Genomic DNA, 57325 nt, shown 5'->3' with positions numbered 1-57325 from the left:
CGGCCTCGATCTTCGCCATCAGGCGGTCCTGGATCTCGGCGACGCCGATCTGCTGGACCAGCTCGGCGAAGAAGCCGCGCACCACCAGGCGGCGGGCCTCGTCGGCCGGGATGCCGCGGGACTGCAGGTAGAACAGCTGCTCGTCGTCGAAGCGGCCGGTCGCGGAGGCGTGGCCGGCGCCGACGATCTCGCCGGTCTCGATCTCCAGGTTGGGGACCGAGTCGACCCGGGCGCCGTCGGTGAGCACCAGGTTGCGGTTGAGCTCGTAGGTGTCGGTGCCGACCGCGGCCGCGCGGATCAGCACGTCGCCGATCCACACCGCGTGCGCGTCCTCGCCCTGCAGCGCGCCCTTGTAGGCGACGTTGGAGCGGCAGTGCGGGGTGTCGTGGTCGATGATCAGGCGGTGCTCCAGGTGCTGGCCCGCGTCCGCGAAGTACAGGCCGAACAGCTCGGCCTCGCCGCCGGGGCCCGCGTAGGAGACCCGCGGGTGCAGGCGCACCACGTCGCCGCCGAAGGTCACGATGACCGACTTGAACGAGGCGTCCCGGCCGACCAGCGCGTTGCACTGGGCGGCGTGCACCGCGTCCCGCTCCCAGTCCTGGACGGAGACGAAGGTCAGCTTCGCGCCGTCGCCGACCAGCAGGTCGACGTTGGCGGCGCGGGTGCCGGTGCCGGTGTGGTTCAGCACCACGACGGCCTCGGCGAACGGCTTGACCTCGACCACCAGGTGGGCGAAGCGGACCCCGCCCTCGCCGTGCACGTCGATCCGGACCGGCTCGGTCAGCACCGTCTCCGTGGGGACGGTCACCACCAGGGCCTGCTCGAAGGCGCTGAACGCCTGCGCGGCGACCCGGTCCACCGGGGTGCCGGCCTTGCCGATCCGGGCGTCGTCGCGGCCGACCAGCTCGGAGGTCACGCCCTCCGGCAGGCCCAGCTCGATCTTGTCCTCACCGCGGACGGCCTCGACGGCGGTGCCGTCGTGCAGGCCGCCGAGGCGGTGCATCGGCGTGAACCGCCAGTCCTCCTCGCGGCCGGTCGGCACCGGGAAGTCATTGACGTCGAAGGACGGCTTGACCGCGACCCGGGCGTCGATCGGCTGCCGGACGCTCTCGCGGCCGGTGCCCGGGCCGGCGAGCTGCGCGCCGGCGCCGGCGGTGCCCACCTCGATCGATCCGGCGGTGGTGGAGCCGGGGGTGTTCTGCTCAGCCATGGCTGTTCGTGTTGCTCTCTTTCGGGAATGGTCGACGGACGGGCGGGGGCTGACGGCGCGTCAGCCGACCGCGCCCTCCATCTGCAGCTCGATCAGCCGGTTCAGCTCCAGCGCGTACTCCATCGGCAGCTCGCGCGCGATCGGCTCGACGAAGCCGCGGACGATCATCGCCATCGCCTCGGTCTCGGTCAGGCCGCGGCTCATCAGGTAGAAGAGCTGGTCCTCGGAGACCTTGGAGACCGTCGCCTCGTGGCCCATCGACACGTCGTCCTCACGGACGTCCACGTACGGGTAGGTGTCCGAGCGGGAGATGGTGTCGACCAGCAGCGCGTCGCACAGCACGTTCGACTTGGCGCCGTGCGAGCCCTCGCCGATCTCGATCAGACCGCGGTAGGAGGTGCGGCCGCCGCCGCGCGCCACCGACTTGGAGACGATGTGCGAGGAGGTGTTCGGCGCCATGTGGACCATCTTCGCGCCGGCGTCCTGGTGCTGGCCCTCGCCCGCGAAGGCGATCGACAGCGTCTCGCCCTTGGCGTGCTCGCCCATCAGGTAGACGGCCGGGTACTTCATGGTGACCTTGGAGCCGATGTTGCCGTCGACCCACTCCATGGTCGCGCCCTCGTACGCCACGGCGCGCTTGGTGACCAGGTTGTAGACGTTGTTCGACCAGTTCTGGATGGTCGTGTAGCGGCAGCGGCCGCCCTTCTTGACGATGATCTCGACCACCGCGGAGTGCAGCGAGTCCGAGGAGTAGATCGGCGCGGTGCAGCCCTCGACGTAGTGGACGTAGGCGTCCTCGTCGACGATGATCAGCGTCCGCTCGAACTGGCCCATGTTCTCGGTGTTGATCCGGAAGTAGGCCTGCAGCGGGATGTCCACGTGCACGCCCTTCGGCACGTAGATGAACGATCCGCCGGACCACACCGCGGTGTTCAGCGAGGCGAACTTGTTGTCGCCCACCGGGATGACGGTGCCGAAGTACTCCTTGAACAGCTCCGGGTGCTCGCGCAGCGCGGTGTCGGTGTCCAGGAAGATGACGCCCTGCTCCTCCAGGTCCTCGCGGATCTGGTGGTAGACGACCTCCGACTCGTACTGGGCGGCGACACCGGCGACCAGGCGCTGCTTCTCCGCCTCCGGGATGCCCAGCTTGTCGTAGGTCGCCTTGATGTCGGCGGGCAGGTCCTCCCAGGACTCCGCCTGCTTCTCGGTGGAGCGCACGAAGTACTTGATGTTGTCGAAGTCGATGCCCGACAGGTCGGAGCCCCAGGTCGGCATGGGCTTCTTGCCGAACAGCTTCAGGCCCTTGAGGCGAAGGTTGAGCATCCACTCGGACTCGTTCTTCTTCGCCGAGATGTCGCGGACGACCGCTTCGCTCAGGCCGCGCTTGGCGGCGGCACCGGCCGCGTCCGAGTCGGCCCAGCCGTACTCGTACGTGCCGAGACCTTCGAGCTCGGGGTGTGCGATGTCAGTCATGCGAGGTTCCTCCGCGCGGTGGAGCCGGTTTCGTTGGGCGTTCGATGGGAAGTACCGGCAATCGGCACGGCACCGGGCGTCCGGGGGGACGACGGTGCGGCACCGGATGCCGGCACATACGTGGTGCAGACCCCGTCGCCGTGGGCGATGGTGGCCAGCCGTTGCACATGGGTGCCCAGGAGCTGCGAGAAGACCTCGGTCTCCGCCTCGCAGAGCTGCGGGAACTGCTCGGCGATGTGCGCGACCGGGCAGTGGTGCTGACAGAGCTGGGCGCCGGCCGGGGCGGCGGGCGCCGCGGCGGCGGACGGGACTCGCCGCACCGTGGCAGCGTACCCGTCGGCGCTCAGCGCCCGGGCCAGTGCCTCGGCGCGCTGCTGGGCGTCGGCCTGTTCGACCTCGCCCTGGTACTTGCGGCCCTGCTTGGCGAGCCGGGCCCGGGCGAAGGCGGCGACCGCCTGCTCGCCCGCCTCGCCGCCGCCGGCCGCCTCCGAGATCCAGCGCAGCGCGTCCGCGGCGAGCTGGTCGTAGGCCTGGTAGAAGGCGTCCCGCCCGCCGTCGGTCAGGGCGAACACCTTCGCCGGACGGCCCCGGCCGCGGCTGCCGTAGACCCGCTGCTCGCGGGACTCGACCAGCCCGGCGGCGGTCAGGCCGTCCAGGTGGCGGCGCACCGCGGCGGTGGTCAGGCCGAGGCGGCCGGCCAGGTCGGCGGCCGAGGACGGCCCGTGGTCGAGGATCGAGCGGGCGACTCGGTCCCGGGTCGCCCGGTGGCCGTCCACCAGGGCTTCGGCCGCCGTCGCGGGCACATCCCAGCTGGGAGCCTCGGGCTCCCGCTGAGCGTCGCGCTCGCGAATCTTTTTCACAACACGATTGTTGCGTAATTCGTCCGCGAGAAACAAGCCGTGACCCCGGTCTCACCGGTGGCCTCCGTCACGGAAGGCATGCCTTACCTGAAGAGGGCCGTGAACTGCTCCTACACTCGCCGGTATGCATGCAGACCCCGCCGTCGAGGTGACCGGACTGGTCAAGCGGTACGGCGACAAGACCGCCGTGGACGGCCTGGACCTGGCCATCGCGCGCGGCACCGTCACCGCGGTGCTCGGCCCCAACGGCGCGGGCAAGACCACCACGATCGAGACCTGCGAGGGCTACCGCCGCCCCGACGCCGGCGCCGTCCGGGTCCTCGGGCTGGACCCGGTCGCGCAGGCCGGGCAGCTCAAACCGCGGATCGGCGTGATGCTCCAGTCCGGCGGCGTGTACGCCGGTGCGCGCGCCCTCGAAATGCTCCACCACACCGCGAAGCTGTACGCGAACCCGCTGCCGGTCGGCCCGCTCGCCGAACGCCTCGGCCTGGACTCCTGCGGCCGCACCCCCTACCGCCGGCTCTCCGGCGGCCAGCAGCAGCGCCTGGCCCTCGCCATGGCCGTGGTCGGCCGCCCCGAACTGGTCTTCCTGGACGAGCCCACCGCCGGCCTCGACCCGCAGGCCCGCCGCGCCACCTGGGAGCTGGTCACCGAACTGCGCGCCGCCGGCGTCACCGTCGTCCTCACCACCCACCAGATGGACGAGGCCGAACAGCTCGCCGACGACGTCGCGATCATCGACCGCGGCCGCGTCATCGCCCAGGGCTCCCCCGACCTGCTGCGCGGCTCCGACGCCCAGCTGCGCTTCGACGGCCCCGCCGGGCTGGACCTGGCCGGTCTGCGCAAGGTGCTCCCGGACGCCGCCGCGGTCGCCGAACCCGCCCCCGGCTCGTACCGCGTCGAGGCCGCCCTGGACGCCGCCCTGCTGGCCGCCGTCACCGGCTGGTGCGCGGAGGTCGGGGTGATGCCCGACAAGCTCGCGGTGCAGCGCCGCAGCCTCGAAGACGTCTTCCTCGACCTGACCGGACGGGAACTGCGATGACCGCCACCGACCTCACCCCCCGCCCGGGCGCCGCCCCGGTCGGCCGGATGCTGCTCGCGCAGACCGCCCTGGAGACCAGGATGCTGCTGCGCAACGGCGAACAGCTGCTGCTCACCGTGGTCATCCCCACCGTGCTGCTGGTGCTGTTCTCCGCCGTCGACGTGGTCGCCGTGGACGGCCCCGGCAAGCGCGTCGACTTCCTCGCCCCCGGCCTGCTGGCGCTCGCCGTGATGTCCACCGCCTTCACCGGCCAGGCCATCGCCACCGGCTTCGAGCGCCGCTACGGCGTCCTCAAGCGGCTCGGCGCGACGCCGCTGCCGCGCTGGGCGCTGCTCACCGCGAAGACCGGCTGCGTGCTGGTCACCGAACTGCTCCAGGTGCTGCTGCTCTCCGGCATCGCCCTGGGCCTCGGCTGGTCGCCGCACGGCAACCCGCTGGCGGTGCTGCTCCTGCTGGTGCTCGGCACCGCCGCGTTCTCCGGCCTCGGCCTGCTGATGGCCGGCACGCTGCGCGCGGAGGCCACCCTGGCCGGCGCCAACCTGGTGTTCATCCTGCTGCTGCTGGCCGGCGGCGTGGTCGTCCCGCTCGCCAAGTTCCCGGACGCGGTGCGCCCGGTGCTGGAGCTGCTGCCGATCTCGGCGCTCTCCGACGGCCTGCGCTCGGTCCTCCAGCTGGGCCACGGCATGCCCTGGTCCGACCTCGGCGTCCTGGGCGTCTGGTCGGTCCTCGGCCTGGCCGCCGCGGCCCGCTTCTTCCGCTGGGAGTAGGGCCCCCGGGCGGGGGCCCTGCCCCGGGGGTCAGGAGGCGGCGGCCTTCTTGCGGCGCGCCTTGTACACCAGGGCCCCGCCCGCCGCGAGCACCGCGGCGCCGCCGATGGTCAGCGGCACCAGCCCTTCGGCGCCGGTGAACGCCAGCCCGCCGCCGCCACCGCCCGAGCCGGCGTGGCTCGCCGACGGGGAGGGCGTGGCCCCGGCCGGCGCGCTCTCCGTCGGACCGGCCGAGCCGCTCGGGCCCGGCGACGCGGTGCCGCCCGGGGTCGAGGCGCTGCTCGACGGCGACGGGCTCTCCGACCCACCGGTGCCGGTGGACGGCGACCCGGACGGGGTCGTGGTCGGCGTGGTGGGCGGCACGACGGTGCCCGGCAGGCAGCCCTCGAACGGGTAGTGGTGGGTCTCGGCCCCGCCGCTGCCGGTCAGCGACTTCGCCCACACCGAGCCGTTCACCGGCCCGCCCGTGCCCAGGTCGAACGCCGCGTTCGGGGCCAGGATGCTGCCCGGCCAGGCGTTGCCGCTGTGCTTGGTGATCTTCGTGGCGGTGGGGAAGTTCCACAGCAGCTTGGCCCGGATCTGCCCCTTGGCCGCCGTGGAGTTCTTGTCGTCCAGCACATAGGACTTGCTCGCCTCGTCCCACAGCAGGAAGCCCGAGGTCCTGGCGGACCGCTGGTCGTAGGTCCCACCGGTGACGTTGATGATCGTCGACGATCCGGCCGGAACCTTGATGTGGACGTCGCCCGCCTTCTGCAGGGTCTCGGCCGAGACGGTGAACACGTTCGTCCGGGCATCCGTCCCGGTGAACGTCAAGGTCCGGCCGTCCGCCACCGGCGCGTTCCCCGCGGCCTTCGCCAACGCGCTGGAGGTGGCCCGCAGCTTGGCGAACTCGGCGGCGAAGTCGATCGGCGACGCGCCCTTGGTCACGCCGTCCATCGCTCCCCCGAGGTTGCGCCCGGCGTAGACGCCCTTGCCCTTCTGCACGTGGACCGGGCCCTTGATGTCGCCGCCGACCACCAGGGAGTAGCCACCGGGCAGTTCCTTGACCTCGTCGGCGGTGAGCTCCTGGCCCACCGAGAATCCGGCCTGGCTGAAATCGGCGTTGCCGCCGACCGCGACCGCGCCCTCGGCGTCCGGGCTGTGGGTGTCGTCACCCTCGATGAACTCGCCGTACCGGCCGGCGACGCCGAGGCTGAAGCAGGCGCCGTCGGCGGGGGACGCGGTCGCGGGGGTGGGCACGACCAGGGCCGCGAGGGCGAGTGAGCCACCGAGTGCCACGGCGGCGGCGGATATGGACTTGCGCATGTGCAGGACTCCGCGAGTGGAGACGGGCAGGGGGAGATGAGCCCAACCCGTGAAAGGTCTGGACCAAGTCGCACCCTTTCGGCCACTCGCCGATAGGTCAAGACCAATGCACCGACACGCTCGATCCGCCCGTTTTGTCCGCGCGCCCCTCGCGACGCCCACCGCCGCACCCGCCCGCACCGGGGCACCGCGTAAGCCCGCCTACGATGGTCCGGTGACCAATCCGTTCTCCCTCCTCGCCGAGCGCTGGCATCCGAGCCCGCAGCACGTCCGCCTGGCCGCCATGGCCGCCCTGGTGATGAGCGTGGTGATCGTGGTCACCGGCGGCGCCGTCCGGCTGACCGACTCCGGCCTCGGCTGCACCACCTGGCCCCGCTGCACCGGCGAAAGCCTGACGCCGACCCCCGAGATGGGCATCCACGGCGTCATCGAGTTCACCAACCGGATGCTCACCTACGTGCTGTGCGCCGCCGTCGGCTGGTTCATCCTGGCCGCCCGCTGCTCCAAGCCCTGGCGGCACTCGCTCACCAAGCTCGGCTGGGCGCAGTTCTGGCTGGTGATGTCGAACGCGGTGATCGGCGGCATCACGGTGCTGACCCACCTCAACCCGTACGTGGTCAGCCTGCACATGGTGGCCTCGCTGGGCCTGCTGTGGACGGCGGTGCTCGGCTGGGAGCGGGCCAAGGAGGGCGACGGCGAGCCCCGGCTGCTGGTCGCCCCGGCGATCCACCGCTTCGCGCAGGTGCTGGTGGCGTCGATCGGCGCGCTCGCCCTGGTCGGCACCCTGGTCACCGGCGCCGGCCACCACCCGGGCTCGGCCGGCACCCCCCGCATCACCACCTTCGACTACGACCGGCTCACCCAGGCCCACGCCGACCTGGTGTTCCTCTCGGTCGGCCTGACGCTGGCCGCGCTGCTGGTGTTCGCCGCCGTGAAGGCTCCGGCGCCGGCCGTCGCCCGGGTCCGCGAGCTCTTCGGCCTGCTGATGATCCAGGGCGTGCTCGGCTTCATCCAGTACTTCACCGACGCGCCGGAGATCATGGTCGGCGTGCACATGCTGGGCGCCGCCCTGGTCTGGGCCGCCGCGCTGCGCATCCCGCTGGCGCTGCGCAGCCGCGCCGGGATCCCGGCGCAGGCCACCGCGCCGTCGACCGAACTGGTCGCCTGAGCCGCACCCCGGAACAAGACAGGAGCGCGGACGGCTGTCCGCGCTCCTGTGCTGTCCGCCCGGGCGGCGGACGCTAGATCTGGATGCCCGCCATCCGCTTCCACTCGTACGGGCCGGTCTTCACCTTCAGGCCCAGCTCGCCCTCGAAGTCGTCGTGCAGGGTGAGCCCGGCGAGTTCGGCGGCCCGGCGGCCGATCGCGTAGCTGGGCGCGACCTGGTCGCCCCAGGCGCCGTCCGCGCCGACCACCACGATGCGGGTGGCGGTGCGGCCGACGTACTCGACGACGCCGTCGGCGTGGCCGCCGTGCTGCGCGGCGAAGCTGCTCAGGTGCTTGGCAATGCGCTTGGCGCGGCGCTCGACGCGGGCGTCCGGCGCGGCGGTGGTGGCGGTCTCTGCGCTGGTCATGCCCGCATGCTACCGACCGGTAGCGCCGGTGGCGACGGCACCGCCCTGTGCCGACGGCCACATGGCGGGCAGCGGCAGCTCACCGGCCCCCGCGTAGGCCAGCGCGAAGGCCGCGCCCTCCGGCCCGGGGGCGGCGATCCGGCGGATCCGCTCCAGTCGCAGCCGCAGCGCGAAGCCGCGCTCGGCGGGCGGCAGCCCGGCGGGCAGGTGGAGCAGGTCGAGCAGCTGCTCGGAGAACTCCTGGGTCTGCCAGGCGGCGTCCAGCCGGCGCCGCTGGTAGCCGTCCAGCCCGGCGCCGGCGCCGCCGTCATCGCCGCCGCCGCTCAGCTCGGCGAGCAGCGTGCCCGCCAGGTCGGCGACGTCGGCGACCGCCGAGTTGAGGCCCTTGGCGCCGGACGGGGTGACGGTGTGCGCGGCGTCCCCGGCCAGCAGCAGTCGGCCGGCCCGCATCCGGCCGGCGACCTTGCCGCGCATCCGCAGCATGCCGGTCTCCAGCAGCGCGCCGGGCGCGGGGTCGCCGCCGTCGAGCTCCAGCCGGCGGTGCAGCTCGGCGCGGATCCGCCGCTCGTCCCAGGCCGCCTGGTCCTCCCCCGCGGGGACCTCCAGGTAGAAGCGTCCGACGTCGGCGGTGCGCGGCATCATCCCGGCGAACCCGTCGGCGTGCACCGCGTAGCGGATCTGCTCGACCGGCCGGGGAATCCGGGCCAGCACCGTCAGCCAGTCGTACGGGTAGCGCCGCCCGGGCCCGTCGGCGCCGTCGGGGAAGGCCGCGGCGACCGTGCTGTGCGCGCCGTCGCAGCCGATCGCGTACTCGGCGTGCAGCGGGCCGTCGGCGGTGTCCAGCACCGGGCGGCCGTCGGCGTCGAGCGCGACGCCCAGCACCGGGCGGTCGAACGCGATGCTGCCGCCGGCCTGCTCGTATGCGGCGATCAGGTCGCGCAGCAGCATCTGCTGCGGGTACACCCAGTGCCGGACGCCCCCGGACAGCGCGCCGTAGTCGACCAGCACCCGCTCGCCGAGGCAGCTGATCTCGCACCGGCCGTGCCGCTCGCCCTCGGCGGTCAGCCGGTCGGCGAGGCCGAGCGCCCGCAGGTACTCCACCACCCGGTGCTCCAGCACCCCGGCCCGGGCGGCGCTCTCCACGGCGGCCCGGGAGAGCCGCTCGTGGACGGTGACGGCGACCCCGGCCCGGTGCAGCACGTGGGCGAGCACCAGCCCGGCGGGCCCGGCGCCGACGATCGCGACGGTGGTGGTGCGGCGGGTCATCGGCGGCCTCCGACGGCGAGCAGGGCGGCGACGGACGCGGCGGGCACCACGGCCGGGTTGAAGGTCTCGGTGACCACGGCCAGCGGCTGCGGGCCGTGCCACATCAGGTAGGTCTTGTACGCGGCGTCCGCGCCGTCCCAGTCCCGCACCCCGGCGTCCAGCACGGTGCGCCGGTGGCCGGTGCCGGAGGCCTGCAGGGCGGCGCCGATCGGCGCTCCGGTGTCGGTCAGGCACTGCTCGGCGGCGGCGGAGAGCACCGGCCGGGCGACCACCGCGTTGCGGGAGAGCTCGACGCCGCCGTCGGTGAGCACCGAGCGGCGGACGATCAGCTCCTCGTCCGGGCCGGCCCGCAGCAGCGCCGCCGCGCCGGGCGGCGCCGCGCCGGCCGCGACCCGCAGGTGGTCGGCGCACCCGACCCGCACCGGCCCGCGGGTCCAGGCCGCCAGCAGGACGGTGGTGAGCCCGTCCGCGCCGAGCAGCATCCGGGTCGGCGGTTCGGCGAAGGCGCCGATCCGCTCGGCGAGCTCGGCCGGCTCCCGGGACAGGAACAGGCGTCCGGACAGGACGACGGACTGCAGCGGCATCGGTTTCCCCCGAAAGACGACGACAGGATCGCGGCGATCGCCGACCCTACTGGAGAACTGTTTCCGCTGACGAAACGTCACCCCTCGTCCGGGCACCGCCTCCCGGCCCTCGCCGCGCCGCCGTGAATACTGGCCCGGTGAACGATTTCCGTGGCTGGCCCGCCGAGGCGCTGGAGTTCTACGAGCACCTGGAGGCCGACAACTCCAAGACGTTCTGGACGGCGCACCGCGCCCGGTACGAGGAGCAGGTGCGCGCCCCGATGGAGGCGCTGCTGGCCCGGCTGGAGCCCGAGTTCGGGCCGGGGAAGATCTTCCGGCCGAACCGGGACGTCCGGTTCTCGGCCGACAAGTCCCCGTACAAGACGCACATCGGCGCGGTGCTGGAGTCCGGCGGCTACGTGCAGCTGTCCGCCGAGGGGCTGGCCTGCGGGCTGGGCTACTACCACCTGGAGAGCGACCAGCTGGCGGCGTACCGCACCGCGGTCGCCGAGGAGCTGCCGGGCGCCGAGCTGGAGCGGGTGGTGGCGGCGGTGCGCGCCGCCGGGCCCGAGGTGGTCGGTCGGGACAGCCTGAAGACCGCGCCGCGCGGCTACCCGCGGGACCACCCGCGGATCGAGCTGCTGCGCCACAAGGGCCTGATCGCCTGGCAGGAGTGGGAGCCCGCGCCGTGGCTGGGCACCGCGAAGGCGTACGGCCGGGTCACCGGCTTCCTGCACGCGGCCGCGCCGCTGCACGAGTGGCTGGAGAACCACGTCGGCCCCAGCGGGCTTGCGCCGCGCTGAGGCCGAAGGGGGTTTCGCAGAGGGAGGTCAGCCGATGAACGGGTCGATCGCGATCTCCAGGAAGAGCAGCGTCAGGTACGTGATCGACCAGTGGAACAGCCGCATCTCCTTGAGCTTGGCGCCCACGATGCCGGCCTTGGCGCGCGACTGGAGCGCGTACGCCTCCTTCATCCACAGCACGCCGAGCACGGCGGCGGTGACCGGGTACAGCCAGCTGGTGTGCGCGACCGGCCACACCAGCATCGAGGTCGCCACCATCACCCAGGAGTAGACGACGACCTGCTTGGCGACGCCGATGTTGCCGCGGATCACCGGCAGCATCGGCACGCCGGCCCGGGTGTAGTCGTCGCGGACCTTCATCGACAGCACCCAGGTGTGCGGCGGCGTCCAGAAGAACACCACCAGGAACAACAGCAGCGCCGCCCAGGACAGCGAGTTGGTGACGGACGCCCAGCCGACGAACACCGGCATGCAGCCGGCGATGCCGCCCCAGACGACGTTCTGCGCGGTGCGGCGCTTCAGGCCCAGCGTGTAGACGAACACGTAGAACAGCAGGGCGGCCAGCGCGAGCGCCGAGGACAGCCAGTTCACCAGGACGCCGAGCCAGACGGTGGAGACCACGGCCAGCGTGATGCCGAAGACCACGGCCTCCCGGGGGGAGACCATGCCGGTGACGATCGGGCGCCGCTCGGTGCGGGACATCACCGCGTCGATGTCGCGGTCGATGTACATGTTGAGCGCGTTGGCGCCGCCCGCGGACAGGTAGCCTCCGACCACCACCGCGAGCACCCGCCACAGGTTGGGCACGCCGCCCTGGGCCAGGAACATCACCGGCACCGTCGAGATCAGCAGCAGCTCGATGATCCGGGGTTTGGTGAGGGCGACGAAGGCCCCGATGCGGGCCCCGAACGGCCGGCGTACGGTGCTCGTCCCTACCACCCCGGCGGGGCGGGATTCGACGGCGGTCACGGACACCTCAACAGTCGATGAACTTCCACAGGCGTCCCGGAGACCCGCAGGGTGCCCACCGTCCGCGCTGCGCGTACCACGCAACCATAGACGCTCCATATCTCCCGATCCGCCCCGGGGTCCCCCGGCGAGCCGTGCGCCCGCGCGTCTTGCGCCTCGGACGGGCAAACCGTCTCCTGACGGGTGAATGTAGGACAGAGGAGTTGACGTCCCGACAGGGGAATGCGACGCCGCCGATCCTGGTTGCCCGGCACGCAGGGTGAGGTGCCTCGCAAACGGTAGGCTCGCACAGAGAAGCGGGATCAACCCTCCGTGATCGGCGCCGGCCACAGCGGCGTGGCCGACCGGTCCCCTTCACGGGGTGACACTTCTACAGAAATCCGGAAGGAGCCCTGAGTCAGGGTGAGCACGACGCCGAACGTATTCGAGTGGAGCGAGCTGGACCAGCGGGCCGTGGACACGGCCCGGGTCCTGGCCATGGACGCCGTGCAGAAGGTGGGGAACGGGCACCCGGGCACCGCCATGTCGCTGGCCCCCGCCGCGTACCTCATCTTCCAGCGCTTCCTGCGCCACGACCCGACCGACCCGACCTGGGCCGGCCGCGACCGCTTCGTGCTCTCCCCGGGGCACACCTCCCTCACGCTGTACACCCAGCTCTTCCTGTCCGGTTACGGACTGTCGCTGGACGACCTGAAGGCCTTCCGGGTCGCGGGCAGCCGCACCCCCGGCCACCCCGAGCACGGCCACACCGCCGGCGTCGAGACCACCACCGGCCCGCTCGGCCAGGGTGTCGGCAACGCGGTGGGCATGGCGATGGCCGCCCGCTACGAGCGCGGCCTGTTCGACCCGGAGGCGCCGGCCGGCGCCTCGCCGTTCGACCACACGATCTGGGCGATCGTCTCCGACGGCGACCTCCAGGAGGGCATCTCCGCCGAGGCGTCCTCGCTGGCCGGCCACCAGAAGCTGGGCAACCTGGTCGCGCTGTACGACGACAACCACATCTCCATCGAGGGCGACACCGCCACCGCGTTCTCCGAGGACGTGCTGGCCCGCTACGAGGCGTACGGCTGGCACGTCCAGCGGGTCGTCCCGAAGGCGGACGGCGACATCGACGTCGTCGCGCTGGCCGCCGCGCTGGAGGCCGCCAAGGCGGAGACCGGCAAGCCGTCGATCATCGCGATGCGCACCATCATCGCCTGGCCCGCGCCGAACGCCCAGGACACCGCCAAGGCGCACGGCTCGGCCCTCGGCGACGCCGAGATCGCCGCCACCAAGAAGGTGCTGGGCTTCGACCCGCAGAAGACCTTCGAGGTGACCGACGAGGTCGTCGGGCACGCCCGCGAGGTCGTGCAGCGCGGCCAGGCCGCCCGCACCGCCTGGGAGGAGCAGCTGCGCGAGTGGCGCGCCGCCAACCCGCAGCGCGCCGCCGAGTACGACCGGATCCAGATCGGCGAGCTGCCCGACGGCTGGGAGAAGGCCCTGCCGGTCTTCCCGGCCGGCAAGGACGTCGCCACCCGCAAGGCCTCGGGCGACACGCTGAAGGCCGTCGGCAAGCTGGTCCCCGAGCTGTGGGGCGGCTCCGCGGACCTCGCCGAGTCCAACCTGACCACCATCGACGAGGAGTCCTCCTTCCTTCCGGAGGGCAACTCGCTCAAGAGCGCCTCGCCGTACGGCCGCACCGTCCACTACGGCATCCGCGAGCACGCCATGGGCTCCGTGATGAACGGCATCGCGCTGCACGGCCGCACCCGCATCTACGGCGGCACCTTCCTGGTGTTCTCCGACTACATGCGCCCCGCGGTCCGGCTCGCCGCGCTGATGAAGCTGCCGGTGGTCTACGTCTGGACGCACGACTCGATCGGCCTCGGCGAGGACGGCCCGACCCACCAGCCGGTCGAGCACCTGGCCGCGCTGCGCGCCATCCCCGGCCTCGCGGTGGTCCGCCCGGCGGACGCCAACGAGACCGCCGTGGTGTGGCGCACCGTGCTGGAGCGGCAGACCAGCCACCCCGGCCCGGTCGGCCTGGTGCTGACCCGGCAGGGCGTGCCGACCTTCGACCGCGAGGTGTTCGGCTCCGCCGAGGGCGCGGCCAGGGGCGGCTACGTGCTGGCCGAGGCCGAGGGCGGCGAGCCCAAGGTGATCCTGCTCGGCACCGGCTCCGAGGTGCAGCTGGCGATGCAGGCCCGCGAGGCGCTGCAGGCCGAGGGCACCCCCACCCGGGTGGTGTCGATGCCGTCCGTGGAGTGGTTCGCCGAGCAGGACCAGGCGTACCGCGACAGCGTGCTGCCGCCGAACGTCCGGGCCCGGGTCTCGGTCGAGGCGGGCATCGCCCAGGGCTGGCGCGAGCTGGTCGGCGACGCCGGTCGGATCATCAGCCTGGAGCACTTCGGCGCCTCCGCCGACTACAAGGTGCTCTACCAGGAGTTCGGCATCACCGCGGACGCCGTCGCCAACGCGGCCCGCGCCTCGCTGCGCACGGTCGAGGCCGTCTCCCGCTAGCGGTCACACCCGGCCCGGGGGACCGCACTCCCCCGGGCCGGGTCCCCGGACTCCACCGCAGACGTACGAAGAACAGAAGAAGAGGGACTGAAGCACCATGACCGACGCATTGAACCGCCTCAGCGAAGAAGGCGTGGCGATCTGGCTGGACGACCTCAGCCGGGAGCGCCTGAACTCCGGCAACCTGGCCGAGCTGGTGCAGGAGAAGCACGTCGTCGGCGTCACCACCAACCCGACCATCTTCCAGAAGGCGATCGCCGGCAACGGCGCCTACAACCGCCAGCTGGAGGACCTCGCGGTGCGCAAGGTCACCACCGACGAGGCCGTCCGCATGATCACCACCTCGGACGTCCGCGACGCCGCCGACGTGCTGCGCCCGGTGTACGACGCCTCCAACGGCCGCGACGGCCGGGTCTCCATCGAGGTCGACCCGCGCCTCGCCCACGAGACCGCCGCGACCGTCGCCGAGGCCAAGCAGCTGTGGTGGCTGGTCGACCGCCCGAACGTGCTGATCAAGATCCCCGCCACGCTGGCCGGCCTGCCCGCGATCAGCGCCGTCCTGGCCAAGGGCATCAGCGTCAACGTCACGCTGATCTTCTCGCTGGAGCGCTACAAGGCCGTCATCGACGCCCACCTGACCGGCCTGGAGCAGGCCAAGGCCGCCGGCCTGGACCTCTCGCAGATCGAGTCGGTCGCCTCGTTCTTCGTCTCCCGGGTGGACACCGAGATCGACAAGCGCCTGGACGCCCTCGGCGGCGAGGCCAAGGAGCTGCGCTCCAAGGCCGCCGTGGCCAACGCCCGCCTCGCCTACCAGGCGTACGAGGAGGTCTACGGCTCGGTCGACGGCGGCAAGCCCGCCTCGGCCCGCTGGGCGGCCCTGGAGGCGGCCGGCGCCAAGCCGCAGCGCCCGCTGTGGGCGTCCACCGGCGTCAAGGACCCGAACCTGCCGGACACCCTCTACGTGACCGAGCTGGTCGCCCCGGGCACCGTCAACACCATGCCCGAGGCCACCCTGGACGCCACCGACGACCACGGCGTCGTCACCGGCGACACCATCACCCCCAACTACGCGGACGCCAAGGCCGTGCTGGACGCGGTCGCCGCGGCCGGCGTGGACTACGACGACGTGGTCCGGGTGCTGGAGGAGGAGGGCGTGCAGAAGTTCGAGGTCTCCTGGAACGAGCTGCTCGACACCGTCACCGCCGCGCTCCGGTCGCACGGCGACAACTGACGCCTGCTCACGGAATCGACGCACGGAAAGCGGAGCACACCACAGTGAGCAACACCCAGCCGTACCCGGACGTGGAGGGAACGGAGCCGGCCGCGGGAGACACCCCGGTCCAGCCCGCCAACCCGCTGCGGGACCCCGCCGACCGCCGGCTCCCGAGGATCGCCGGGCCGTCCGGCCTGGTGATCTTCGGGGTCACCGGCGACCTGTCGCGCAAGAAGCTGATGCCGGCCATCTACGACCTCGCCAACCGCGGCCTGCTGCCGCCGGGCTTCTCGCTGATCGGCTTCGCCCGGCGCGAATGGGCCGACGAGGACTTCGCGCAGGTGGTGCACGACGCCGTCAAGGAGCACGCGCGCACCCCCTTCCGCGAGGAGGTCTGGCAGCAGCTCGCCAAGGGCATGCGGTTCGTCCAGGGCGACTTCGGCGACGACGACGCCTTCGACATGCTGCGCCGCACCATCGAGGAACTCGACCAGGCACAGGGCACCAGCGGCAACTTCGCGTTCTACCTGTCGGTGCCGCCGAAGTTCTTCCCCACCGTGGTCCAGCAGCTGAAGAAGCACGGCCTGACCGACCCGGCGCCGGGCTCCTGGCGCCGGGCGGTCATCGAGAAGCCGTTCGGCCACGACCTGGCCAGCGCCCAGGAGCTGAACCGGATCGTCCACGAGGTCTTCCCCCGTGACGAGGTCTTCCGGATCGACCACTACCTGGGCAAGGAGACCGTCCAGAACATCCTGGCGCTCCGCTTCGCCAACCAGATGTTCGAGCCGATCTGGAACCGGTCGTACGTCGACCACGTGCAGATCACCATGGCCGAGGACATCGGCATCGGCGGCCGGGCCGGCTACTACGACGGCATCGGCTCCGCCCGTGACGTCATCCAGAACCACCTGCTCCAGCTGATGGCGCTGACCGCCATCGAGGAGCCCGCGTCCTTCCACCCGAAGGCGCTGGTCGCCGAGAAGCTGAAGGTGCTCAGCGCCGTCAAGCTCCCCGCCGACCTGGGCAAGCACACCGTGCGCGGCCAGTACACCTCCGGCTGGCAGGGCGGCGAGGAGGTGGTCGGCTACCTGGACGAGGACGGCATCAACCCCGAGTCCAAGACCGACACCTACGCGGCCATCAAGCTGGAGATCAACAACCGGCGCTGGGCCGGCGTGCCGTTCTACCTGCGCACCGGCAAGCGGCTGGGCCGCCGGGTCACCGAGATCGCGGTGGTCTTCCAGCGTGCCCCGTACCTGCCGTTCGACTCCTACGCCACCGAGGAGCTCGGCCAGAACGCCCTGGTGATCCGCGTCCAGCCGGACGAGGGCGTCACCGTGCGCTTCGGCTCGAAGGTCCCCGGCACCGCGCTGGAGGTCCGCGACGTCACCATGGACTTCGCCTACGGCGAGTCGTTCACCGAGTCCAGCCCCGAGGCGTACGAGCGCCTCATCCTGGACGTCCTGCTCGGCGACGCCAACCTCTTCCCGCGGCACCAGGAGGTCGAGCTGTCCTGGCAGATCCTCGACCCGATCGAGCAGTACTGGGACACCAACGGCAAGCCCGCGCAGTATCCGGCCGGCACCTGGGGCCCGGTCGAGGCGGACGAGATGCTCGCACGAGACGGCAGGAGCTGGCGCCGCCCATGAAGATCGACCTGACGAACACCACGTCCAGCAAGATCAACGCTGCCCTGATGGACGCCCGCCGGGCCAGCGGTTCGACCGCCGCCGGCATGGTGCTGACCCTGGTCATCGTGACCGACGAGGGCAGCGCCTACGACGCCCTGAAGGCCGCCAACGACGCCTCCCGCGAGCACCCCTCGCGGACCCTGGCCGTCATCAAGCGGGCCGGCCGCTCGCCCCGCGCCCGGGCCGAGACCCGGCTGGACGCGGAGATCCTGGTCGGCAGCGACGCCGGCAGCGGCGAGACCGTCGTCCTGCGCATGCACGGCGAACTCGCCTCGCACGCCCAGTCCGTGGTGCTGCCGCTGCTGCTGCCGGACGCCCCCGTGGTGGTCTGGTGGCCGGACAACGCGCCGCTCAACCCCGCCCAGGACCCGCTCGGCGCGCTCGCCCAGCGCCGGATCACCGACGCGGTGACCGCCGAGTCCCCGGTCGGCCAGCTCGCCCAGCGGGCCTCCGGCTACACCCCCGGCGACACCGACCTGGCGTGGACCCGGATCACCGGCTGGCGCTCCATGCTGGCCGCCGCGCTCGACCAGCGCGACGTCGCGATCACCGCCGCGGTGGTCGAGGGCGAGTCGTACAACCCCAGCGTCGAACTGCTCGGCCTGTGGCTGCACAACCGCCTGCGGGTGCCGGTCGAACGGGTCGTCACCGGCGGCCCCGGCATCACCTCCGTCACGCTGCGCACCAAGGACGGCGACATCGTCCTGGACCGCCCCGACGGCCTGCTCGGCACCCTGTCGATGCCCGGCGCGCCCGACCGCATGGTCGCGCTCAAGCGCCGCGACACCGCCGAACTGATCGCCGAGGAACTGCGCCGCCTCGACCCCGACGACATCTACGCCACCGCCGTCCGCACCCCCGTGGACCGGCTGCGCGAGCGGATCGCCGGAGTCGAGCACGCGGGCCCCGGCGGCACCGTCGAGGGCCACGCCGCAGAACACGCGGCCGCGGAGCACGTGGTCGGCGAGCAGGAGACGCCCGCCGCTGCCAAGAAGGCCGCCGCCCGCAGGAAGAACGCCCAGTGAGCGCCGGGACGGTCCTGGTCCACCGCGACCCGGCCCTGCTCGCCGAAGCGGCCGCCGCCCGCCTGATCACCACCGTGGTCGACGCGCAGGCCGCACGCGGCAACGCCCACCTGGTGCTCACCGGCGGCCGCAACGGCAACGCCCTGCTCGCCGCGCTCGCCGCCCACCCGGCGCGCGACGCGGTGGACTGGGCGCAGGTCGACCTCTGGTGGGGCGACGAGCGGTACCTCCCGCACGACGACCCGGAGCGCAACGCCGTCCAGGCCGCCGCGTTCCTGGACGCCGTCCGACCGCTCGGCGCCCGCATCCACCAGATGCCCCCCGACGACGGCGCCTCCCCCGAGGACGCCGCCGCCCGCTACGCCGCGGACCTGGCCGCGGCCGGCGCGGTCTTCGACGTCCTGCTTCTGGGCGTCGGCCCGGACGCGCACGTCGCCTCGCTGTTCCCCGGCCACCCCGGGGTCCACGAGACCGGCAGCACCGTCATCGCCGTCCACGACTCGCCGAAGCCCCCGCCGACGCGGATCTCCCTGTCCCTCCCCACCCTCCGCACCGCCCGCCAGGTCTGGCTCCTCGCCGCCGGCCCCGACAAGGCCGACGCCGTCGCCCTGGCCCGCACCACCCAGGACGCGAACACCGCCCCGGCGGGCGCGGTGACGGGCACCGAGCAGACCCTCTGGCTCCTGGACGAGGCGGCAGCCGCCAAACTGTCCTGACGGCCCGTCAACCCGCTGCGCCCACCCACCCGGCACCCCACCGAGTGACGTGACCCAACACCCGCACCGCCCGGCCCGCCAGGGGCGCGGGAACTGCGCGAAGGGGAACGCAACAAGCCGAAAGCCGCCCACCCGGAGAACTCGAATCCCTGGGTGGGCGGCTTCAGCCGTTTCGGGTGTGCTCCCGCGAGGGGCCGCGCACCCAGCAGAAAGCCGCCCATCCAGGGAATCCAGTCCCCCGTGGGCGGCTTTCGCGTTGCCGTACGGCTCAGATCTCGCCGCGCAGCTTGGCCAGCGCCTCAGCGAGAATCGCCTCGCCGTCCGCGTCCGTCCGCCGCTCGCGCACGTACGCGAGGTGGGTCTTGTAGGGCTCGTTGCGGGCCGGGGCGGGCGGGTTGTGCTCGTCCTGGCCGGCGGGGAACCCGCAGCGGGGGCAGTCCCAGGTGTCCGGGATGGCCGCCTCCGCGGCGAAACTGGGGCGCGTCTCGTGCTTGTTCGCGCACCAGAAGGAGATCCGGTTGCGGGGGGCGGACTCGCCGCGCTCCGCCTCCCCCATCGGGCCGGCACCGACTCTGCTGCCTCGGATCGCGTTGCCACTTGCCACGGTCTGACTCCCCTGCGTGCTGGTGCCGTCCGGCCGCGGCTGGGCGGACGGTGGCGAAGTCGTCCTAGTGTAAGCGGCGGTTAAGGCTGCGCCACACCGCCCGCCGACTTCCTGTCAGATGCGAACGCCAGATGCGAACGTCAGCTGCCGCCCTTGAGCAGCAGGCCGAGCACGATGATGCAGGCGAACCAGGCCAGGCCGATCACGATGGTGATGCGGTCGAGGTTCCGCTCGGCCACCGCGGAACCGCCGCCGGTGGACATCGCGCCACCGCCGAACATGTCGGACAGACCGCCGCCCTTGCCCTTGTGCAGCAGCACCAGCATGATCATCAGCACGCTGAGGACGATCAGCGCAATCTCGAACCCGAGAACCACGACGGGACCAACTCTCTCGAATCTTCGGCGAAGGGGCCGGGCCCGCGTTACGCGGTCCGGCCCCAAAGCCTACGTTGCTGCGGCGGCGTTAGCCTACTGCCTGGTCACGGAAGCGCACGATCTTGACGAACTCCTCGGCGTCCAGCGAGGCGCCGCCGATCAGTCCGCCGTCGATGTCGGGCTTGGCCATCAGGCCGGCCGCCGACGAGGACTTCACCGAACCGCCGTACAGGACACGGACCTTGTCGGCCAGGTCGGTGCCGTACAGCTCGCCGAGCCGGGCCCGGATCGCGCCGCACACCTCCTGCGCGTCCTCGGGCGTCGCGACCTCGCCGGTGCCGATCGCCCAGACCGGCTCGTAGGCGACGACGATGCTCTCCGCGTCGCCGGCCGGGACGCCGTCCAGCGCGCCGTCCAGCTGCGCCAGGGTGTACGCGACGTGGGTGCCGGCCTTGCGGATCTCCAGCGGCTCGCCGATGCACAGGATCGGGGTGATCCCGTTGCGGTAGGCGGCCTTCACCTTGGCGTTGACGATCTCCTCGTTCTCGCCGTGGTACTGGCGGCGCTCGGAGTGGCCGATCACCGCGTAGGCGCAGTTCAGCTTCGCCAGCATCGCGCCGGACACCTCGCCGGTGTAGGCGCCGCCGTCGTGCTGGGAGATGTCCTGCGAGCCGTACTTGATCTTCAGCTTGTCGCCGTCGACCAGGGTCTGCACGGAGCGCAGGTCGGTGAACGGGACCAGCACCGCGACCTCGACGGCCGCGTAGTCCTTGTCGGCCAGCGAGAACGCCAGCTTCTGGGTGTGGCGGATGGCCTCGAAGTGGTCGAGGTTCATCTTCCAGTTGCCCGCCATCAGCGGGAGACGCTCAGTCATGTCTCTCTCAGTCCTCCAGGGCGGCGAGACCGGGAAGGGTCTTGCCCTCCAGGTACTCAAGGCTCGCGCCACCGCCGGTCGAGATGTGTCCGAACCTCGTCTCGTCGAACCCGAGGGTGCGCACCGCTGCCGCCGAGTCGCCGCCGCCGACCACCGTGAACGCGTCGGAGTCGAGCAGCGCCTGGGCGACCGCCCGGGTGCCGTCGGCGAACGCCGGGTGCTCGAACACGCCCATCGGGCCGTTCCAGAACACCGTCTTCGCGTCGGCGATCTTCTCCGCGAACAGCTGCGCGGTCTTCGGGCCGATGTCCAGGCCCAGTGCGCCGTCCGGGATGGCGTCCACGTCGACCACCGCGAAGTCCTCGACCGGGGCGCAGGTCTTGACGTCCGGGAAGCTGCCGGACACCGCGGTGTCCAGCGGGATCACGAACTCCACGCCCTGCTCGGCGCCGCGCTTCAGGTAGTCCTGGACGACCGGGATCTGGTCCTCCTGGAGCAGCGAGCCGCCGACGCCGTGGCCCTGGGCGGCGATGAAGGTGTACATCATGCCGCCGCCGATCAGGATCCGGTCGGCCTTGCCGAGCAGGTTCTCGATCACGCCGACCTTGTCGGAGACCTTGGAGCCGCCGAGCACCACCACGTACGGGCGGGCCACGTCCTCGGTGAGGCGCTTCAGCACGCCCACCTCGGTGGCGATCAGGTCGCCGACGGCGTGCGGCAGGCGGGCCGGCAGGTCGTAGACCGAGGCGTGCTTGCGGTGCACCGCACCGAAGCCGTCACCGACGTACAGGTCCGCCAGGGCGGCCAGCTGGTCGGCGAACGCGCCGCGCTCGGCGTCGTCCTTGGCGGTCTCGCCGGCGTTGAAGCGCAGGTTCTCCAGCAGCGTGACCTCGCCGTCGCCGAGAGCGGCGACGGTGGCCTTCGCGCTGTCCCCGACCGTGTCGGTGGCGAAGCTCACCGGGCGGCCCAGGATCTCGCCGAGGCGGACCGCCACCGGCGCGAGCGAGAACTTCGGGTCCGGCTCGCCCTTCGGGCGGCCCAGGTGCGAAGCGACGACCACCCGGGCGCCGCGCTCGACGAGCTTGGCGATGGTCGGCGCGACGGCGCGGATCCGGCCGTCGTCGGTGATGGTGTCACCGGACAGCGGCACGTTGAGGTCGGCGCGGACGAACACCCGCTTGCCGGAGACCTCCAGGTCTTCGATCGTCTTCACGGTCTTGCTCCTCGATGGATGGATCGGCAGGCGGCGACACGGGGCAGCGCGTCACCGGGAAGGGTAGGACGGACGAGGGTGGGCGCAGCGGCAGGGCCCGGTCGGCGGTGACAGCCGTCCGGGCCCTGCCCCTTACGTCACGTCAGCTACCGCTGGAAGTCAGAGCTGCTCGCCGATGATGGCGACCAGGTCGACGAGGCGGTTCGAGTAGCCGAACTCGTTGTCGTACCAGCCGAGCACCTTGACCTGGTTCCCCTGAACCATCGTCAGCTTCGAGTCGAAGATGCAGGAGTGCGGGTCGTTCACGATGTCCGAGGACACGATCGGGTCTTCGGTGTACGCCAGGATGCCCTTCAGCGAGCCTTCCTGGGCGGCCTTCTGGAACGCGGCGTTGACCTCGTCCTTGGTGACCTCGCGCTCCAGGGTGACCACCAGGTCGGTGATGGAGCCGGTCGGGACCGGGACGCGCAGCGAGGTGCCGTCCAGCTTGCCCTTCAGCTGCGGCAGCACCAGGGCGGTGGCCTTGGCGGCGCCGGTCGAGGTCGGAATGATGTTCTGCGAGGCGGCGCGGGCGCGACGCAGGTCCTTGTGCGGGAAGTCCAGGGTGACCTGGTCGTTGGTGAAGGCGTGCACGGTGGTCATCAGACCCTTGACGATGCCGAAGTTCTCGTCCAGCACCTTCGCCATCGGCGCCACGCAGTTGGTGGTGCAGGAGGCGTTCGAGATGATGTCGTGCGCAGCCGCGTCGTACTTGTCGTCGTTGACGCCCAGCACGATGGTGATGTCCTCGCCGGTGGCGGGCGCCGAGATGACGACCTTCTTCGCACCGGCCGTCAGGTGCTTCTTCGCACCCTCGGCCTTGGTGAAGATACCGGTGGACTCGACGACGATGTCGGCGCCCAGCGCGGCCCAGGGGAGGTTGGCGGGGTCCCGCTCGGCGGTGACCTTGAAGGTGTGGCCATCGACCGTGATGGTGTCCTCGGTGTGCGAGACCTCGCCGGGGAAGGTACCGAGAGTGGTGTCGTACTTGAGCAGGTGAGCCAGCGTCTTGGTGTCGGTCAGGTCGTTGACGCCGACGATTTCGATGTCGGCGCCCTGGGCCTTGACCGCACGGAAGAAGTTGCGGCCGATGCGGCCGAACCCGTTGATGCCTACCCGGATCGTCACGAACCGATCTCCTTACAGGTACGCCGGGCCGGAGCCCGACGGGGGTGAAATTTTGGGTTTTCCCCGACCACTGCTGACCCTACCTCCCCCAAGTGTCGCAAGGCACATCGCCTCACCGGTAGGGCGCAAGGGCCCAGATGGCCGAAAGGAGCGTGCGGGCTTGTCCGCGGCGGATGCCGCGTCATGCTCCGCACGCCCCTTCGGGGTTGCGTTCCGGGAGGCTGACGGCCTGTCAGTTCAGGGCCATCTCCTCCGTGAGGTTGGCCTCGGTGTTGGGCAGGCCGAGTTCGGCAGCACGCTTGTCGGCCATCGCCAGCAGGCGACGGATCCGGCCGGCGACCGCGTCCTTGGTCAGCGGCGGGTCGGCGAGCGCGCCGAGCTCCTCCAGCGAGGCCTGCTTGTGCTGCATGCGCAGCGCGCCGGCCGCCGCCAGGTGCTCGGGCACCTCCTCGCCGAGGATCTCCAGCGCGCGGGCGACCCGGGCGCCGGCCGCGACCGCGGCGCGGGCCGAGCGGCGCAGGTTGGCGTCGTCGAAGTTGGCCAGCCGGTTGGCGGTGGCCCGCACCTCGCGGCGCATCCGGCGCTCCTCCCAGGCCAGCACCGACTCGTGCGCGCCGAGGCGGGTGAGCAGCGCGCCGATCGCGTCGCCGTCGCGGATCACCACCCGGTCGACGCCGCGCACCTCGCGGGCCTTGGCCGGGATGCCGAGCCGGCGGGCCGCGCCGACCAGGGCCAGCGCCGCCTCCGAGCCCGGGCAGGTGATCTCCAGCGAGGAGGAGCGGCCCGGCTCGGTGAGCGAGCCGTGCGCCAGGAACGCACCGCGCCAGGCGGCCTCCGCGTCGCAGGTCGCACCGGACACCACCGCCGGGGGCAGGCCCCGGATCGGCCGTCCGCGTCCGTCCACCAGCCCGGTCTGCCGGGCCAGCAACTCGCCGTCCTTCACCACCCGCACCACGTACCGGCTGCCGCGACGCAGCCCGCCGGGGGCCATCACCACCAGATCCGAGGAGTGTCCGAAGATCTCCAGGAGGTCCTTGCGCAGCCGCCGTGCCGCAATGCCGGTGTCCAGCTCCGCCTCGATCACGATGCGGCCGCTCACAATGTGCAGTCCGCCCGCAAAACGCAGGATCGCCGAGACCTCCGCCTTGCGGCAGCAGGCACGGGTGACGGGAAGCCGGGAGATCTCGTCTTTCACCGCTGCCGTCATCGCCATGGGCCGATCCTTCCATGAGTCCGGAAAATCCGGTCGTACGCTGCGGCCAAGAGCTCCGGGTCGTGTCGCGGGGTGCCGTCGGCGCGGGCCACCCGGTCGAGCACCAGGGCGGCGCCCATCCGCTTCGCGGCCTGCTCCAGGCCTGTCAGGTCGGCGATCCCGAAAGCGCCTCCGCTGACGGCCCGCTCATCCACCAGGATCGCATCCACCGCGAGGTCCGGGGCGTGGTCGGCGATCACCTCCAGGTGGCGCTGCGGGGTGAAGCCCTCGGTCTCGCCGGGCTGAGGCGCCAGGTTGAGGGTCAGCAGCCGGCGGGCCCGGGTCTCGACCAGGGCCTTGGCCAGCTCCGGCACCAGCAGGTGCGGCAGCACGCTGGTGAACCAGGACCCGGGGCCGAGCACCACCCAGTCCGCCTCCAGCACCGCCTGCACCGCGTCCGGGACGGCCGGCGGCTCGTCCGGCAGCAGCCGGACCGACTGCACCGTGCCGGGCGTCACCGCCACCGCGGCCTGGCCGCGCACCGCCGTCACCTCGCCCGGTCGCAGCGGGTCGTGGCCGCGCACCTGCGCCTCGATGTCCAGCGGCACCGCGGACATCGGCAGCACCCGGCCCTGCACGTTCAGCAGCCGGCCCACCCAGTTCAGCGCCTCCACCGGGTCGCCGAGCTTCTCCCACAGCGCCACGATCAGCAGGTTGCCGACCGCGTGGCCGCCGAGCTCGCCGTTGCCGGTGAAGCGCTGCTGGATCACCTCGGACCAGGTCCGGCCCCAGTCGTCGTCCCCGCACAGCGCGGCCAGCGCCTTGCGCAGGTCGCCGGGCGGCAGCACGCCGAGCTCGGCGCGCAGCCGCCCGCTGGAGCCACCGTCGTCGGCGACGGTGACGACGGCGGTCAGCTCGGTGGTCAGCCGGCGCAGCGCGGACAGCGACGCGGACAGGCCCTGACCGCCGCCCAGGGCGGCGATCTTCGGCGCGCCGGGACGCTGCCCGGAGGCCCGCTCGGCAGGTCTGGTCCGGAGCTGCTGCCGCGCTGGCACGTATCCCGTCACGCCGACCCCATGTTCCTGTCTCGTGCACGGCCGGGGCGGCGGTACGGGTGGTTCCCGGCCGCTACTCCCGGCCCATGTCCCGGTGGACCAGCACCGTCTCGACCCCGTCCGCGATCAGACGTTTCGTCAGCTGCTCGGACATCGCGACACTGCGGTGTTTGCCTCCGGTGCAGCCTACGGCAAGCGTCATGTAGCGCTTCCCCTCGCGGCGGTAACCCTCGGTGATGATCCGCAGCAGCTCGGTGTAGCCGTCCAGGAAGGGCTGCGCCCCGGGCTGCTGGAACACGTACTCTGCCACGTCCGGATCGGTTCCGGTACGGGCCCGCAGCTCCGGAACCCAGTGCGGGTTCGGCAGGAAGCGGCAGTCCACCACCAGGTCGGCGTCGACCGGCAGGCCGTACTTGAAGCCGAACGACATGACGGTGGCGCGCAGCTCCGGCTCGTCCTGGCCGGCGAACTGGGCGTCCATCTTGGCGCGCAGCTGGTGCACGTTGAGGTTCGAGGTGTCGACCACCAGGTCGGCCTCGCCGCGCAGCTCGCGGAGCAGCTCGCGCTCGCGGGCGATGCCGTCGACGATCCGGCCGTCGGCCTGCAGCGGGTGCGGGCGGCGCACCGACTCGAAGCGGCGCACCAGGGCGTCGTCGGAGGAGTCCAGGAACACCACCCGCAGGCGGACGCCGCGCTTCTCCAGCTCCTCCAGCGAGGTCAGCAGGTCGTCGAAGAACGTGCGGCCGCGCACGTCGACCACCACGCCGATCCGCGGCACCGCGCCCTGCGAGCGGGCCCCCAGGTCGACCATGGTGGGAATCAGCGCTGGCGGCAGGTTGTCGACCACGAACCAGCCGAGGTCCTCCAGGCACTTGGCCGCGGTGGACCGGCCCGCCCCGGACATGCCGGAGATGATCACCAGCTCGGGGGTGCTCTCTCCCCCGTTGGACACAGTCACGTCTCTTCCCCGCTTCTCGGTACTGCTGTGGCGCTACTGTCTTCGATGATCTCGCCGGTCGCGGTGTTCACTGCGAATGCGGCAGGTGTACGGGAGGCCAAGGCTGCGGCAACAGTCTCGGCCGTCCGGCGCCCGATCCCCGGGACCTCGCACAACTCGTCGACGGTGGCCGCGCGGAGCTTCTTCAGCGAACCGAAGTGCTTCAGCAGGGCCCGGCGGCGAGTCTCGCCGAGGCCGGGGACGGAGTCCAGTTCCCCCGCCGTGAGCCGCTTGGCCCGCTTCGAGCGCTGGTAGGTGATGGCGAACCGGTGCGCCTCGTCGCGCACCCGCTGCAGCAGGTACAGGCCCTCGCTGGAGCGCGGCAGCACCACCGGGTCGTCCTCCCCCGGCAGCCACACCTCCTCCAGCCGCTTCGCCAGGCCGCACACCGCGATGTCGTCCATGCCCAGCTCGTCCAGCGCCCGCTTCGCGGCCGCGACCTGCGGCTGGCCGCCGTCGACCACCAGCAGCTGCGGCGGGTACGCGAAGCGCTTCGGGCGGCCGGTCTCGTCGATCAGCGGCTCGCCCTCCTCCGGGACGGCCCACTCGCCGGTCTGCTCGCGCTCCTGGAGGTAGCGGCGGAACCGGCGGGTGATCACCTCGTGCATCGAGCGGACGTCGTCCTGGCCCTCGAAGCCCTTGATCTGGAACCGGCGGTACTCGCTCTTGCGGACCAGGCCGTCCTCGAACACCACCATGGACGCCACCACGTCCTCACCCTGCAGGTGCGAGATGTCGAAGCACTCGATCCGCAGCGGCGCCGAGTCCAGCTCCAGCGCCTCGGCGATCTCCTGGAGCGCCCGGCTGCGGGTCGTCAGGTCCGAGGCGCGCTTGGTCTTGTGCAGCGCCAGCGCCTGCTGGGCGTTCCGCTGCACCGTCTCCATCAGGTCCTTCTTGTCGCCGCGCTGCGGCACCCGCAGATCGACCTGGGCGCCGCGCAGGCCCGACAGCCACTCGTGCACGGCCTCCTCCGGCATCGCCGGCACCAGCACCTCGCGCGGCACCTGCTCGGTGCCCGCGCCGTACAGCTGCTGCAGCGCGTGCTCGACCAGGCCCGCCGTGTCCACGTCCTCGACCTTGTCGGTCACCCAGCCGCGCTGACCGCGCACCCGGCCGCCGCGGACGTGGAAGATCTGCACGGCCGCTTCGAGCTCGTCCTCGGCGACCGCCAGCAGGTCCGCGTCGGTGCCGTCACCCAGCACCACCGCGTTCTTCTCCATCGCGCGCCGCAGCGCCCCCAGGTCGTCGCGCAGCCGGGCCGCCTTCTCGTACTCCATCTCGGCGGCCGCGTCCTGCATCTGCAGCTCCAGGCGGCGCAGGTAGTTGCCCGTCCGGCCGGCCATGAAGTCGCAGAACTCCTCGGCGAGTTCACGGTGCTCGGCGGCGGTCACCCGGCCCACGCACGGCGCGGCGCACTTGCCGATGTAGCCCAACAGGCAGGGCCGGCCGACCTGTTGGGCCCGCTTGAACACGCCGTTCGAGCACGTCCGCACCGGGAACACCCGCAGCATCAGGTCGACCGTCTCGCGAATCGCCCACGCGTGCCCGTACGGGCCGAAGTAGCGCACGCCCTTCTTGTGCGCCCCGCGCATCACCTGGACCCGCGGGAACTCCTCGTTCAGCGTGACCGCCAGCTCCGGGTAGCTCTTGTCGTCCCGGTACTTGACGTTGAACCGCGGGTCGAACTCCTTGATCCAGGAGTACTCCAGCTGCAGCGCCTCGACCTCGGTGGACACCACCGTCCACTCCACCGACGCCGCGGTGGTCACCATCGTCGCGGTACGCGGATGCAGGTTGGCGACGTCCTGGAAGTACGAGGACAGCCGCTGCCGCAGGTTCTTCGCCTTGCCGACGTAGATGACCCGCCCGTGCGTGTCACGGAACTTGTACACCCCGGGCGAGAGCGGGATCGCCCCCGGAGCCGGACGGTAGGTGGACGGGTCAGCCATGCTCCTACCGTACCGACTGGCGCCGACACCTCGTGGCGATCACCGACAGGCGGACGCTACTTGGTGACCTCCAGGTTCCCGTTCTGCAGCGCGACCTTGTACTCCGGCAGCGGCTTCGGGGCCGGGCCGTCCAGCACCGCGCCGTCGGTGATCGCGAAACGGCTGCCGTGGCACAGGCACTGGATCTGTTCCTTGGCCACGCCGTTGACCAGGCAGCCGGCGTGCGTGCACTTCGCGCTGAAGGCCTTGTACTCGCCCGCGGTCGGCTGCGTCACGACGACGGCCTGGTCGCGGTACACCTTGCCGCCGCCGACCGGGATGCCCGCGGCCGAGCCGAGATCGATCGGGCCGGCGGACTTGGTCTCCTCCTTGCCGCCGCTGGACGAGCAGCCGGCCGCCGTGGCACCCGCCAGTGCGACGGCCGCGCAGCAGAGGACGGTACGACGGGACGCGACGGGCTCGGACATCGGGAACTCCTCGGTGCGGGGAAGGGCGCCAGCAACGTAGCACGCACAACAAGGTCCGCCCGGGGAGCCTCATGCTCTCCCCGGGCGGACCTCGTCGACGCTCGCCGCCCGCCTTCGCGGGGGCTACTTCTTCTTGCGCTTCACCGGCGTCGCGTCCGAGACGCCCGGGAGAATGTCCCTCAGGAACTTGCCGGTGTGGCTGGCCGTGGAGGCGGCGACCTCTTCCGGCGTGCCCTCGATGACGACGCCGCCGCCGCCGGAACCGCCCTCGGGGCCCATGTCGACCAGCCAGTCGGCGGTCTTGATGACGTCGAGGTTGTGTTCGATGACGATGACGGTGTTGCCCTTGTCGACCAGGCCTTCGAGGACCTTGATCAGCTTGCTGATGTCCTCGAAGTGCAGGCCGGTGGTGGGCTCGTCGAGGACATAGACCGTGCGGCCGGTGGAGCGCTTCTGGAGTTCGGCGGAGAGCTTGACGCGCTGGGCCTCGCCGCCGGAGAGGGTGGTGGCGGGCTGGCCGAGGCGGACGTAGCCGAGGCCGACCTCCTTGAGGGTGCGCAGGTGGCGGGCGATCGCGGGGACGGCCTCGAAGAAGTCGAGGGCCTCCTCGATCGGCATGTCGAGCACCTCGGAGATGGACTTGCCCTTGTAGTGGACCTCCAGCGTCTCCCGGTTGTAGCGGGCGCCGTGGCAGACCTCGCAGGGGACGTAGACGTCCGGCAGGAAGTTCATCTCGATCTTGATGGTGCCGTCGCCGGAGCAGTTCTCGCAGCGGCCGCCCTTGACGTTGAACGAGAACCGGCCGGGCAGGTAGCCGCGGACCTTGGCCTCCTGGGTCTCCGCGAACAGCCGCCGCACGTGGTCGAAGACGCCGGTGTAGGTGGCCGGGTTGGAGCGCGGGGTGCGGCCGATCGGCGACTGGTCGACGTGCACGACCTTGTCGACCAGGTCGGTGCCGGTGATCCGGGTGTGCCGGCCGGGGACGCTGCGGGCGCCGTTCAGCTCACGGGCCAGGTGGGTGTAGAGGATGTCGTTGACCAGCGTCGACTTGCCGGAGCCGGAGACGCCGGTGACGGCGGTGAAGGTGCCGAGCGGGAAGGCGACCGTGACGTCCTTGAGGTTGTGCTCGCGGGCGCCGTGCACCACGATCTGCCGCTTCTTGTCGCGCGGGCGACGGGCGGCCGGGATCGGGATGGCGCGCTTGCCGGCCAGGTACTGGCCGGTCAGCGACTCGTCGTTCGTCAGCAGTTCCTTGAGCGAGCCGGAGTGGACGACCTTGCCGCCGTGCTCGCCGGCGCCGGGGCCGATGTCGACGATCCAGTCGGCGGTCTTGATGGTGTCCTCGTCGTGCTCGACGACGATCAGGGTGTTGCCGATGTCCCGCAGTCGGACCAGGGTCTCGATCAGGCGGTGGTTGTCGCGCTGGTGCAGGCCGATGGACGGCTCGTCCAGCACGTAGAGCACGCCGACCAGGCCGGAGCCGATCTGGGTGGCGAGCCGGATGCGCTGGGCCTCGCCGCCGGAGAGGGTGCCGGCGGCGCGGTTCAGCGAGAGGTAGTCGAGGCCGACGTCGACCAGGAAGCGCAGCCGCTCCAGGACCTCCTTGAGGACCCGCTCGGCGATCTTCTTGTCGCGGGCGTCGAGGCGGAGCGCACCGAGGAAGTCCGCGCAGTCGTTGATCGACATGGCGGAGACCTCGGCGATGGACTTCTCCATCACGGTGACCGCGAGGACCACCGGCTTGAGCCGGGTGCCCTTGCAGGTCGGGCAGGGCACCTCGCGCATGTAGCCCTCGAAGCGCTCGCGGCTGGAGTCGCTCTCCGACTCGGAGTGCCGCCGCGTCACGAACGGGACGGCGCCCTCGAACGCGGTGGTGTAGGAGCGCTCGCGGCCGTACCGGTTGCGGTAGCGCACCTCGACCTGGGTCTTGTGGCCGTACAGCAGGGCCTTGCGGGCGCGGACCGGGAGCCCCGCCCACGGGATGTCGGTGCGGAAGCCGAGTTCGCCGGCCAGCGCGTTGACCAGCCGCTGGAAGTACTCCTTGGTGGCGCCCTGCGACCACGGGTGGATGGCGCCCTCGTCGAGCGACTTCTCCGGGTCGGGGACGAGCAGCTCCGGGTCGACCTCCATCCGGTTGCCCAGGCCCGAGCAGTCGGGGCAGGCGCCGAACGGGGAGTTGAAGGAGAACGACCGCGGCTCCAACTCCTCGAAGGAGACGTCGTCGTAGGGGCAGTAGAGGTGCTCCGAGAACATCTTCTCGCGCTCGGGGTCGTCCTCCGGGAGGTCGACGAAGTCGAGCACCACCATGCCGCCGGCCAGCTTGAGGGCCGTCTCCACCGAGTCGGTGAGGCGGCGCTTGGCGCTGGACTTCACGGTGAGGCGGTCGATGACCACCTCGATGGTGTGCTTCTCCTGCTTCTTGAGCGTGGGCGGCTCGGTCAGCTGGACGGTCTGGCCGTCGACCCGGGCCCGGGCGTAGCCCTTGGACTGAAGGTCGGCGAAGAGGTCGACGAACTCGCCCTTGCGCTCCCGGACCACCGGGCTGAGCACCTGGAACCGGGTGCCCTCCTCCAGCGACAGCACCTTGTCGACGATGGCCTGCGGCGACTGCCGGGCGATCGGGCGGCCGCAGTGCGGACAGTGCGGCTTGCCGATCCGGGCGAACAGCAGGCGGAGGTAGTCGTACACCTCCGTGATGGTGCCGACGGTGGACCGCGGGTTGCGGCTGGTGGACTTCTGGTCGATCGAGACGGCCGGGGAGAGTCCCTCGATGAAGTCGACGTCGGGCTTGTCCATCTGCCCGAGGAACTGCCGGGCGTACGACGACAGCGACTCGACGTAGCGCCGCTGGCCCTCGGCGAAGATCGTGTCGAAGGCGAGCGAGGACTTGCCGGACCCGGAGAGGCCCGTGAAGACGATGAGGGAGTCCCGGGGCAGGTCGAGCGAGACGTTCTTGAGGTTGTGCTCGCGAGCACCGCGGACGACGAGGCGGTCTGCCACTGCTACTGGCGCCTTTCTCCGGGTCGAAATGTGAGGTGTGCTTCTTCCAGGATGCGCCCGCCAGCGTACTAGCTCATCTGTTCGAATACCGAACCTGTCCAGCGGGGTCCACCCAATTGAGTGAACGGCACCCGCGGCCGACGGTAGCGTCAACGACTGACAACCGTTCCGGGCAACGGCCCGGGCCGGTCGAGAACCGCCCGGAACCGCGCCACCGACCCGTCGAAAGGCACCACCCGATGAGCGACGCGACCACCGCAGCCGAGCAGTTGCGGGCCACTGTCGAGAGCACCGACGTCCTGCTGCACACTCTGTCCGAGCTGAAGCCCGACGACGTGTTCGAACCGTCCGGGCTGCCCGGCTGGACCCGCGGCCACGTGCTGGCGCACATCGCCCGCAACGCCGACTCGCTGGTCAACCTGCTGACCGGCGCCCGCACCGGCCGGGACATCCCGCAGTACGCGAGCCCGGCCGCCCGGGACGCCGACATCGAGGCCGGCTCCGGCCGGCCGCTGGAGGTGCAGCTGGCCGACGTCCGGGACAGCCAGCAGCGCTTCGTGGACGCCGCCCGGCTGCTCGCCCCCGAGCACTGGCAGGCCACCCTCACCCACCGCTCCGGCTACACCTTCCCGGCCTGGCAGCTGCCCGGGAAGCGGCTGGCCGAGCTGGAGTACCACCACGTCGACCTGAACGCCGGCTACACCCCGGCGCACTGGTCGGAGCCGTTCGCGATCGCCGAGTTCCGGCGCCTGGGCGCCCACTTCGGCGCCCTCGACGGCCTGCCGACGGTCCGGCTGATCGCCGAGGACGCCGGACTGGAGGCCCGGCTCGGCGGCGCGGGCGAGCCGGAGCTGACCGTCGAGGGCCCGGTCCGGGCGCTCACCGGCTGGCTGTCCGGGCGTTCGGACGGCGACGGCCTGCAGGTGCACCGCGGCCACGAGGGCCTGGTCGACGCGCGCACCGCCCTGCCCGAGCTGCCCCCGATGGGATGATGGTGCCGGTTGACGGGACACCCCCAGCGGCAGCGAGGAGCGACGTGATGACGTACCACGGAACGGTCAAGGTCGGCGGTGCGCCGGACGTCCGGGAGCTGGCCCACCTGATCATCACCAAGGTGGCGGTCGGACCGTACGACAACAACGCCTACCTGCTGCGGTGCCGGGCCACCGACGAGCAGCTGCTGATCGACGCGGCCGCCGAGGCGCCGGTGCTGCTGGAGACCGTGGGCAGCCGGCTGGCCATGGTGGTCACCACCCACCGGCACCACGACCACTGGGGCGCGCTGGCCGAGGTGGTCGCCGCCACCGGGGCGCGCACCGCGGCCGGGCGGATCGACGCGGAGGGCATCGACGTGCCCACCGACGTCCCGCTGGAGGACGGCTCGGTGCTCCGGGTCGGGCAGATCGAGCTGACCGTCCGCCACCTGGTCGGCCACACCCCCGGCGCGATCGTGCTGGTCTACGACGACCCGCAGGGCCACCCCCACCTGTTCACCGGCGACTGCCTGTTCCCGGGCGGGGTGGGCAACACCTGGGGCGACCCGGCCGCCTTCGACTCGCTGTTCCGGGACGTCAACGGGAAGATCTTCGACGTCCTCCCGGACGAGACCTGGGTCTATCCGGGCCACGGCAACGACACCACGCTGGGCGCCGAGCGCCCGCACCTGCCGGAGTGGCGCGAACGCGGCTGGTGAGCCGCACGCACGAGGGCCCCCGCCGGAGCGGGGGCCCTCGTGCGTGCCGTCAGGCCTCGATCTTCTCCGGCTTGTGGGAGTCGTCCTGCTTGCGCGCGGCGATCAGGCTGGTGACGGTGGTGACCGCCAGGGTCAGCAGGATGAAGCCCAGCGACACCGGGATGCTGATCTCCGGGACGTGCACCCCGGCCTCGTGCAGCGCGTGCAGCACCAGCTTCACGCCGATGAAGCCGAGGATCACCGACAGGCCGTAGGAGAGGTGGACCAGCTTCTTCAGCAGCCCGCCGATCAGGAAGTACAGCTGCCGCAGACCCATCAGCGCGAAGGCGTTGGCGGTGAAGACGATGTACGGGTCCTGGGTGAGACCGAAGATGGCGGGGATCGAGTCCAGCGCGAACAACACGTCGGTGGTGCCGATCGCGATCATCACGATCAGCATCGGGGTCATCAGCCGGCGGCCGTTCTCCCGGACGAACAGCTTGGTGCCGTGGTACTGGTCGGTGGACGGGACGCGCTGCTGGATCGACTTGAGCAGCCGGTTCTCCTCGAAGTCCTCCTCGCCCTCCTCCTCGGCGCGGGCCTCCTTGAGCAGCTTCCAGGCGGTCCAGATCAGGAACCCGCCGAAGATGAAGAACACCCAGGAGAAGCTGGAGACCAGCGCCGCGCCGCCGGCGATGAAGACCGCCCGGAGCACCAGGGCGATGATCACACCGAACATCAGCACGCGCTGCTGGTAGATCTTCGGCACCGCGAACTTGCCCATGATCAGGATGAACACGAACAGGTTGTCGACGCTGAGCGACTTCTCGGTGATGTAACCGGCGAAGAACTCCCCGGCCGGCTGCCCGCCGCCGTACCACCACAGGAATCCACCGAACAGCGCCGCCAGCACGACCCAGACCGCGGTCCAGATCCCGGCCTCCTTGATGGAGACCTCGTGCGGCTTGCGACCGCCGATGAAGAAATCGGCCAGGATCAACAGGGCCAGCACCGCGATGGTGCCGACCCACAGGCCTGCGGAAACGTCCATGACTGCTCCTCCGGCAGCTAGGCGAACATCGTCACTGCCGGAGGTCTCTTCCGCCGCACGGCACGCCCATCGGTCGGCGCCGCACGGCCAGCGCCCCGGGATGCCGCGACGGGCAGCCGTGATGACGGGGTCACTGAACGGGGAATACTCCCCTCCGCTCCCGTCGAGAGTAACAGGAACACCAAGGGAAGGTAAAGAAGGTAAAGGGATGCCCTCGGGTCGGGCCGGTCGGGCCTACAGGAAGGGCTCGACGAACGGCAGCATGTCCCGGAAGGTGCGGCCGGTGGCGGGCGCGCCGATCGCGGTCATCTTCCAGCCCGTGCCCTCCCGCTCCACCTTGGCCATGATCTGCCCGGTGTGGGTGCCGCCGCCGGCGAGGTCGTAGCGGGCCAGCTCCTGGCCGGTGGTCTCGTCGACCAGCCGGCAGTGCGCGTTCTGCACCTCCAGGAAGTTCTGGCCGCTGTACGAGCTGACGGTGAACACGATCTGGGTGACCCGGCGCGGCACCTTGGTCAGGTCGACCAGGATGCTCTCGTCGTCCTCGCCCGCGCCGACGCCGCCGACCAGGTTGTCGCCGGTGTGCTGCACCGACCCGTCGTTGCTGACCAGGTGCGAGAAGAACACCACGTCGCTCATCGCCTTGCCGTCGTACAGCAGGGCGGACGCGTCCAGGTCGATCTCCTTCGGGCGGCGGCTGAAGAAGCCGCGCTTGCCCGGAGCGGACTTCCAGCCGAGACCCATCCGGACCACGCTCAGCGTTCCGCCGCTGGACTTCGCCAGGCTGACGCTCTGACCCTTCGCCAGGCTCACCGACACGCCGACCACCCCATTCCTCCGGGTTGCCCCCGGTCTCGCACCCGACCGGCCGTGACAGGAGCGTCCTGGCCCCACGCCGGTCGCGCACCACCCTACGCTGCCGCCCCGCCGCCCCGGTCCGGGACGGCGGGACTGTGGCAGAACCACGACATGACGGCCGTTTCGGACCGTTCGGATCAGGCCATGCCGGCCTCCCGCATCTGGCGCAGCTCGCGCTTGAGCTCCTTGACCTCGTCGCGAAGCCGGGCCGCCACCTCGAACTGCAACTCGGCGGCGGCGGTGTGCATCCGGTCCGTCATGTCCTGGATCAGCTCGGCGAGTTCGGCCGCGGGCAGGCTCTTGGCGGGCTTGCGGTCGAGGCCCAGCGAGGGCACCGGGGCCTTGCCCTTGCCCTGCTGGCGGTAGCCGGTGGCGAGCAGCTCCTCGGTGTCCACGTCCTCGCCGGCCATGGTGGAGAGCAGGTCGCCGATCTTCTTCCGCAGCGGCTGCGGGTCGATCCCGTGCTTCTCGTTGTACGCCTGCTGGACGATGCGACGGCGGTTGGTCTCGGAGATCGCCAGGTCCATCGCCGGGGTGATCTTGTCGGCGTACATGTGCACCTGGCCGGAGACGTTGCGCGCGGCACGGCCGATGGTCTGGATCAGCGAGGTGCCGGAGCGCAGGAAGCCCTCCTTGTCGGCGTCCAGGATCGCCACCAGCGACACCTCGGGCAGGTCCAGGCCCTCGCGCAGCAGGTTGATGCCGACCAGCACGTCGTACTCGCCGGCCCGCAGTTCGCGCAGCAGCTCGATCCGGCGCAGCGTGTCGACGTCGCTGTGCAGGTAGCGGACCCGGATGTCCAGCCCGAGGAAGTAGTCGGTGAGGTCCTCGGCCATCTTCTTGGTGAGCGTGGTGACCAGGACCCGCTCGTTCTTCTCCACCCGCTGCCGGATCTCGTGCACCAGGTCGTCGATCTGGCCCTCGGTCGGCTTGACGATCACCTCCGGGTCGATCAGGCCGGTCGGGCGGATGATCTGCTCCACCTGCCCGTCGCCGCGCGCCAGTTCGTACTTGCCGGGGGTGGCCGACAGGTAGACGGTCTGGCCGATCCGCTCCTGGAACTCCTCCCACTTCAGCGGCCGGTTGTCCATCGCCGAGGGCAGCCGGAACCCGTGCTCGACCAGCGTGCGCTTGCGCGAGGCATCGCCCTCGTACATCGCTCCGATCTGCGGGACCGTCACGTGCGACTCGTCGATGACCAGCAGGAAGTCCTCGGGGAAGTAGTCGAGCAGCGTGTTCGGCGGCGAGCCCGGCTCGCGGCCGTCGAAGTGCATCGAGTAGTTCTCCACGCCCGAACAGGTGCCGATCTGACGGAGCATCTCGATGTCGTAGGTGGTGCGCATCCGCAGCCGCTGGGCCTCCAGCAGCTTGCCCTGCTTCTCCATCCGGGCGAGGGTCTGCTCCAGCTCGGTCTCGATGTCCCGGACCGCGCGCTCCATCCGCTCCGGGCCGGCCACGTAGTGCGAGGCCGGGAAGACGTAGATCGAGTCGTCCTGGCTGATCACCTCGCCGGTCAGCGGGTGCAGCGTGTACAGCGCCTCGATCTCGTCGCCGAACATCTCGATCCGGACGGCGAGTTCCTCGTACACCGGGAAGATCTCGATGGTGTCGCCGCGCACCCGGAACGTGCCGCGGCTGAACGCCAGGTCGTTGCGGGTGTACTGGATGTCCACGAAGCGGCGCAGCAGCGCGTCCCGGTCGACCTCCTCGCCGACCTTCAGCTGCACCATCCGGTCCACGTACTCCTGCGGCGTGCCGAGGCCGTAGATGCACGACACGGACGCCACCACCACGACGTCCCGCCGGGTGAGCAGGCTGTTGGTGGCGGAGTGGCGCAGCCGCTCGACCTCCTCGTTGATCGAGGAGTCCTTCTCGATGTACGTGTCCGTCTGCGGGACGTACGCCTCGGGCTGGTAGTAGTCGTAGTACGAGACGAAGTACTCGACCGCGTTGTTCGGCAGCAGCTCGCGGAACTCGTTCGCCAGCTGCGCGGCCAGCGTCTTGTTCGGCGCCATCACCAGGGTGGGCCGCTGCAGCTTCTCGATCATCCACGCGGTGGTGGCGGACTTACCGGTACCGGTGGCGCCGAGCAGGACGACGTCCTTCTCCCCGGCGCGGATCCGGCGCTCCAGCTCGGCGATGGCCGCCGGCTGGTCACCATTGGGCTGGAAGGGGCTGACGACCTCGAAGGGCGCCACGGACCGCTCAATACTCGTGATGGGACGCACGCCTCCACGGTACGACCGGCCACCGACAGTCCGGGGCTCGTCCCGGACTGTCGGCGGACACCGCTAGCGTGCCCGGCATGACGGAGCTGGACGAACTGGTGCTCACGCCCGACGAACGGGCCCGCGGGGTCGACGTCGACCAAGTGGCCTTCGCCATGGACTGGAGCGGCGAGGAGTCGCCCGGCCTGCTCGCGGCGTTCGTGGCCGAGCGGGTACGGGCCTTCGGGGCGGACCCGGCGGACGTCGACGACACCGTCGTCCGCCGGACCGCCGAGCAGGACCCGACGCTGCGGCGCGGCGACCTTCCCGTCCGCCAGCTCGACCACCTGTCCGCGGTGCTGGCGGGCCTCGACTGCACGCTCCTGCTGGTGCACCAGGGCGACGACGCCTACACCGTGTTGGTCGCGCGAACCGGCGAACCGCCCGAGCTGACCCACCGGGACAGCCCGGTACTGCCGTGGGGCGCCGAGCCGACCCTGGTCTGTCTGGACTGCCCCGGCTGCGGGCAGCAGTTGGTCTGGCAGCTGCCGCCCGGCGAAACCCTGGCCGGGGAGCGCTGCGACTGCGGAACGCCGCTGTTCGACGCCGACGGCCGGCCGCTGCCGGGCGTCACCCTGTACGACTGAGACGCGGCCGGCCGGGCCGGACTACTTGGCGGAGTCGCGGGCCAGCGCGACCAGCCGGGACACCGCCCGCAGGTACTTCTTCCGGTAGCCGCCGCGCAGCATCTCCTCGGTGAACACCTGGTCGAACGGCACGCCGGACGCGGTGATCGGCAGCTCCCGGTCGTACATCCGGTCCGCCAGCACCACCAGGCGCAGCGCGGTCGCCTGGTCGTCGACCTGGCGGACGCCGCGCAGGAAGACCGAGCCGATGTCGTCCAGCAAGGCGCCGTAGCGGCTGGGGTGCACCTCCTTCAGGTGCTCCAGCAGGGCGTCGAAGTCGTCCAGCGAAGCGCCCGGGGCGGTGGCCGCGCGGTCCGTCACCTCGGCGTCGGTGTACGGCGGCGGCGCGTCCGGGAGACCGCGGTGGCGGTAGTCCTGGCCGTCGATCCGCACCGGGCGGAAGTGCGAGGACAGGCCCTGGATCTCCCGCATGAAGTCGGCGGCGGCGAACCGGCCCTCACCGAGCTTCTCCGGCAGCGTGTTCGACGTCGCGCAGAGCTTGACGCCGTTCTCCACCAGCCGGCTCAGCAGCGTCGACACCAGCACGGTGTCGCCCGGGTCGTCCAGCTCGAACTCGTCGATGCACAGCAGCCGGTGCGAGCTCAGCGTCTTCACCGCACCCTGGAACGTCAGCGCCCCGACCAGGTTGGTCAGCTCGACGAACGTGCCGAACGCCTTCGGCCCCGGCACGGCGTGCCACAGCGACGCCAGCAGATGCGTTTTTCCTACGCCGTACCCGCCGTCCAGGTAGATCCCCGCCGGCCCGCTCGGCGCCGGCGCGGACCGCCGGAACCATCCGCGCTTCACCGGCTCCGCACCCGCGTTCAGGCTCGCCGCGAAACCCTCCAGGATCTGCACGGCCTCGTACTGGCTCGGCTGCGAGGAATCCGGCAGGTAACTGCCGAAACTCACACCGGCGAACCGCGGCGGCGGCACCATCTCGGCCACCAGCCGCTCGGCCGGAACCACCGGCCGCCGAGAGGCGAGGGCTGTCACGGTACGGATTTCGGACTCCGAGGCAGGTGCAGACACGGAGAACAAGCGTACAGGTGAGCGGGAGAGCCGGCGGATGCGAGACAGGGCGGCGTAGGGAGCACCCGGTGGTGCTCGCCACTGCGAAACTTGAGCCATGGAGCAACTGATCGGCAACACCTCCGGCACCCCCGGCAGTCTGGAGTGGCTGGCCCAGGCGTACGCGTATCCGGCGGACGGTCCGTGGCTGCGGGCGAACATGGTGGCGTCGTTGGACGGCGCGGCCCGGCTCGACGGCCTCTCGGACGGGCTGTCCAGCGAAGCGGACAAGCGGATCTTCGGGGTGCTGCGCGCACTGTGCGACGTGGTGCTGGTGGGCGCCGAGACGGTGCGGGCGGAGGGGTACCGGCCCGGGCGGGCGCGGAAGGAGTTCGCCGAGCAGCGCGCCGCGGCGGGTCAGCTGCCGGCCCCGGTGATCGCGGTGGTGACGCGGAGCCTGGACCTCGACCTCTCGGCGCCGCTGTTCACCGAGCCGCTGGTCCCGACGGTGGTGATCACCACCTCGGACGCGCCGGCCGACCGGCTGGCCCGGACCGCCGAGGTCGCCGAGGTGATCACCGCGGGAACGGGCGCGGTGGACCTCCCGAGGGCGGTCGCGGCGCTCACGGGGCGTGGTTGGCGGCGGCAGCTCTCGGAGGGCGGTCCCCGCCTGCTCGGCCAACTCGCGGCGGACGGTCTGCTGGACGAGCTGTGCCTCTCGGTGGCCCCGCTGGTGACGGGGGGTGATTCACCGAGGATCGTGAACGGTCCGGGAATCGCGGACGTCCGGCGGATGCGGCTGGTGTCATTGATCGAGGAGAAAGGTTTCCTCTTCACCCGCTATCTGCGGCCGACCGATCCGGACCGCTCCCCGAGCGACCGCGCGCTCACCTGAGCCACTTCCTGACCGATGTGGACCACGTGTTCCGTGTGGCGCGTGTGCAGCGTGAGGAATCCTTCCTCCGGGCACTATGAAAGGAGGGGATGCCGGACCCGGGGGCCCGCACCAGCGAAGGGACTCACGTGTTCAAGACCGTACTGATGATCGAGAAGGCACTTTCCGACGCCGACGTGGAACTGGTCACCACTCTCCACGGCGACGAGCAGGTGTCCTTCGTCGTCCTGATGCAGCCGCGCGGCAAGCAGGACGAACTGCTGCGCGCCCTGGACGATGTGGCCCTCGGCCATCTCGACCAGGCGGTGCACGAGCACGACGAGCACGACGGCAACGGGCCCAGCCTCGCCGGGGAGTCCCTGGAGCACAGCCTGCGGCACCTGCAGCGGGCCGGTGCGGAGGCGGTCGGCGAGGTGGTCGAGCAGCAGCCGCTGGTACGGCTGCGCGAGGTGGTGGAGGAGAACCGGGCCGACGAGGTGCTGGTGCTGACCTCGCCGCACTTCGTCGAGGAGTTCTTCCACCGCGACTGGGCCTCCCGTGCCCGGCACGAGGTCGGCGTCCCCGTACTCAAGCTGTTCGCCAGCGACTCCTGACCCGCCTCCCGATTAGGGCAGAATCGTCCCGTGGTCCCGCAATGCAGGCGGGACCACGGGACGACCCGTTTCCGCCTCCTCACGCCAGTACGGAGCCAGCCTTGAACGACGCCGCGCACGACCTGCACGCCCCGCACTTCATCGGCATCGGCGGCGCCGGCATGTCCGGTCTGGCGAAGATCCTCGCGGTCCGCGGCGCGACCGTCTCGGGCAGCGACGCCAAGGAGTCGGACACCGTGCGGGCGCTGCGCGAGCTGGGCGCGACGGTGTTCGTCGGCCACGCGGCCGAGCACCTGCCGGCCGGGACGAGCAGCGTGGTGGTCTCCAGCGCGATCCGCGCCGACAACCCGGAGCTGGTGGCGGCGCAGGAGCGGGGCGTCCCGGTGGTGCACCGTTCGGACGCGCTGGCGGCGCTGATGGGCGGCCGTCGGGCGCTCGCGGTGGCGGGCACCCACGGGAAGACCACCACCACCTCGATGCTGGCGGTCAGCCTGGGCGAGCTGGGCCTGGAGCCCTCGTACGCGATCGGCGGCGACCTGGACCTGCCCGGGTCGAACGCGCACCACGGCGCGGGCGACATCTTCGTCGCGGAGGCGGACGAGAGCGACCGCAGCTTCCACAAGTACGCGCCCGAGGTGGCGATCGTGCTGAACGTGGAGCTGGACCACCACGCCAACTACGCGTCGATGGAGGAGATCTACGAGTCCTTCGAGACGTTCGTCGCCCGGATCGTCCCCGGCGGCACCCTGGTGGTGTCGGCCGACCACGAGGGCGCCCGTGAGCTGACCCGCCGGGTCGCCGGGCGCGAGGGCCTGAACGTGGTGACGGTCGGCGCGGCCGAGGACGCGGACGTGCGGGTGCTGTCGGTGGCGGCGCGCGGCATGACCAGCGAGGTGACGGTCGAACTGGGCGGCGAGCGGCTGACGTTCACCGTCTCGGTACCGGGCCGGCACTACGCGCACAACGCGGTGGCGGCGCTGGCCGCGGGCGTCGCGCTGGGCGTTCCGGCGGACGGGCTGGCGAAGGCGCTGGGCGCGTACACCGGCGTGCGGCGGCGGCTGCAGCTGAAGGGCGAGGCCCGCGGCGTGCAGGTGATCGACTCGTACGCGCACCACCCGACCGAGATGGCCGCCGACCTGGAGGCGATCCGCGAGGCGGCGGGCGCGGGCCGGGTGCTGGTGGTGTTCCAGCCGCACCTGTTCTCCCGCACCCAGCAGCTGGCCGAGGAGATGGGCCGGGCGCTGGCGCTGGCCGACGGCTCGGTGGTGCTGGACATCTACCCGGCCCGTGAGGACCCGATCCCGGGCGTCACCGCCGAGCTGATCATCGACGCGGCCCGCCGGGCCGGCGCGGACGTCCGGGCCGAGCACGAGTTCGCCGCCGCGCCCGCCGTGCTGGCCGGCCTGGCCCGCCCCGGCGACCTGGTGCTGACCATGGGCGCGGGCGACGTCACCAACCTGGGCCCGGAAATTCTGGCCGCCCTGGCGGACGTTGCACCTGCTGTCTGAGTCGAACGGCGAGCCCGGGAGAGTGCCGTGAGCTACGAGGTCCAGAAGTCCGACGCCGAGTGGCGGTCCGAGCTGAGCCCCGAGGAGTACCACGTGCTCCGCGAGGCCGGCACCGAGCGCCCGTTCGTCGGCGAGTACACCGACACCAAAACCGTCGGCGTGTACAGCTGCCGGGCGTGCGGCGCGGAGCTGTTCAGCAGCGAGACGAAGTTCGAGTCGCACTGCGGCTGGCCGTCGTACTACGCCCCGCTGGCCGGGGACTCGGTGGAGTACCTGGAGGACTCCAGCCTCGGGATGCGCCGGGTCGAGGTGCGCTGCAAGAAGTGCGGCAGCCACCTCGGGCACGTGTTCGACGGCGAGGGCTACGACACGCCGACGGACCAGCGGTACTGCATCAACTCGATCTCGCTGCGGCTGAAGCCCGCCGAGTAGGAAGCGCCGACGCCCGCCCCCGTGGAAGACTGATCGCTCTTGTTCGGTCTGGACGTGGGTGGGGCGGGCGTGGCGCGGCGGCGGTCTTCCGGGGTGTGGTCGGTACTGGCGGAGGCGCAGCGTGAGCAGCACCGCCGCGTCGAGGCGCAGCGGAAGGCCGCCGCCGCCCAACAGCGGGACCACGAGCGGGCGCAGCGCGAGGCGCAGCGAGCCGCGGCGCGGGGCGAGCGCGAGGCGCTGAAGGCGTACCAGCAGCAGCGGGACGCGGACGCGGCCCGTCGGACGGCCGAACTGGACGACCGGGTCGCCGAGTTGCGCGGGGTGCTGGCGGCGGGGCTGGCCGGTCCGGGGTTCTCGCTGGCGGAGCAGAGCCGGGGCGGGCAGGGCGCGATCCCGCCGTTCGACCCGGGGCCGTTGGGCGTTCCGGTGCCGATGCCCGATCAGAACTGGTACCTGGTACCGCCGTTGACGGGCGCTCAGGCGTACAACCCGGCGGCGCGCCGCCAGTGGGAGGAACAGGCCGGGCACGCCCGGGCCAGGTTCGAGTACGACTGGCAGGCGGCCTGGGCGGCCGAGCAGCAGCGGCAGCGCCAACTCGCCGACTACCGCGCCCAGTACGACGCGTGGGCAGCCGAGCGGCACCGCCTGCTGGCCGGGCAGAGCACCCAGGCGGGGCGGCTCGCGCAGCGGCTGCGGGCGGGCGAGGCGGCGGCGGTCGCCGAGTACTTCGAGGCGGTCGTCGACTGGCGGGAGGACTGGCCGGACGGCTTCCCCACCGATGGTGAGGCCTCCTGGGACGCGGACACCCGCCGGCTGGTGGTGCGCTGGGAACTGCCCGCGTTCGACGTGGTGCCGACGGTCGGCCGCTACCGCTACGTCCGGTCCGACGACCGGGAGGACGAGGTGGCCCGCCCGGCCGGGCAGCGCAAGGAGATCTACCGCGAGGTGCTGGCGCAGTGCGCGCTGCGGGTCCTGGCGGAGGTGTTCCGGGCCGACCCCGACGGGCTGATCGCCACCGTCGGCCTGAACGGCGTCGTGGTGGCCCCGGACCCGGCGACCGGCCAGGAGGGCGACCGCTGCCTGCTGGCGGTGGAGGTGGACCGGGCGACCTTCGCCGGGCTGGCCCTCGACCGCGTCGCCCCACTGGACTGCCTGCAGGACGCGCTCGGCGGACGGCTCTCCGCCCGGCCCGAGAAGGCCGACACGGTGGCCGAGATCCCGGCCGCCGCGACCTCCGCCGGGGACGGCGAGGAGCCGGACCTGTTCGCGATGGACCCGATCGAGTTCGAGAAGCTGATCGCCGAGCTGTTCCGCCGCCGCGGCTTCCGCACCAGCACCACCGCCCGCAGCGGCGACGAGGGCGTGGACGTGCTCGCCGAGGACCCCGACCCGATCACCGGCGGAAAGATCGTCATCCAGGCCAAGCGCTACCGGCACACCGTCTCCCCCAGCGCCGTCCGCGACCTGGAGTCCACGATGCGCCGCCAGGGCGCCAACCGCGGCATCCTGGTGACCACTTCGGGCTTCGGCCCCGGCTCGCGCAAGCACGCCGAGGGCCAGCCCCTCACCCTGGTGGACGGCCCGATGCTGCTCACCCTGCTCCGCGAGCACGGCCTCCCCGGCCGACTGGGCCCCGCCCCGGTCCCCGCCCAGCAGGCCGACGAGCCTGCGGCCGTGGAGTTGATGCCCGGTCAGAACACCGTGCTGCCCGACGGCGAGGTACGGGTCCGCTTCCGGTCCGGCGGCGCGGACGCCGACCTGACGCTGCTGCTGCTCGACGCGCTCGGCAAGGTCCGGACCGACGAGGACTTCGTCTTCTACCACCAGCCGACCGCGGCCGCCGGGGCCGTCACCCTGGAACCCGGCGACGGCAGCGCGGTGGTCCGCACCGACCGCCTGCCGAACACCGTCCACCGCGTGGCCGTGTCCGTGAACCTGGACGCCGACGGCGACGCCACCTGCGCGGACCTGATCGACCCGACGGTGGAACTCGCCGCCGGCCCCGGCCGCTGGACCTTCCGCCCACCGACCGACCCGGCCATCTCCGCGATGCTCGTCGCCGAGCTCTACCGCCACCCCGCCGACGGCTGGAAGCTCCGCGCCGTCGGCCAGGGCTGGTCCGACGGCCTGGCGGGCCTGGCCCGCCACCACGGCGTCGACGTCGAGTAGCGGGCGAGTGCATCCCCCGGAGTCAGAGCGTGCGGCTGTGCTTCCACTCCTCCGCGCAGACCCGGTACCCGAACCAGTCGTTGATGGCGAGCATCGGCGCGTTGTCGCCGTCGTTGTTGGTGTACGCCGCGATCAGGCCGCGGGCCTGCGCGCGGTGCAGGGAGTGGGCCTTGGCGAGCTTGGCGAGGCCGCGGCCGCGGTGGGTGGAGCACGTCGCGGTGAACGCGGACCAGTAGCTGCGGCCGTCGGTCTGGGCCGCGGAGAAGGCGACCGCCTGACCCTGGTCGAGGACGACGGTGGTGAGGGTGTGGTCCTGGTCGGGCCGCTGCCAGATCTCGGCGAGCCAGCTCTCGTAGGACTGGTCCGCCAGGTCGAGGTCGCCGGGTTCGGCGCGGGTGCCGTCGATGTCGACCAGGTAGACGGGGTACGGGTCGTCCAGGAAGTCTGCGGCGGTGCGGAGTTCGATGCCGGGCGGGGTGGGCGGCAGTGGCGGCAGCGGGACGGTGAGGTCGCGGCCGGCGAACTGGGCGCGGCGGCCCCGCCGGTAGCCGCGGGCGGCGGCGAAGCCGAGGGCTTCGGGGGTGTCGTCCGCCCAGCCGTGGGCGTCGCGGACGCCGAGGGCGGCGAGTTCGCGTTCGGCGGCGGTGAGCAGCGCGGCGCCGATGCCGCTGCCGCGGTGCTCGGGCAGCACGCTGACGTTCAGGAAGCCCTGGTGCGGGACGGTGCTCTCGGTGACCGGGCCGAACCTCGCGGAGCCGACCACCTGTCCGGCGCGTTCGGCGACCAGCAGGTGGTAGTGCGGCAGGCCGACGAGCCAGCTGGTCACCTCGGGTGTGATGACCAGGTGCGGTCGGCCGGCCCGGTAGGCGTCGGTGGCCCCGGCGGCGTCCTCGGGGGCGAACGGGCGGATGTCGTACGGCATCGAAGTCATAGGCATGTCACGTTAGTCAGTCGTTCGCCTGCGCGCCGCTGAATTTCCCCCCACCTGCGGGCCGTCCTGTTCAGCGGGACGGAAAGCTCAAGTTCAGCTCTGAGTTTCCGGTGTCCCGCTTGGCACCGGCCCCGCCCGGATACACCCTCGGCAGGGGGAGTCGAGGCCGTCGAAAGGCCCGGCGGGAAGGGGTGGAATATGTCCTCGCACGGAATTCCGCGGTTGGGCACGGGGCTCGGCTGGCGCCCCGAGATCGACACCGCCGTGGAGCGGCTGCCCGGGCTGGACTGGGTGGAGGTGGTCGCCGAGAACGTCTGCGCCGACCACCTGCCGCCCTCGCTGACGGCGCTGCGGGGCCGGGGCGTGACGGTCGTTCCGCACGGCGTCTCGCTGGGCCTCGGCGATGCCGCCGAACCCGATCCGGCGCGGCTGGCGCGGCTGGCCGCGGTCGCCGAGGCGCTCGGTTCGCCGCTGGTCAGCGAGCATCTGGCGTTCGTCCGGGCGGGCGGCCTGGAGGCCGGCCACCTGCTGCCGGTGCCGCGCACCCGGGAGGCGTTGCGGGTGGTGGCCGCGAACGTGCGGATCGCCCAGCAGGAACTGCCGGTGCCGCTGGCGCTGGAGAACATCGCCGCACACCTGGCATGGCCGGGCGACGAGCTGACGGAGGCCCAGTTCCTCGCCGAGCTCGTCGAGCGCACCGGCGTGCGCCTGCTGGTGGACGTCGCCAACCTGCACACCAACCGGGTCAACCTGGGCGTCGACCCGGCCGCCGAGCTCGACCGGCTGCCGCTGGACGCGCTGGCCTACGTCCATGTCGCCGGCGGGGTGGAGCGCGACGGCGTCTGGCACGACACCCACACCCATCCCGTCACCGCCCCCGTGCTGGAGGTGCTCGCCGCACTGTGCGAACGCACCGACCCGCCCGGGGTGCTGCTGGAGCGGGACGGCGCCTACCCGCCGCCCGCCGAACTGTCCGCCGAACTCGACGCCGTCCGCCGGGTCCATCGCACGGCCCGCGACCACCGGAAGGAGCCCGACCGTGTCCGAACTGGACGAGTACCTGATCCGTGACCGAGCCGACGCCGAACTCGCCCTGGCCCGCCGCAACCTGGCCACCCGTCAGGAGGAGCTGCTGACCGCCCTGGTGGCGGGCGGCCCCGCCCCCGCCGGTTTCGACCCGGCGCACCTGCGTACCCAGTCCGAGGGCCTGCTCGCCAAGCGCCGGGAGACCGTCGGCCACCTGATGCCCGAACTGCCCGAGCTGCTCGGCCCGGACTTCGCACCGCTGTTCCGCCGCTACGCCGTCGGCCGCCCGCTCACCGGCGGCTACCGGGCCGACGCCCACGCCTTCGCCGCCTGGGCCCTGGACGCCGCACCCGCCGCGCCGTGGCACCCGGCCCTGCACCGTCTGCTCCACCCGGCCGCCCGCCGCTGGGCCGGTCTGCTGCCGCGCCGCACCGCCCGGGCGCACCGGTAGCCCCCGGACCCTGGCGAACGCCGCACTCGGCACCACCTCACCGGCCGTGTCGCCGCCTCTCGCACCACTGCACGAAAGGACTTCGGGGGAATGTGGAACACCCAGTTCGTCGTGGCCCTGGTCATGGTCGCCCTGTCCATGGTCGTCGCCACCGTCTTCGACCGGCGCTGCCGCCGGGTCACCGAGCCCCGGGGCCTGCCCGGGAACGGCATGCCGCTGCTGGAGGCCGCGTTCCTGGCCGGCGGCCCGGCCCGGGCGGTGGACACCGCGCTGGTCCGGATGGAACGCGAGGGCCGGGTGGTGATCTCCCGGGCCCAGCGGGTCACGGTCACCGACACCGCGCCGCGCGACGCCGTCGAGACCGTACTGATCACCGCCGTCGGCGGCCGCACCGGGCGGGACCTGTCCGTGCTGCGCGCCTCCGTGCTGGGCAGCCCGGACGTGCAGCGGATCGGTGACGCCCTGGCCGCCCGCGGCCTGCTGCGCCGGCCCGCCGCGCTCAAGGCCGCCTGGCGGGCCCGCCGGCTGGTGGTGCTCGCACTGGTGGTCACCCTGGTGCTGGGCACGGCCGCCACCGTCCAATGGCTGTCCGCGTCGGGGCGGGACGCCAGTACTCCCCCGTTCTTCGCGTTCGGGGCGCTGGCCGTGGTCGCCGTCGTGCACCTGGTGGTCGGCCGGCCGCCGAAGGCGCGGATCACGCCCGCCGGGGAGCGTCAGCTGCAGCTGATGCACGGCAGCAGCCCGTGGCGCCCGCGCGAGGTGGACCGCGGGCACGCCGCCCTGGTCGGCGCGTTCGCCCTGGACGGGCCCGCCGCGCTGAAGAACGCCGCGGACCGGCCGCTGCGCGAGGCGCTCGGCGGCGCCGCGCCCCGGCCGGCCTCCCTGGTGAAGGCGGGGCGTTCGAGCAGCTCGGGCGGCGCGGCGGACACCGGAGGGACCGCGGGCGCGGCGTGGTGCGGAACCACCGTCAGCTCCTGCGGCTCGTCCGGTTCCTCCGGACACTCGGGGCACTCCGGCGGGCACTCGGGCGGGCACTCCTGCGGCGGGTCCTCGCACTCCTGCGGGTCGTCGAGTTCGTGCGGTTCGTCCAGTTCGTGCGGGTCGAGCTGTGGCGGCGGGGGCTGTGGGTCCTGAGTCGGGATCGTGTCACAGTTCGGTATCGCGGCAGGTGGATCCATTCCGCTTGCCGCGTGAGCGGGACTAGAACAAACACCATGTGGGTGCTGCTGCTGATCCCGACCTGTGCCGCCGCGGTGCTGTCCTGTCTGCGCCTGGTCCGGGTCGCCTCGGTCGCCGACGCCCTCGTCGAGCACCTGCCGACGGCCGACCGGACGTCGGGGATCGGCCTGTACGAGACCGCGTACCTGGCGGGCGGACCGGCCCGGGTGGTGGATCTGGCGCTGGTCCGGATGGCCGGGCTGGGCCGGCTGCACCTGGCGCACACCGGGTGGACCACGGTGGTCGATCCGCAGGGCCGGGGCCGGCTGGAGCGGGCCCTGATCACCGCGATCGGCCCCGAGGGCCAGTGCCGCACCGCCCAGTTGAAGGCGGCGCTGGCCGCCCACCCCACCGTCCGGGACATCGGCGACCGGCTGGCGCTGGCCGGTCTGGCCACGCCGGCGGAGGTCCGGGTCCAGGCGCTGCGGGCGATCCGGCACGTCCGGTACGCGCTGCTCGGGGCGGTCGCGATGCTGCTGCTCACGGTGGTGCTGAACTCCGACGGCGAACTGGCCCGGACGGCCGTCGCCTGGTACTCGCTGCCGCTGGTGCTGACCGGCGGCACCCTGATGATGGCCCGGGTCGACGTGCACTCCTACACCGCCTGGGCGGCCCCCGCCGGGCAGCGCCTGCTGCGCACCCTGCGCTGGCCGCACATCTGCCGGGCGGGCACCGACGACCTGCTCACCGCGGTCGCGATCCGCGGGCCCGAGGCCGTCCAGGACCCGCGCCTGCGGGCGGCACTGAGCCACCGTTAGCCGGACGGGCCCGGGGCCGTCCGGGCCGAGTTCCGACGCCGCATCAGCGCGTTGTGCGCCGGGGCCCTCCGGCCGCTCGCAGACTCGACGGCATGATTCGTTTCCGCATCGCCGCCGCGGCGGTCCTCGCCCTCTCGCCGGTCGTCCTGCCGGCGCCCGGCCCGGCGGCACTCGCCGTCGAACAGCACCGGGCCCCGAGCGTCTCGCCGCCGCAGGCGATCCGGACGCCCGCCGAGCAGCGGGTCGACACGTTCTTCTCCGCGTACCGCGACGCCGTCCTCCGGGGCGAGCCCGAGGCGGCCCGGACGGTCCGGCAGAAGTACCTGACCGCCGAGCTGAACGCCCGGCTCGACCAGTGGGCGCAGGCCAACGACGCCGACCCGGTGTTCCGGGCGCAGGACGTCCCGGTCGGCTGGACCGTCGCCCAGGACAGCAGCGGCGCCGGACACACCGCCGTGCTGCTCACCGAGCAGTGGGGCGACGGCTCCACCACCCCCGTCGACTACCAGCTTCGACTGCCCGACCTGGAGATCGACGACCTGGAGAACGCCCCCGCGTGACCGCACCCCGGAACGCCGACAGCCGCCGCCGCGCGGGGGCGCGGTGACGGCTGCCGGAGCGGTTCGAAGGAGCGGTCGGGTCAGAACAGCCCGGCGACCAGGTCGCCGACCGACTTGCGGCGGCCGGTGAAGAACGGCACCTCCTCGCGCACGTGCAGCCGCGCGCGGGACGGGCGCAGGTCGCGCATCAGGTCGACGATGCGGTGCAGCTCGTCGGCCTCGAAGGCCAGCAGCCACTCGTAGTCGCCGAGCGCGAACGAGGCGACGGTGTTGGCGCGCACGTCCGGGTAGCCGCGGGCCATCTGGCCGTGCTCGGACAGCATCGCCCGGCGCTCCTCGTCGGGGAGCAGGTACCACTCGTAGGAGCGGACGAACGGGTAGACGCAGACGTACTCGCGGGCCCGCTCGTCGGCGAGGAACGCGGGGATGTGCGACTTGTTGAACTCGGCGGGGCGGTGCAGCGCCATGTTCGACCAGACCGGCTCCATCCGGCGGCCCAGCTCGGTGCGGCGGAAGCGGTTGTACGCCTCCTGCAGGTCGTCCGAGTTCTCCGCGTGCCACCAGATCATCAGATCGGCGTCGGCGCGCAGGCCGGACACGTCGTAGGTGCCGCGGATGGTGACGTCCTTGGCGGCGAGCTGCTCGAAGAGGGCGTCCACCTCGGCGACCAGGGCGGAACGGTCCTCGGGCAGGCCGTCCTTCAGCTTGAACACCGACCACATGGTGTAGCGGATGACCTGGTTGAGGTCGCGGGCCTTCTTCTTCACGGGCTGCTCAGTGCTTTCGGTCATGAGCCCATTGTCCCTTCTGTGCGGGTGGTTCCGGTGACGGGGTGGACGGCGGCGGCCCGGCGGGCGCTCGCGACGACGGCGGGGATGCCGACGCCGTCGTAGGCGGCGCCGCAGACGGCGATGCCGCCGAGCGCGTCCAGCCGGGTGCGGATCCGGGCGACCCGGTCGAGGTGGCCGACCGGGTACTGCGGCAGACCGTCGGTCCAGCGGGTGACGGCATGGTCGTACGGGGTGGCGCGCAGGCCGACGGCGGTCTGCAGGTCGGCCAGCGAACGGGCCACCAGTTCGGCGTCGTCCAGCTGGAGCGCGGCGCCCTCGCGGTGCCGGCCCAGCGAGGTGCGCAGTAGGAAGGTGTCCGGCGCGGAGCGCTCCAGCCAGCCCCACTTGTTGCTGGAGAAGGTGGACGCCTTGATGTTGCGGCGGTCCACCGGCGGCACCAGGAAGCCGCTGCCGACGAGCGGGCTGTCCGCCAGGTCGGCGCGCCGGAAGGCGAGCGTGACCAGCGCCATCGAGGCGTACTCGATCCCCCGCAGCTCGGCCGCGGCGGCGGGCGCGTCGGCGGCGAGCAGCGCGGCCGCGTGCGGGGCGGGGACGGCCAGCACCACGGCGTCCGCGTGCAGTTGCCGTCCGCCGGTGGTGACCTGCCAGCCGTCGGGGGTGCGGCGCAGCGCCTCGACGGGGTGGCCGGTGAGCAGTTCGGCGCCGTGCGCGCGGTCGTGCGCGGCGATGGCGTCGGGGAAGGTGCCGAGGCCGCCGCGCAGGCCCTGGAAGACCGGGCCGGTGGCGGTCGAACGGCCGGTGAGCTCGCGCACCGCCTCGGTCAGCGAGCCGTCGCGCTGCGCCAGTGCCAGCAGCTGCGGGACGGCAGCGCGGATCGAGATCTCGTCGGCGTGCCCGGCGTACACGCCGCCGAGCAGCGGCTCGACCAACCGGTCGACGACCTCGCGGCCGAGCCGGGCGGCGATGTAGGCGCCGATCGGGGCGTCGTCGCCGATCTCGGCGGGCTGCTCGTGGACGGCCCGCTCCAGGCCTTCGGGGGTGAGCACGCCGGACGCCTTCAGCGCGTCCAGGTCGCCGGGCACGCCCATCAACTGGCCGCCGGGCATCGAACGCAGGCCCTCCCGGGTCCAGATCGACGCCTTGGCGGTGGTCGGCGGCTCCAACTGCTCGCCGAGACCGACCTTTTGGGCCAGTTCGACGGCTTCCGGGCGGCGGGCCAGCATCGACTCCGCGCCGAGATCGACCCGGACGCCGCCGACCTCCCCGCCGCGCAGTTTGCCGCCGAAGCGGTCGGACGCCTCCAGCACGGTGACCCGCACCGGCCGGTCACTGAGGAAGGCGGCCGCGGCCAGGCCCGCGACGCCGCCACCGATCACCACGACGTGAGGTTTCGCCATGCCCCGCAGTCTTCCAGCCCTTATCCCGAATCCGGAATCGGCCCACGCGACCGCCGAGACCGCCATGAGGCCGAGGCGTGATCGTTCCGGTACCGCCGGTGCGGGTCCGGTCCGCGGGCCCGCGCGTCAAAGTGCTCAAGGGCGGGCGAGCGGCCCGCCGCACGGACACGGGAGGGGACGGGCATGGGAGTACGGGTGCGCAGAGCGGGGGCGGCCGGCGTCCTGGCGGCGGTGCTGCTGCTGGCCGGGTGCAGCGCGAACGGCGGCGGCAGCAGCACATCCGCGGGCAAGGCCGACAACGCGGCGGCGGCCGCACCGGCCGACGCGAAGGCGCCGGCGGGCGCGGCGGGGACGGGCGGAGCGGGCGCGGGCGGCGCCACGGCCGCGCCGTCGGCCGGGGCGAGCGGGCAGTCGGTGAACCGGCAGATCGCCTACCAGGCCCGGATGACGATCAAGGTGGACGACCTGGAGCCGGCCCGCGACAAGGCCGTGGACCTGGTCACCCAGGCGGGCGGATTCGTGTCGGGCGAGAGCCGGCGCGGAGCGGGCGAGGGCGCCCAGGCCACCCTGACGCTGAAGGTGCCGTCCGAGTCGTACCAGAAGACCGTGGACGCCATCGGCGGTCTCGGCCAACGACTCGCCCTGACCAGCCAGGCCGACGACCTCACCGGCCAGATCGCCGACGTGGACAGCCGGATCAAGTCGATGCGCGCCAGCGTGGACCGGGTGCGGGCCCTGATGGCGGAGGCCAAGACGCTGTCCGAAGTGGTCTCGCTGGAGAGCGAACTGACCCGCCGTGAGTCCGACCTGGAGGCCCTGGAGCGCCAGCAGCAGGCGCTGACCTCCCGCACCTCGCTCTCCACCGTGACGCTCGACCTGCTGACGGACTCCCAGCGCCCCACCGGCGCGGTCGCCAAGCCCAAGGACGGCTTCTGGCACTCGGTCGGCAGGGCCCTCACCGGCGGCTGGCACGCACTACTGGCCGTCCTGCACGGCCTCCTGGTCGTCCTGGCCGCCGGCGCCCCGTTCCTGCTGGTCCTCGCCCCCGTCGCCTGGCTCCTCCTCCGCCTCCGCCGCACCCGCCCCCGCCGCACCCCGCCTCCGGCCCCGAACGCCTTCCCCGCCCCGCCCCAGCACCCGCCGACGCCCGGAACGGAGGACTGACCCCGCCGCACCACGACGATCGGCCGGGCCCTGGGCCGACGAAAGGCGAACCCAGCAGCCCGGCAAGCGTTCGGCACCCACCAGCGGGCGCTTGACCGGGCCGGTAACAACCTCCTTCGCCTACCAGGGCCAGCACCACTCCGATGCGCCCGATGGTGACGAGTCTGACGCCGTTGTCCAGGCCCAGGTCGCCGCCTTCGGCGAACTCCTCCACGTCGCCGCCCTCACCGCACCCACCCATACCCGAGCCGAACTGCGAGCCGCCGCAAGCGCGTTCAACCGCGCCAACCGATCCCGCATCCGCGCCGAACACCCGCGCCGCCACGATCGCGTCGTTCATCTCTCGGGTCGGGTACCCCATCAGCAGTCCGCCATAGGTCTCTGCCATGCGGAGGCTGGAGAGCTTGATCGAGCGTCCACGGCGAGCCTCAGGCGTCTCAAGGGCAGCCCATGAACAGCACTCTCGCAAACCGCTACACCTTCCCGGGCAGTGTGGTGATTGTCGGCTTCGGTCCGAAAGCCCCACACCGTGGCCCCAGTTCATCGGCACGGTAGCGGTCCGTAGCGGATTCAACACGACGCCGGGGGCCGGCGTGGGGAGCAGTGGCATCACGTTCGGCAAGTTCATCGCACTCCGCCGCGCCGAGATGGAGTGGACTCAGCTCCGTCTCGCCGTCGAGCTTGACCGCAGCGAGGTCTGGATGTCGTTGCTGGAACGCGACTCGCAGCAGGTGAAGGACCTGACCCTGCTCCGTCGCCTCGTGGCGGTACTGGGCTGCGAACTCGGCGAGCTGATGGAATTACCGCAGCCAGCTGCCGACCGGCCGAGGTCCCGCCCCCGCAAGTTCGCCTCCGCTACGCTGACGAGCACTTCCGCTGCCGAGGAGGACGATGTGCGACGCCGCCCGTTCCTGGCCCTGGCGGCTGCCGCCCTGTTCGCTCCGGCCGCAGGCCAACAGGCCGCGCATGCCGAGACAGCCTCACCCTTGGCCGGCCTGGAAGACCTGCTGCTCTACGGAACAGGCCGGATTCCAGCGCCCCGGCACGAGCCGACCCACGAGTCCGTAACCGCTTCGCTCCTGACGTCGCGCCAGGAGTTCAAGGCGGCCAAGTACGACGGGCTCGCCGCTGCTCTGCCGACCCGGATCGCAGCTGCCCAGATGGTCGGCACCGCCGAAGAACGCGCTCGCAACGTCGCCCAGCTCTACAACCTTGCGGCGCGGCTGTGCATCAAGATCGGCGACAACAACCTGCTGGCCATCACCGCAGACCGCGCGCTGACCTCCGCCCGAGCAGGCGATGACCCGCTGGTGGTCGCCGAGTCCCAGCGGATGGTCTCCAGTTCCTGGCGCCGCCAAGGCAGCCTGGCCAGGGCAATCGACATCGTGGTGGTCGCCGCCGAGCACCTCCTCGCCAACAGGACGGTGCCCGAGACCGCTCGCCTGGCCACCCGTGGCGACCTGTACGCCACCGCCGCTTACACCGCCGCGAAGACCGGCGATCGTGCCTACGCGCACTCGCTGATCCGCGAGGCTGCCAACAGCGCTGCCGCAGCCGGCCGGACCTCCGGGCTGGTTGACGGGATCCAGGGCGTCGCCCTGCACGAGCTGTCGGTGCACTACGAACTCGGCGACGCCGGCCGGGCGATCGAGCTGGCCGCCACGATCGACCCTGCTGCTCTGCCGACTGCCGAGCGGCAGGCCCGCTTCTTCATCGACGTGGCTCGCGCGTTCGACCAGTGGGGCAGGCCCGAGCAGTGCTACCGGGCCCTGCTCGCGGCCGAGGAGGCCGCCCCGCAGGAGCTCCGCCGGGGCGCCGTCCGCAACCTCGCCACCGGCCTGGTGCGGCACGACCGCAAGCTGCCGGGCATCCGGGACTTCGCCTCCCGCGCGGGCGTACAGATCATCTGACCCGTAGTCGGACTACGGCCCGCAGTCCGACTACGGATCCGGCCTTCGGCCTGGCGGTTCACTGGAAATCTCCCCACCCGCCCCTGCTGCCGAAGGCCCTCACATGCCCACGCACAGCACCGCCATGCCCTCCGCCGGTCCTCGCCACGCGGCGCGGGATCGCGACCGGATCGGCACCTTCCTCACCGCCTGCTGGATCGCGGTGGTGGACGGCAGACTGTCCGTCAGCAGCCCGCCCGGCGAGCCGACCCTGCTGCGTGTGGAGATCCCGTGCCCGTTGCTGCCCCACGCCCGCTCCGCCTGGTGCCGGCCGAGGACTCCGTGCTGCTGCGGGAGGGTCTGGTGGGCCTGCTGGAACGTTTCGGCCGCACCGTGGCGGCGGCGGTCGGTGACGCCCCGTCACTGCTGACGGCGGTCGCCGAGCACCGGCCCGACCTGGTGGTCACCGACGTCCGGATGCCGCCGGGCCTGGCCGAGGAGGGCCTGCGGGCGGCGGTCGCGCTGAGCACCGGCAGCCCGGGCTGCCGGTGCTCAGCCAGTACGTGCAGCGCTCGTACGCGGCGGAGCTGCTGGCCGACGGCGACGGCGCGGTGGGCTACCTGCTGAAGGACCGGGTCGGCCACGTCGAGGAGTTCCTGGACGCGGTGGACACGGTGGCGTCCGGCGGCACCGTGGTCGACCCGGAGGTGGTGCGCCGCCTGCTGTCCCGCCGCCGGGACCCGCTGGAGCGGCTGACGCCGCGCGAGCGGGAGGTGCTGGAGCTGATGGCCCGGGGCTGCTCGAACGCGGAGATCTGCCGCCGGCTGGTGGTGTCGGAGGCGGCGGTGGCCAAGCACATCGGCAACATCCTGCTGAAGCTCGACCTGCCGCCCGCCGAGGACACCCACCGCCGGGTCCTGGCGGTGCTGGCGTTCCTCGGCGGCGACGAGCCCCGCTGACGGGGTGTCAGCGCGCGCTGGCCTCGTGGACGAAGGCGACCAGGCGGGTCAGCGCTTCCGGGTCCATGGTCGGCATGACGCCGTGGCCGAGGTTGAAGATGTGGTGGCTGCCGCCGAGCGCCTGGGCGGCGTGCAGCACCTCGCGGGCCTTGGTCTCCACCACGTGCGTGGGGGCGTACAGCACGGCCGGGTCGAGGTTGCCCTGCAGGCCCTTGCCGGGGCCGACCCGGTTGGCGGCCTCGTCCAGCGGGACCCGCCAGTCGACGCCGACGATGTCCGCGCCGGCCTGGCCCATCAGGCCGAGCAGCTCGCCGGTGTTGACGCCGAAGTGGATCCGCGGCACCCCGTACGGCGCGACCGCGTCGAACACCTTGGCGCTGGCGGGCATCACCGAGCGGCGGTACTCGTCGGGGGCGAGCGCGCCCGCCCAGGAGTCGAACAGCTGGACCGCCGAGGCGCCCGCCTCGATCTGGATCTTCAGGAACGCCGAGGTGATCTGCGCGAGCCGGTCGACCAGCTCCGCCCACAGCTCGGGCGCGCCGTACATCATCGCCTTGGTGTTCTCGTACGACTTCGACGGGCCGCCCTCGATCAGGTAGCTGGCCAGCGTGAACGGGGCGCCGGCGAAGCCGATCAGCGGGGTGGCGCCGAGCTCGGCGACCAGCAGGCCGACCGCCTCGGTGATGTACGGCATGTCGTCCGGCTCCAGCGGACGCAGCCGCTGCAGGTCGGCCTTGGTGCGGATCGGGTCGGCGATCACCGGGCCGACGCCGCCCTTGATCTCCACGTCGATGCCGACCGCCTTGAGCGGGACCACGATGTCGGAGAAGAAGATCGCCGCGTCCACCTTGTGCCGGCGCACCGGCTGCAGGGTGATCTCCTTGACCAGCTCGGGCCGCATGCAGGCGTCGAGCATCGGGATGCCCTCGCGCACCTTCAGGTACTCGGGCAGCGAACGGCCGGCCTGCCGCATGAACCACACGGGGGTGTGCGGCACCGGCTCGTTGCGGGCGGCGCGCAGGAAGACGGAGTCGTACGCGGCGCCGCGGGGCCGCTGACCGGACTGGGCTGCGGGGGTCTCACTCACGCGTCACATCCTCGCACGCGACCGCTCCCGTCCCGGCCGCCGACCAGGCAAAACGGACACCTCGGACACCGGTGCGGCGCACAGCGGTCCCGGCCTGGCCGATTTCCGGAATTTCGGCACGCCGGAGGGACGAAAGTGCTCGGA

49 protein-coding genes and 2 pseudogenes (1 of these 51 running past the window's edge) are annotated in these 57325 nt (G+C 72.1%); 24 read left to right on the top strand and 27 right to left on the bottom strand.

What is annotated here, in order from left to right; all coding sequences use genetic code 11:
• The 3 genes in view from sufD to IEZ12_RS15180 are tightly spaced (at most 60 nt apart) and all read right to left on the bottom strand, a layout consistent with a single transcriptional unit that may run on beyond the window.
• Positions 1-1210 carry the 5' portion of a Fe-S cluster assembly protein SufD gene (sufD, locus tag IEZ12_RS15190; RefSeq protein ID WP_189272515.1) on the bottom strand. Its footprint begins 23 nt before the window's first position, so the window shows 1210 of its 1233 coding nt (coding positions 1-1210); the start codon lies at positions 1208-1210; its stop codon lies off the left edge, out of view.
• A gap of 60 nt (positions 1211-1270) precedes the next feature.
• Positions 1271-2683: a Fe-S cluster assembly protein SufB gene (gene sufB, locus IEZ12_RS15185; RefSeq protein ID WP_189272514.1), complete on the bottom strand. Its 1413-nt coding sequence runs from the start codon at positions 2681-2683 to the stop codon at positions 1271-1273.
• Positions 2680-3543, bottom strand: coding sequence for a helix-turn-helix transcriptional regulator (locus IEZ12_RS15180; protein WP_189272513.1), 864 nt, complete (start codon positions 3541-3543; stop codon positions 2680-2682). Before IEZ12_RS15180 ends, sufB begins: the two co-directional genes overlap by 4 nt.
• 124 nt (positions 3544-3667) lie before the next feature.
• Between IEZ12_RS15180 and IEZ12_RS15175 the strand changes: the two genes are divergently transcribed.
• Both IEZ12_RS15175 and IEZ12_RS15170 read left to right on the top strand, forming a co-directional pair.
• Positions 3668-4585, top strand: coding sequence for an ABC transporter ATP-binding protein (locus tag IEZ12_RS15175; protein ID WP_189272512.1), 918 nt, complete (start codon positions 3668-3670; stop codon positions 4583-4585).
• Positions 4582-5352, top strand: coding sequence for an ABC transporter permease (locus IEZ12_RS15170; protein WP_189272511.1), 771 nt, complete (start codon positions 4582-4584; stop codon positions 5350-5352). Before IEZ12_RS15175 ends, IEZ12_RS15170 begins: the two co-directional genes overlap by 4 nt.
• Before the next feature lie 30 nt (positions 5353-5382).
• Here IEZ12_RS15170 and IEZ12_RS15165 read toward each other — a convergent pair whose 3' ends face one another.
• Entirely contained in the window at positions 5383-6657 is a 1275-nt protein-coding gene (locus IEZ12_RS15165; RefSeq protein ID WP_189272510.1) for a choice-of-anchor A family protein, read from the bottom strand.
• A 214-nt stretch (positions 6658-6871) separates the two neighbouring features.
• On the opposite strand from IEZ12_RS15165, the gene IEZ12_RS15160 reads away from it, so the two are divergent.
• Positions 6872-7825, top strand: a complete 954-nt coding sequence (locus IEZ12_RS15160; protein WP_229847556.1) for a COX15/CtaA family protein — start codon at positions 6872-6874, stop codon at positions 7823-7825.
• 73 nt (positions 7826-7898) lie between these two features.
• On the opposite strand, the gene IEZ12_RS15155 is transcribed toward IEZ12_RS15160, so the two are convergent.
• Genes IEZ12_RS15155 through IEZ12_RS15145 form a run of 3 tightly spaced genes read right to left on the bottom strand, consistent with a single transcriptional unit; the run spans position 7899 to position 10081 of the window.
• Complete coding sequence (locus tag IEZ12_RS15155; protein ID WP_100589709.1) at positions 7899-8231, bottom strand: hypothetical protein; 333 nt, start codon at positions 8229-8231, stop codon at positions 7899-7901.
• Between the two features lie 9 nt (positions 8232-8240).
• Positions 8241-9497 carry an FAD-dependent monooxygenase gene (locus tag IEZ12_RS15150; RefSeq protein ID WP_189272508.1) on the bottom strand — a complete coding sequence of 419 codons (1257 nt, stop codon included), beginning with the start codon at positions 9495-9497 and terminating at the stop codon, positions 8241-8243.
• On the bottom strand, positions 9494-10081 hold the full coding sequence (locus tag IEZ12_RS15145) for a chorismate pyruvate-lyase family protein (protein WP_189272507.1): 588 nt from the start codon (positions 10079-10081) through the stop codon (positions 9494-9496). Before IEZ12_RS15145 ends, IEZ12_RS15150 begins: the two co-directional genes overlap by 4 nt.
• Before the next feature lie 137 nt (positions 10082-10218).
• Here IEZ12_RS15145 and IEZ12_RS15140 point away from each other — a divergent pair, with 137 nt between their 5' ends.
• Positions 10219-10863, top strand: coding sequence for a DUF2461 domain-containing protein (locus tag IEZ12_RS15140; protein WP_189272506.1), 645 nt, complete (start codon positions 10219-10221; stop codon positions 10861-10863).
• Positions 10864-10890: 27 nt separating this feature from the next.
• Here the strand turns inward: IEZ12_RS15140 and IEZ12_RS15135 are convergent, their stop codons facing one another.
• On the bottom strand, positions 10891-11832 hold the full coding sequence (locus IEZ12_RS15135) for a heme o synthase (protein ID WP_100589752.1): 942 nt from the start codon (positions 11830-11832) through the stop codon (positions 10891-10893).
• A gap of 402 nt (positions 11833-12234) precedes the next feature.
• Here IEZ12_RS15135 and tkt point away from each other — a divergent pair, with 402 nt between their 5' ends.
• The 5 genes from tkt (at position 12235) to pgl (ending at position 18976) form a co-directional block, all read left to right on the top strand.
• Complete coding sequence (tkt, locus tag IEZ12_RS15130; RefSeq protein ID WP_189272505.1) at positions 12235-14331, top strand: transketolase; 2097 nt, start codon at positions 12235-12237, stop codon at positions 14329-14331.
• Positions 14332-14428: 97 nt separating this feature from the next.
• The gene (gene tal / locus IEZ12_RS15125; RefSeq protein ID WP_189272504.1) at positions 14429-15562 is read left to right on the top strand and encodes a transaldolase; all 1134 of its coding nucleotides are present in this window, start codon (positions 14429-14431) and stop codon (positions 15560-15562) included.
• 71 nt (positions 15563-15633) lie between these two features.
• Positions 15634-17193 carry a glucose-6-phosphate dehydrogenase gene (gene zwf, locus IEZ12_RS15120; protein ID WP_189272630.1) on the top strand — a complete coding sequence of 520 codons (1560 nt, stop codon included), beginning with the start codon at positions 15634-15636 and terminating at the stop codon, positions 17191-17193.
• On the top strand, positions 17190-18260 hold the full coding sequence (gene opcA, locus IEZ12_RS15115) for a glucose-6-phosphate dehydrogenase assembly protein OpcA (RefSeq protein ID WP_189272503.1): 1071 nt from the start codon (positions 17190-17192) through the stop codon (positions 18258-18260). The genes zwf and opcA overlap by 4 nt, the downstream gene beginning before the upstream one ends.
• Positions 18257-18976 (top strand): 6-phosphogluconolactonase, encoded by a 720-nt coding sequence (gene pgl / locus IEZ12_RS15110; RefSeq protein WP_189272502.1) that lies wholly within the window; start codon positions 18257-18259, stop codon positions 18974-18976. Before opcA ends, pgl begins: the two co-directional genes overlap by 4 nt.
• A gap of 268 nt (positions 18977-19244) precedes the next feature.
• Here the strand turns inward: pgl and IEZ12_RS15105 are convergent, their stop codons facing one another.
• From IEZ12_RS15105 to uvrA, 11 genes are all read right to left on the bottom strand, one after another.
• Complete coding sequence (locus IEZ12_RS15105; RefSeq protein WP_073814874.1) at positions 19245-19580, bottom strand: RNA polymerase-binding protein RbpA; 336 nt, start codon at positions 19578-19580, stop codon at positions 19245-19247.
• Between the two features lie 140 nt (positions 19581-19720).
• Entirely contained in the window at positions 19721-19957 is a 237-nt protein-coding gene (gene secG, locus IEZ12_RS15100) for a preprotein translocase subunit SecG (RefSeq protein WP_043910008.1), read from the bottom strand.
• 88 nt (positions 19958-20045) lie between these two features.
• Positions 20046-20831, bottom strand: a complete 786-nt coding sequence (gene tpiA / locus IEZ12_RS15095) for a triose-phosphate isomerase (protein ID WP_189272501.1) — start codon at positions 20829-20831, stop codon at positions 20046-20048.
• 7 nt (positions 20832-20838) lie between these two features.
• A complete protein-coding gene (locus tag IEZ12_RS15090; RefSeq protein ID WP_189272500.1) occupies positions 20839-22044 on the bottom strand; it encodes a phosphoglycerate kinase in 1206 nt (401 codons plus the stop codon).
• Positions 22045-22203: 159 nt separating this feature from the next.
• Positions 22204-23211 (bottom strand): type I glyceraldehyde-3-phosphate dehydrogenase, encoded by a 1008-nt coding sequence (gene gap, locus IEZ12_RS15085; RefSeq protein WP_189272499.1) that lies wholly within the window; start codon positions 23209-23211, stop codon positions 22204-22206.
• A 232-nt stretch (positions 23212-23443) separates the two neighbouring features.
• The gene (gene whiA / locus IEZ12_RS15080; RefSeq protein WP_043910002.1) at positions 23444-24424 is read right to left on the bottom strand and encodes a DNA-binding protein WhiA; all 981 of its coding nucleotides are present in this window, start codon (positions 24422-24424) and stop codon (positions 23444-23446) included.
• Positions 24415-25470, bottom strand: a complete 1056-nt coding sequence (locus IEZ12_RS15075; RefSeq protein ID WP_152644947.1) for a gluconeogenesis factor YvcK family protein — start codon at positions 25468-25470, stop codon at positions 24415-24417. Before IEZ12_RS15075 ends, whiA begins: the two co-directional genes overlap by 10 nt.
• Positions 25471-25531: 61 nt before the next feature.
• Positions 25532-26416: an RNase adapter RapZ gene (rapZ, locus tag IEZ12_RS15070; protein ID WP_369880792.1), complete on the bottom strand. Its 885-nt coding sequence runs from the start codon at positions 26414-26416 to the stop codon at positions 25532-25534.
• Complete coding sequence (uvrC, locus tag IEZ12_RS15065) at positions 26413-28404, bottom strand: excinuclease ABC subunit UvrC (RefSeq protein ID WP_189272498.1); 1992 nt, start codon at positions 28402-28404, stop codon at positions 26413-26415. Before uvrC ends, rapZ begins: the two co-directional genes overlap by 4 nt.
• A gap of 56 nt (positions 28405-28460) precedes the next feature.
• Positions 28461-28871 (bottom strand): Rieske (2Fe-2S) protein, encoded by a 411-nt coding sequence (locus tag IEZ12_RS15060; protein ID WP_189272497.1) that lies wholly within the window; start codon positions 28869-28871, stop codon positions 28461-28463.
• A 123-nt stretch (positions 28872-28994) separates the two neighbouring features.
• Positions 28995-31871, bottom strand: a complete 2877-nt coding sequence (gene uvrA / locus IEZ12_RS15055; protein WP_189272496.1) for an excinuclease ABC subunit UvrA — start codon at positions 31869-31871, stop codon at positions 28995-28997.
• A gap of 239 nt (positions 31872-32110) precedes the next feature.
• On the opposite strand from uvrA, the gene IEZ12_RS15050 reads away from it, so the two are divergent.
• Positions 32111-32863 carry a maleylpyruvate isomerase family mycothiol-dependent enzyme gene (locus IEZ12_RS15050; protein WP_189272495.1) on the top strand — a complete coding sequence of 251 codons (753 nt, stop codon included), beginning with the start codon at positions 32111-32113 and terminating at the stop codon, positions 32861-32863.
• A gap of 47 nt (positions 32864-32910) precedes the next feature.
• Complete coding sequence (locus IEZ12_RS15045) at positions 32911-33564, top strand: MBL fold metallo-hydrolase (RefSeq protein WP_189272494.1); 654 nt, start codon at positions 32911-32913, stop codon at positions 33562-33564.
• Positions 33565-33613: 49 nt separating this feature from the next.
• On the opposite strand, the gene IEZ12_RS15040 is transcribed toward IEZ12_RS15045, so the two are convergent.
• From IEZ12_RS15040 to uvrB, 3 genes are all read right to left on the bottom strand, one after another.
• Positions 33614-34594, bottom strand: a complete 981-nt coding sequence (locus IEZ12_RS15040) for a TerC family protein (protein WP_189272493.1) — start codon at positions 34592-34594, stop codon at positions 33614-33616.
• A 234-nt stretch (positions 34595-34828) separates the two neighbouring features.
• Complete coding sequence (locus IEZ12_RS15035) at positions 34829-35410, bottom strand: TerD family protein (RefSeq protein ID WP_043912290.1); 582 nt, start codon at positions 35408-35410, stop codon at positions 34829-34831.
• Positions 35411-35586: 176 nt separating this feature from the next.
• Positions 35587-37677 carry an excinuclease ABC subunit UvrB gene (uvrB, locus tag IEZ12_RS15030; protein ID WP_043909990.1) on the bottom strand — a complete coding sequence of 697 codons (2091 nt, stop codon included), beginning with the start codon at positions 37675-37677 and terminating at the stop codon, positions 35587-35589.
• Between the two features lie 77 nt (positions 37678-37754).
• Between uvrB and IEZ12_RS15025 the strand changes: the two genes are divergently transcribed.
• Positions 37755-38303, top strand: a complete 549-nt coding sequence (locus tag IEZ12_RS15025; RefSeq protein WP_189272492.1) for a hypothetical protein — start codon at positions 37755-37757, stop codon at positions 38301-38303.
• A 21-nt stretch (positions 38304-38324) separates the two neighbouring features.
• Here the strand turns inward: IEZ12_RS15025 and zapE are convergent, their stop codons facing one another.
• Positions 38325-39347: a cell division protein ZapE gene (zapE, locus tag IEZ12_RS15020; protein WP_373295482.1), complete on the bottom strand. Its 1023-nt coding sequence runs from the start codon at positions 39345-39347 to the stop codon at positions 38325-38327.
• 124 nt (positions 39348-39471) lie between these two features.
• Between zapE and IEZ12_RS15015 the strand changes: the two genes are divergently transcribed.
• The 5 genes from IEZ12_RS15015 to IEZ12_RS14995 all read left to right on the top strand — a co-directional run bounded on the left by IEZ12_RS15015 (position 39472) and on the right by IEZ12_RS14995 (position 44950).
• Positions 39472-40248, top strand: a complete 777-nt coding sequence (locus tag IEZ12_RS15015) for a pyrimidine reductase family protein (RefSeq protein ID WP_189272491.1) — start codon at positions 39472-39474, stop codon at positions 40246-40248.
• A 128-nt stretch (positions 40249-40376) separates the two neighbouring features.
• Positions 40377-40841 (top strand): indole-3-glycerol phosphate synthase, encoded by a 465-nt coding sequence (locus tag IEZ12_RS15010; protein WP_100589749.1) that lies wholly within the window; start codon positions 40377-40379, stop codon positions 40839-40841.
• A 101-nt stretch (positions 40842-40942) separates the two neighbouring features.
• Entirely contained in the window at positions 40943-42349 is a 1407-nt protein-coding gene (gene murC / locus IEZ12_RS15005) for a UDP-N-acetylmuramate--L-alanine ligase (RefSeq protein WP_189272490.1), read from the top strand.
• A 27-nt stretch (positions 42350-42376) separates the two neighbouring features.
• The gene (gene msrB / locus IEZ12_RS15000; protein ID WP_189272489.1) at positions 42377-42781 is read left to right on the top strand and encodes a peptide-methionine (R)-S-oxide reductase MsrB; all 405 of its coding nucleotides are present in this window, start codon (positions 42377-42379) and stop codon (positions 42779-42781) included.
• A gap of 93 nt (positions 42782-42874) precedes the next feature.
• Positions 42875-44950, top strand: a complete 2076-nt coding sequence (locus IEZ12_RS14995; protein WP_189272488.1) for a restriction endonuclease — start codon at positions 42875-42877, stop codon at positions 44948-44950.
• Between the two features lie 22 nt (positions 44951-44972).
• Here IEZ12_RS14995 and IEZ12_RS14990 read toward each other — a convergent pair whose 3' ends face one another.
• Entirely contained in the window at positions 44973-45887 is a 915-nt protein-coding gene (locus tag IEZ12_RS14990) for a GNAT family N-acetyltransferase (RefSeq protein WP_229847555.1), read from the bottom strand.
• A 207-nt stretch (positions 45888-46094) separates the two neighbouring features.
• Between IEZ12_RS14990 and IEZ12_RS14985 the strand changes: the two are divergent.
• The 4 genes and pseudogenes from IEZ12_RS14985 to IEZ12_RS14965 all read left to right on the top strand — a co-directional run bounded on the left by IEZ12_RS14985 (position 46095) and on the right by IEZ12_RS14965 (position 49894).
• A pseudogene (locus IEZ12_RS14985) lies at positions 46095-47358 on the top strand (MbnB/TglH/ChrH family RiPP precursor modification enzyme).
• A gap of 90 nt (positions 47359-47448) precedes the next feature.
• Positions 47449-48492: a TIGR04222 domain-containing membrane protein gene (locus IEZ12_RS14975; RefSeq protein WP_189272486.1), complete on the top strand. Its 1044-nt coding sequence runs from the start codon at positions 47449-47451 to the stop codon at positions 48490-48492.
• A gap of 80 nt (positions 48493-48572) precedes the next feature.
• Positions 48573-49334: a TIGR04222 domain-containing membrane protein gene (locus IEZ12_RS14970; RefSeq protein ID WP_043909979.1), complete on the top strand. Its 762-nt coding sequence runs from the start codon at positions 48573-48575 to the stop codon at positions 49332-49334.
• A 92-nt stretch (positions 49335-49426) separates the two neighbouring features.
• Entirely contained in the window at positions 49427-49894 is a 468-nt protein-coding gene (locus IEZ12_RS14965) for a hypothetical protein (RefSeq protein ID WP_189272485.1), read from the top strand.
• 80 nt (positions 49895-49974) lie between these two features.
• Here IEZ12_RS14965 and hemQ read toward each other — a convergent pair whose 3' ends face one another.
• Positions 49975-50685, bottom strand: coding sequence for a hydrogen peroxide-dependent heme synthase (hemQ, locus tag IEZ12_RS14960; RefSeq protein WP_043909976.1), 711 nt, complete (start codon positions 50683-50685; stop codon positions 49975-49977).
• The gene (gene hemG / locus IEZ12_RS14955) at positions 50682-52148 is read right to left on the bottom strand and encodes a protoporphyrinogen oxidase (RefSeq protein ID WP_189272484.1); all 1467 of its coding nucleotides are present in this window, start codon (positions 52146-52148) and stop codon (positions 50682-50684) included. Before hemG ends, hemQ begins: the two co-directional genes overlap by 4 nt.
• Before the next feature lie 117 nt (positions 52149-52265).
• Here hemG and IEZ12_RS14950 point away from each other — a divergent pair, with 117 nt between their 5' ends.
• The 3 genes and pseudogenes from IEZ12_RS14950 to IEZ12_RS14940 all read left to right on the top strand — a co-directional run bounded on the left by IEZ12_RS14950 (position 52266) and on the right by IEZ12_RS14940 (position 56094).
• Positions 52266-53246, top strand: a complete 981-nt coding sequence (locus tag IEZ12_RS14950; RefSeq protein ID WP_189272483.1) for a DUF4349 domain-containing protein — start codon at positions 52266-52268, stop codon at positions 53244-53246.
• 404 nt (positions 53247-53650) lie between these two features.
• Positions 53651-55156, top strand: a complete 1506-nt coding sequence (locus tag IEZ12_RS14945) for a helix-turn-helix domain-containing protein (protein WP_189272482.1) — start codon at positions 53651-53653, stop codon at positions 55154-55156.
• 303 nt (positions 55157-55459) lie between these two features.
• Positions 55460-56094 (top strand): annotated as a pseudogene (locus IEZ12_RS14940) (LuxR C-terminal-related transcriptional regulator).
• A gap of 7 nt (positions 56095-56101) precedes the next feature.
• Here the strand turns inward: IEZ12_RS14940 and hemE are convergent.
• Entirely contained in the window at positions 56102-57181 is a 1080-nt protein-coding gene (gene hemE, locus IEZ12_RS14935) for a uroporphyrinogen decarboxylase (RefSeq protein ID WP_189272481.1), read from the bottom strand.
• Between the last annotated feature and the right edge of the window lie 144 nt (positions 57182-57325).

Origin of the sequence: Kitasatospora griseola (genome assembly GCF_014648555.1) — a bacterium.
GTDB lineage: Bacteria > Actinomycetota > Actinomycetes > Streptomycetales > Streptomycetaceae > Kitasatospora > Kitasatospora griseola.
Note: the sequence above shows the minus strand (reverse complement) of the source record. Positions and strands in the feature narration are given on the sequence as shown.

Bases quoted from the DNA above. Each gene is read 5' to 3' on its own strand.
- sufB (WP_189272514.1), bottom strand. From the start codon at position 2,683: ATGACTGACATCGCACACCCCGAGCTCGAAGGTCTCGGCACGTACGAG.
- IEZ12_RS15175 (WP_189272512.1), top strand. From the start codon at position 3,668: ATGCATGCAGACCCCGCCGTCGAGGTGACCGGACTGGTCAAGCGGTAC.
- IEZ12_RS15170 (WP_189272511.1), top strand. From the start codon at position 4,582: ATGACCGCCACCGACCTCACCCCCCGCCCGGGCGCCGCCCCGGTCGGC.
- IEZ12_RS15165 (WP_189272510.1), bottom strand. From the start codon at position 6,657: ATGCGCAAGTCCATATCCGCCGCCGCCGTGGCACTCGGTGGCTCACTC.
- IEZ12_RS15155 (WP_100589709.1), bottom strand. From the start codon at position 8,231: ATGACCAGCGCAGAGACCGCCACCACCGCCGCGCCGGACGCCCGCGTC.
- IEZ12_RS15150 (WP_189272508.1), bottom strand. From the start codon at position 9,497: ATGACCCGCCGCACCACCACCGTCGCGATCGTCGGCGCCGGGCCCGCC.
- IEZ12_RS15145 (WP_189272507.1), bottom strand. From the start codon at position 10,081: ATGCCGCTGCAGTCCGTCGTCCTGTCCGGACGCCTGTTCCTGTCCCGG.
- tal (WP_189272504.1), top strand. From the start codon at position 14,429: ATGACCGACGCATTGAACCGCCTCAGCGAAGAAGGCGTGGCGATCTGG.
- opcA (WP_189272503.1), top strand. From the start codon at position 17,190: ATGAAGATCGACCTGACGAACACCACGTCCAGCAAGATCAACGCTGCC.
- tpiA (WP_189272501.1), bottom strand. From the start codon at position 20,831: ATGACTGAGCGTCTCCCGCTGATGGCGGGCAACTGGAAGATGAACCTC.
- whiA (WP_043910002.1), bottom strand. From the start codon at position 24,424: ATGGCGATGACGGCAGCGGTGAAAGACGAGATCTCCCGGCTTCCCGTC.
- uvrC (WP_189272498.1), bottom strand. From the start codon at position 28,404: ATGGCTGACCCGTCCACCTACCGTCCGGCTCCGGGGGCGATCCCGCTC.
- IEZ12_RS15060 (WP_189272497.1), bottom strand. From the start codon at position 28,871: ATGTCCGAGCCCGTCGCGTCCCGTCGTACCGTCCTCTGCTGCGCGGCC.
- IEZ12_RS15050 (WP_189272495.1), top strand. From the start codon at position 32,111: ATGAGCGACGCGACCACCGCAGCCGAGCAGTTGCGGGCCACTGTCGAG.
- IEZ12_RS15045 (WP_189272494.1), top strand. From the start codon at position 32,911: ATGACGTACCACGGAACGGTCAAGGTCGGCGGTGCGCCGGACGTCCGG.
- IEZ12_RS15040 (WP_189272493.1), bottom strand. From the start codon at position 34,594: ATGGACGTTTCCGCAGGCCTGTGGGTCGGCACCATCGCGGTGCTGGCC.
- IEZ12_RS15025 (WP_189272492.1), top strand. From the start codon at position 37,755: ATGACGGAGCTGGACGAACTGGTGCTCACGCCCGACGAACGGGCCCGC.
- IEZ12_RS15015 (WP_189272491.1), top strand. From the start codon at position 39,472: ATGGAGCAACTGATCGGCAACACCTCCGGCACCCCCGGCAGTCTGGAG.
- IEZ12_RS14990 (WP_229847555.1), bottom strand. From the start codon at position 45,887: ATGCCTATGACTTCGATGCCGTACGACATCCGCCCGTTCGCCCCCGAG.
- IEZ12_RS14975 (WP_189272486.1), top strand. From the start codon at position 47,449: ATGTGGAACACCCAGTTCGTCGTGGCCCTGGTCATGGTCGCCCTGTCC.
- IEZ12_RS14970 (WP_043909979.1), top strand. From the start codon at position 48,573: ATGTGGGTGCTGCTGCTGATCCCGACCTGTGCCGCCGCGGTGCTGTCC.
- IEZ12_RS14965 (WP_189272485.1), top strand. From the start codon at position 49,427: ATGATTCGTTTCCGCATCGCCGCCGCGGCGGTCCTCGCCCTCTCGCCG.
- hemQ (WP_043909976.1), bottom strand. From the start codon at position 50,685: ATGACCGAAAGCACTGAGCAGCCCGTGAAGAAGAAGGCCCGCGACCTC.
- hemG (WP_189272484.1), bottom strand. From the start codon at position 52,148: ATGGCGGTCTCGGCGGTCGCGTGGGCCGATTCCGGATTCGGGATAAGG.
- IEZ12_RS14950 (WP_189272483.1), top strand. From the start codon at position 52,266: ATGGGAGTACGGGTGCGCAGAGCGGGGGCGGCCGGCGTCCTGGCGGCG.